The sequence below is a fragment of the Streptomyces sp. H27-C3 genome, assembly GCF_030063415.1.
Lineage (GTDB): Bacteria > Actinomycetota > Actinomycetes > Streptomycetales > Streptomycetaceae > Streptomyces.
Map to the genome: position 1 here is coordinate 1 of NZ_JASITA010000013.1, position 56,326 is coordinate 56,326.

A 56,326-nucleotide genomic window follows, 5' to 3' on the forward strand; every position below is an offset into this window, starting at 1 on the left:
GACTACCGTTGTGTGGTTCGCGTCGTACGAAGGAGAACCCCTGTGCTCGTCCTCTTGCCGCCGTCCGAAGGAAAGGCCGCCGGGGGTCGCGGCGCGCCCCTGAAGCCGGAGTCGCTGTCCCTGCCGGGACTGGCCGGGGCGCGGGCCGCGGTGCGCGACGAGCTGGTGGAGCTGTGCGCCGCCGACGAGGAGAAGGCGCGGATCGTCCTCGGGCTGAGCGAAGGACTGCGCGGCGAGGTCGCCAAGAACCTGGAGCTGCGGACCGCCGGCGCGCGGCCGGCCGGAGAGATTTATACCGGGGTGTTGTACGACGCCCTCAACCTGGCCTCGCTGGACACCGCCGCGCGGCGGCGGGCCGGGCGTTCCCTGCTGGTGTTCTCGGGGCTGTGGGGCGCGGTGCGGGTGGGCGACCGGATTCCGACGTACCGCTGCTCGATGGGCGTGAAGCTGCCGGGACTCGGCGCGCTCGGGGCGTACTGGCGCGGGCCGATGGAGGCCGAGCTGCCCGTGGTCGCCGGGGACGGGCTGGTTCTCGACCTGCGGTCGGCGGCGTACGCGACGGCTTGGCGGCCGACGGGTGAGGTCGCGGGGCGGACCGCGACGGTGCGGGTGCTGCACTCGCAGATCGACGCGGCCGGGTTCGAGAAGAGATCCGTGGTCAGCCACTTCAACAAGGCGACCAAGGGCCGGATCGTACGGGACCTGCTGATGGCCGGGGCGACGCCGAAGGGGCCTGCCGAGCTGGTCGGGACGCTGCGGGACCTGGGGTATGTGGTGGAGGTCGCGGCTCCGGCCAAGGGCGGGAAGCCGTGGGGGCTCGACGTGGTGGTCAGCCAGATCCACTGAGCGTTGCGCGTTGCGCAACGCTCGTTGCATAGAACGCCTGGTGCGCGGCAAGATGGGCGCATGACTTCCGTGCTCGACCTTGCTCCCGTCGTCCCTGTCGTGGTCCTCGATGACGTCGCCGACGCGGTGCCGCTGGCCCGTGCGCTGGTGGCGGGCGGGCTCCCGGCGATCGAAGTGACCCTCCGGACGCCCGCCGCCCTCGACTCCATCCGCGCGATCGCGGCGGAAGTGCCCGGCGCGGTGGTGGGCGCGGGCACGGTGATCTCGCCGGCCGGAGTGGCCGACGCGGTCGCGGCCGGAGCGCAGTTCCTGGTGAGCCCCGGGTGGACGAACGGGCTGCTGGACGCGATGAAGGCGTCCGGCGTGCCGTTCCTGCCCGGCGTCTCCACGACCTCGGAGGTCGTGGCGCTGCTGGAGCGCGGTGTGAGCGAGATGAAGTTCTTCCCGGCGGAGGCCGCGGGCGGCACCGCCTACCTCAAGTCCCTCGGGGGCCCGCTCCCCCGGGCCCGCTTCTGCCCGACGGGCGGCATCTCGCTCGCCTCGGCGCCGTCTTATCTGGCGCTGGGCAATGTGGGCTGCGTGGGCGGCACCTGGATGCTGCCGGACGACGCGATCGCGTCGAAGGACTGGGCGCGCGTCGAGACGCTGGCCCGGGAGGCGGCGGCCCTGCGCGGCTGACCCGCCACCGCCACCGCCACGGCCCTCAGCACGGTCAACGGTCGTACCGGCGCCGGGTCCCACGGACCCCGCGTCAGCCTCGTTTTCCGACGCCTCCACCGCCTGCTTGGCCATCGAGTGCGCCGCGTCCGGACAGTCGGGCACCTCCAGCGCGGCGGGGCCGTCGAGCACCTCCCGGTAGACCTTCCCGGTCGCGGCGGTGTCCACGTTGATGTCGTGGCCCGCGAGGGCCGGCGGCACCGGCACACCGCGCAGCGCACGCAGGTCGGCCCTCGCGTCGGCGGTGTGGTTTCCCCCGGAGCTGCTGCCCCGGCCATGGGCGGGCGCGGTGGCCCGTGAACTCACCGCCCGCCGCTGGTCGTTGCTGGGGGGCCAGGAGAGCGCCGACGGGAACGCCGAAGCCCGGCCGCGCCTCTTCCTGATGTACGACGACGTCGTACGGGAAGCGGCGGACCGGGCCACTTGACGCCGGTGCGCGGTCAGCGCAGGTGCGAGGTGTCGTTCAGGAGGCGCAGCGACGCGTTGCCGTCCGCGTAGTACGCCACCGCCGAGAACGACGCCGGTGAGAGCTCCATGCGGAACAGGGACTCGGGCGGGGCGTTCAGGGCGAGCCTGACCAGCGTCTTGACCGGGGTGACGTGGGTGACCAGCAGGACGGTCCTGCCCGCGAAACGCTCCAGCATCAGGTCCCGCGCCGCCGAGACCCGGCGGGCCACCGTCGCGAAGCTCTCGCCGCCGCCCGTCGGGGCCGCCTTCGGGGAGGCGAGCCACGCGTCCAGGTCGGCCGGGTGCCGCTCGCGGACCTCCGCGAACGTCAGGCCCTCCCACGCGCCGAAGTCGGTCTCGCGCAGGCCGTCCTCGACCCGCACGTCCAGGCCGAGCCGGGCGGCAACCGCGTCCGCCGTCTCACGGCAGCGGCGCAGCGGGGAGCTGACGATCTCCTGGACCGTGCCCCGCGAGGCGAGCGAGGCGGCTGCCGCCTCGGCCTGTCGGCGGCCGGCCGCCGACAGCCGCGGGTCGGTGCCGCCACTGCCGGAGAACCGCTTCTCGGGGGTGAGAGCGGTCTCGCCGTGCCGCAGCAGGACGAACGTCGTGGGCGAGCCGAGGTCGGCCGCCGCGCCCCAGCCCACGGCGGGCGGCGCCTCGGTGCTCTCGTCCTCGTCCGGCAGGGTCAGCAGGGTCTGGGTGGGCACCGCGGCGCCCACCATGGCCGCCCGCGCCTTGGCAGCGCCCGCCGCCGCGTCGCCGGGCGGACCCGAGGGCGGCAGCACGCGCTCACGGGCGGGACCGGACTTCAGGGCCGCCATGGAGGCCGAAGGCTCCCACTGCTTGCCCTTCTTGCCCGCGTCCATCGCCTCGTTGGCGAGCCGGTCGGCGTGCTTGTTCTTCTCCCGGGGGATCCACTCGTACGTGACCTGGGCGCGCGGCAGGATCGTCGCGGCCTCGGCGGCGAGCGGCTTCATGTCCGGATGCTTGATCTTCCAGCGGCCCGACATCTGCTCGACGACGAGCTTGGAGTCCATCCGGGCGTGCACCCTGGCCTCGGGGTCCAGCGCCTTGGCGGCGCGCAGTCCGGCGATCAGGCCCTTGTATTCGGCGACATTATTCGTGGCCACGCCGATGTACTCGGCGGCCTCGGCGAGCGTCTCCCCCGTGGTGGGGTCCAGCACGACCGCGCCGTAGCCGGCGGGCCCCGGGTTGCCCCGGGAGCCGCCGTCGGCCTCGATGACGAGGCTGCGTCCCATCCGCTTACAGACCGGACTCGGACGTACGGACCAGGATGCGGTGGCAGTTCTCGCAGCGCAGCACCTCGTCGCGGGCGGCGGCGCGCACCACGCCGATCTCGTGGATGTTGAGCTCAAGACGGCAGCCCTCGCAGCGGCGCTGGAAGAGCCGGGCCGCGCCGACACCGCCCTGCTGGACGCGCAGCTTCTCGTACAGCTTCAGCAGGTCGGCGGGGACGACCCCGGAGACGACCTCGCGCTCCTTGGTGAGCGTGGCCTGCTCGCCGTCGATCTCCTTGTACGCGGCCTCGCGGCGCGCGACCGAGTCGTCGGCCTTGGCCTGGACGGAGGAGACCCGGGCGGTCAGTTCGGTGACCCGCTCCTGGGCGGACTCGCGGCGCTCCATGACTTCGAGGACGACGTCCTCCAGGTCACCCTGGCGCTTGGCGAGCGAGACGATCTCGCGCTGGAGGTTCTCCAGGTCCTTGGGGGACATGGCGGCACCGGAGTCGAGGCGCTGCTGGTCGCGCGCGGCGCGCTGGCGCACCTGGTCGACGTCCTGCTCCGCCTTGATCTGCTCGCGGGCGGTGTCGCTCTCCTCGGTCTGCGCGGCGACGAGCAGGTCGCGCAGCTGGATGAGGTCCTTGGTGAGCGAGTCGAGCTCGGCGTGCTCGGGCAGCGACGTGCGCCGGTGCGCGAGCTGCGCCAGGCGTAGGTCGAGGGCCTGGACGTCGAGGAGACGGATCTGGTCGGCGGGCGCGGCGTTCAGTTGGGGGCTCCAGAAGGATCAAGGGGGGCGCGCGGGGCGCTCGGGGGGAGGGGGGGGGGGGGGGGGTGGGGGGAAGTCCAGGGGTCGGTGACCTGCGTCGAGACGTGGACCCGCAGGTCCCATCCGTTGCGGTCGGAAATCTCGTCGAGCTGCGCGGCGGCCAGCTCGCACCAGGGCCACTCGGTGGCCCAGTGCGCGGCGTCGAGCAGCGCGAGGGGACTCTGCGCGCGGGCCTCGGATGCCGGATGGTGGCGCAGGTCCGCCGTGAGGTACACGTCGGCGCCCGCCGCCCGTACGTCGGCGAAGAGGCCGTCGCCGGAGCCGCCGCTGACCGCGACCGTACGCACGATCACGTCCGGGTCACCGGCGACGCGGACGCCCTGCGCGGTGGCGGGCAGCCGGGCCGCGGCGCGCGCGGCGAAGTGGCGCAGGGTGGCCGGGGGGTCGAGCTCGCAGATCCGGCCGAGGCCGCGGCGGCCCTGGGGGTCGGTGGGGTCGGGCACCAGGGGCCCGGTGACCTTCAGGCCGAGCGCACCCGCGAGGGCGTCGGACACCCCGGGGTCGGCGGTGTCGGCGTTGGTGTGGGCGACGTGCAGCGCGATGTCGTTCTTGATCAGGGTGTGCACGGCGCGGCCCTTGAAGGTGCCGGCCGAGACCGTCGTCGTACCGCGCAGATAGAGCGGGTGGTGGGTGACGAGCAGGTTCGCGCCGAGCTTCACGGCCTCGTCGACGATCTCCTGGACGGGGTCCACGGCGAACAGGACGCGGGTCACTTCGGCGTCCGGATCCCCGCAGACCGTACCGACCGCGTCCCAGCTCTCGGCCCGCTCCGGTGGCCAGAGGGCGTCGAGCGCGGCGATGACTTCAGACAGACGGGGCACGGGGGAAAGGCTACCTGCACACAGTGCCCCGTTGGCCATGGCTTGGACGCCCGGCCTGCGGGCGGGGTGGCGGGCCGCTACTTCACGAGGTGGCCGCGGAGATCGTCGAGGACCTTGTTCGCGGCGGTGACGCCCAGGCCCAGGTACCAGGTCTCGTCCGGGACGTCCTTGGCGCGGCCGTTCTTGACGGCGTCGAGCTTCTTCCAGAGGGCGTTGTCCTCGGCCTTGTCCTGGTTGGTGGCCTTGGGGTCGCCGTAGACGCCGGTGAAGATCCAGTCGGCGTCCGCGTCGTCGATCTTCTCCGGACTGATCTCCGCCGCGAGGTCGTCGACCTGCTGGTTCCTGGGCCGCGGCAGGCCGGTGTCGTCGAGGATCGTGCCGATGAAGGAGGCCTTGGCGTACAGACGGATCTTGCCCGGCAGGTAGCGGACCATCGAGACGGTCGGCTTTCCCCCGCCGATGTCCCTGCCGAGCCGGCCGGCCTTCTTGTCGTACGCGGCGAGCTCGGCCTTCGCCTCGGCCGTCCTGTCCAGCGCCGCGGCGTTCAGGGCGTAGTTCTCCTTCCAGGTGAAGCCCGGACGGATGGCGAAGACGGTCGGCGCGATCGTCGACAGTTCCTGGTACTTGTCGGCGGCGCGCAACTGGCTGCCGAGGATCAGGTCGGGCTTGAGGGCCGCTATCGCTTCGAGGTTGAGGCTGTTGATCGTGCCGACGCTCCTGGGGCTGCCGGCGACCTTCTTGAGGTAGCCGGGGATGCCGTCGTCGCCCTCGGTCGGCGCGTAGCCGACGGGCTTGATGCCGAGCGAGACGACGTTGTCGAGCTCACCGACGTCGAGGACGACCACGCGCCGGGGCTTGGTCTTCACCTCGGTCTTGCCCATGGCGTGGGTGACGGTGCGCGGGAACTGCCCCGGCTCGGCGTCTGTGCCGTACGCGGCGGTCTTCTTCGCGGCGTCGCCGAAACCCTTGCCGCCCTGCGCCACGGCTTCCTTGCCGCCACCGCTCTTCGCGCTCCTGTCGCTGCCGCCGTCGCTGGCGCAGGCCGCGAGGGAGAGCGCGGCGGCCACCGCCAGAGAGACGGCGGCGGTACCGCGGCGTCGCATGGACATCAAGGGCTCCTGACAGGGCTGAGCGAGGTACTCGAGACTTAGGGGAACCTAACTTACCGCCGCCGGCGCATCGCTCAGCACACACGCCCCCCCATTCTCAGCCGAAGCACGTAATAGCCACCCATATGTGTGAAGAGGGCGGTCTCGTGTTGTTCGGCAGGAAGTGCGAAAACTAGCTTCAGTCGCCGGAGGTGAGTTACCGATGACGGCCTGTGCCATCGAGACCGCCGCATCCGACGACGCGGTGGGAGCGGCGATGTTCACGATCACCGCGGACGGCTCCTACGCCGCGCGGCTGGCGGGTGAGGGCGAGGCCCGGTTCCCGGAGCGCTGGACGCTCGACGGACCCGAGCCCTACGCCGTACCGCTGCCGGCGGACCAGCCCGAGGAGCCGGACACCGGACTGCTGCCACTGACGGACGGAAGGGTGCTCATTCACCGCAGGGTGGACGGACGGCACGCCTTCTCGCTGCTCTATCCGACGGGACCCGCGACGGGGGAACTGCCGGTCGGCGCGGTCGAGTGCGGGCACCTGACCCTGCTGCCGCCCGCGCCGGACGGCTTCAGCGCCTACGCGCTGGCCGTGGGCGAGCGGTCCACCGCGGTGTGGCAGGTGGCGGGCGGCGCCTTCGGACCCGAGCACGTCGCGGAGGTGGCGGGGCGCTGCTCGGGCGGCGTGTGGCTCGACCGCACGGGGCGGATGCTGGCCCTGGACCGGGAGAGCGAGGGGGTCACCAAGGCGGTGGCGGTCGACCTGGAGCGGGGCGGCGAGACGACGCCCCTGCTGCAGATCGCGGAGCGCAGCAACGACCGGCTGCTGCTCGCCGACGCGGACAGCGGGCTGCTGCTGATCCGCTCGGACGCGCCGGGGCACGACCGGCTGGGGTGGGGGGTCCTCGGCAGCCACCGCCCGGTGCGCTTCCCGGAGTGTCTGCGGCTCGCGGACGCGGCGCTCTCCCCGTTCGCCGTGCAGCCGGGTCAGGTGCTGATGCCGGAGAGCTGCGCGGTGGCGCTGCGAGTCGACGGGGCGGCGGGGACCTGGCTGGGGATGTGGCGGCCCGCGGAGCGGCAGCTGACCCAAGTGGCGGCGCCCGGTGGGTGGTTGGCGGGGGCCGGGATCTGGACGCGGGAGGGGGTGCTTCAGCTGCCGTACGCGACCGCCGCCGTGCCGTGCGGGGTGGCCCGCGCGCAGGCGCCGCCGCCCATGGTCACACGCCCCGCACCAGCGGAAGCGGTGGAGGAAGCCGCAGGTGGGGAACCGTCCGGCGGCTCCGCGCCTCTGGTGGTGCGCAAGCCAGTGCCACTGCAGCAGGCGCCGCTCACGGGGCGCGTCACGGCTGGTTAGACTTTCACCCTGGACTACGAGCCGTACCGGCCGGATGCCCACGGTGACGATGCCGGTCATGGTTCATGTACGTGCAAACAGCGATCACTATGGGGTGACTTCCCACCATGTACGAAACCGGAACCGACCCGGCCCAGGGGCGCTCACAGAGCGAGGCCGACGGCTCAGGAAAGCACCGAGGCGGGGCGGCGAATACGGAGGACTCGGCGGCCGAGGCCTATGGCCGCCACCGCCGGAAGCCGACAGACGGCAACGGCCGATAGGGATGTGAGGGCGAAGGGCCCGTACCGGGAGCAATTCGGTACGGGCCCTTCGCTGTTGGCCGTGCGGGTCAGCGGCGCCTGCCGACCGCGTACGCGAGACCCCAGGCGGCGACCGCGGCGGCCACCAGACCGAGCAGCGAGATCCACTCGGTGCCTGCCTGACCGCCCCACCAAGCCCTGGCCGGGAAGAGCGGGTCGTGGGCCAGCACGCCCCCGAGGACCGACGGAGATTGCTGCGCGGCCACGACGAACGGCATGGCGTTGGCGTACCCGAAGAACGCGCCGAGCGGGGCGATGACGGCCCCGGTGACCTGCGCGCCGACGCTGCGGCGCGCCACCAGGCCGATGAGCGCGCCGACGACAGCCCCGTTGATGAGCGCGTGCACCACATAGAGGGTGTGCACCGAGTCCGGCGTCCGGTTTTTGTAGGTGGCCACGATGATGCCGCCGTAGATCACCGAGACGACGACCGAGGCGAAGAACGCGAGGAAGACAGCCCCGACCGGGCTGCCCCGGCGGGCCTGCGGCGGTGGCCCGAAGGGCATGGGCTGCGGCGGGGTACGGCCCGCCCGGCTGCATCGGCGGCGCCTGGTTGTAGGGGTTGTACGGGGTGTGCTGTGGCGGCGGCGGCCCGCTCATTGATCCCCCGTGAAGCTGAAGAACGACAGAAGACAGTCAGAGGGAGCCAAGCTGTCAACGAGGTACGCGGGGGCCCAGGGGCCCGGTCCCAGGCCCCCGCGTTGCCGCCTCAGGACCGGCCTCAGGACCGCTTGAGACCCAGCACCTCGGCCGCGGCGAACGTCTCGCGCGCGGGCCGCTCCTCGTAGTACGGGGAGATCAGCTCGTCCAGCTCGTCGAAGGTGAAGGTCTCCTTCGCCGAGTCGAACTTGGCCGCCACCTTGGGGCGTTCGACGATCGCGACCATGCCGCCGTGGACGACCAGGAGCTGGCCGTTGACCTTGGCCGCCGCAGGGGACGCGAGGTAGCCGACCAGCGGGGAGACGTGCTCGGGGGCGAGCGCGTCGAGCTGTCCGCCCGTCGGCTCGGCGAATCCCGCGAAGACGTCCTCGGTCATCCGGGTGCGGGCGCGCGGGCAGATCGCGTTGGCCGTGACGCCGTACTTGCCCAGCGCCAGCGCCGTCGAGGTGGTGAGGCCGACGATGCCGCCCTTCGCCGCCGCGTAGTTGGGCTGGCCCGCGGAGCCCGCGAGGAAGGCCTCCGACGACGTATTGACGATACGGCCGTAGACCGGTCCGCCCGCCTCCTTGGAGCGGGCGCGCCAGTGCACCGAGGCGAAGTGGGTGGTGTTGAAGTGCCCCTTGAGGTGGACGCGTATCACCGAGTCCCACTCGTCCTCGGTCATCGAGAACACCATCCGGTCGCGGAGGATGCCCGCGTTGTTGACCAGAATGTCCAGCTTTCCGTACGTGTCGACAGCCAACTGGACGAGCCCACCGGCCTGTTCGTGGTCCGAGACGTCGCCGAGGTGCGCGACGGCCTGCCCGCCGGAGGTGAGGATCTCGGCGGCGACCTCATCGGCGGGTGCGGCCGACGCCTCGCCCGAACCGTCGCGCCCCGGCTGCCCATAGTCGTTGACGACGACGCTCGCGCCGAGCCGGGCCAGTTCCAGGGCCTCCGCCCGGCCCAGGCCGCGCCCCGCGCCCGTGACGATCGCGGACAGGCCTTCGAGTGGCAGTGACATGCAGGTCCCTTCGTGTCCTCGGATTCTGTGTTCTCAGATTTCAATGCAGGTGCGCAGGGCCTCGCCGGTGCGCATCTGGTCCAGGGCGTCATTGATCGAGTCGAGCCGCACCCGGTGGGTGATCAGGCCCGCCAGGTCGATCCGGCCCGCGCGCCACAGGGCGATGGCCCGCTCGTACGAACGCAGCACGTCACCGCCGCCGTACATGGACGGCAGGATCCGCTTCTCGTCAAAGAACAGCTCGAACATGTTGACCTGGAAGAGGTCGTCCATGGCGCCGGCGCCGACGATGCACAGGGTGCCGCCGCGGCGGGTCGTCTCGTACGCGGTGCGCGCGGTGGCTGACTTGCCGACGACCTCGAAGACATAGTCGAAGCCCTCGCCCGCGGTGATCCGCTGCTTGGCGTCGGCGAGCTCGTCGGGCGAAACGGCCTCGGTCGCACCGAACTTGAGCGCCGCCTCGCGCCGTGGGGCGACCGGGTCGACGGCGACGATCTGCGCGGCGCCCTGCACCCGCGCCCCCTGGATCGCCGAGATGCCCACACCGCCGCAGCCGATGACGGCGACCGATGAACCAGCCTCCACCTGGGCGGTGTTGATGGCCGCGCCGAGTCCGGTGGTCACGCCGCAGCCGATGAGGGCAGCGATCTCGAACGGCACGTCGTCGGGGATCGGGACGGCGCAGCCGGCGCCGACCACGACCTCCTCGGTGAAGGTGCCGGTCCCGGCGAAGCCGAAGACCTCACCGCCGGGGCGCTTGAAGTTGGGGACGCCGGAGTTCATCAGGCTGGCCAGACACAGGTGGCTCTGACCGCGCTTGCACGACGCGCAGGCGCCGCAAGCGGGCAGCCAGCAGACGAGCACCCGGTCCCCCTGGCTCAGCCCGGTGACGCCGTCCCCGATGTCGATGACCTCGCCCGCGCCCTCGTGGCCGGGGACGAAGGGCGCGGGCTGCGGCAGCACGCCGTTCATCGCGGAGATGTCGGAGTGGCACAGTCCGGTGGCCCGGATGCGGAGCTTGACCTTGCCGGGACCGAAGCCCACGGTCTCGATGTCGTCGAGTACTTCGAGCTTGTCCTGCCCTATCTCGTGCAGTACGGCTGCGCGCACGGTACGGCTCCCTTCTCAGGTGTGTACGACTCGGTACGACCTCGGTGCGACCTCTGTACGACCTGTGCTCAGGTGTGTGCGACCTCAGACATGTCCGGACCTCAGGTGTGTACGACGGTGGTGTCGGCCAGGACCGGCGCGTCGTCACGTTCCACGGCCGTGACCGACACCTGGACGCGCCCCGGCGACTGCCACATTCGGACGCGCAGGGTCTCGCCCGGGTAGACGACCCCGGCGAAGCGGGTGCTGTACGACGTCACCCGCGCGACCTCGCCGTCGAGCACGGTGTCGACGACGGCCTTGAGTGTCATCCCGTACGAGCACAGGCCGTGCAGGATGGGCCGGTCGAAGCCGCCGAGCTTGGCGAACTCGGGGTCCGCGTGCAGCGGGTTCCAGTCGCCGGACAGCCGGTAGAGGAGCGCCTGATCCTCACGGATGGGCTTCTCGACGGTCACGTCCGGTGTGCGGTCGGGGAGTTCGAGCCGCTGCGAGGGCCCGCGCTCGCCGCCGAAGCCGCCTTCGCCGCGTACGAAGATCTGCGCGTCGCAGGTCCACAGGGGGCCCGCGTCGTCGGCCGCCTCGGTGCGCAGCACGATGACGGCCGCCTTGCCCTTGTCGTACACCGCCTCGACCCTGGAAGTCTGAAGGGCCCTGCCCTTGACGGGGATCGGCCGGTGCAGCTCGACGGACTGGCCGCCGTGCAGCACCTGTGCGAGGTCCACGTCGATGCCGGGCGCCGCGAGTCCGCCGAGCGAGGCCATGCCCGCGCCCGCGACGGTGGCGAAGCTCGGCAGGACGTGCAACGTGGACTCAAGGGTGTAGCGCAGCTCGTCGGGGTCGGTGGCGGGAAGGCCGGCGCCGAGGCCGAGGTGGTAGAGCTGAATGTCCTTGTGGTCCCAGGCGATCTCGCCGGATCGGGGCTCTGCGGCGACGGCCTTGGCGGCATCGATGGGCATGGATGCGTGCTCCTTGAGGGAGAGAAGACCTCGGTGCGACCGTCCGCACCGCCGGCCACACCGAGGTCGTACGGGATCGGCCGCGAACCGCCCGTTCTAGAACGCGTTCTAGGCCGATGGCCCCTATATATAACGCACGCCCGGATACTTGTGAAGACTGCTGACGCCACGTCAGATAGGCCCGGTACTTTTGTCCCGTCCGAGTCCGTACATGCGCGTCTGCCGGGGCGTCGGTGGACTCCGTAGCGTCCTTGACATGACGACGGCACAGGACGAAACGCCCGCGCCGAGCCTCGCGGAAGCAAGCAGGAGCGTCCTCGCACCGCCGCGCGGGGAGGCCGCGCGATCGTGCAAGGACGGCGACTGCGGGGGGAGCGGATGATCCTGCGGGAGACGGCATGATCTCGACCATGAGCGGACCGAAGAAGTGGAAGTGATATCAGCTCCCGGGAGCGCCGGACGGCTGCGAGCTGCTGCCGTGGATGCTGCTCGGCCTGGCCAATCTCCTGCGGGCCGACACCCCGAACCCGCTGCACGACCTCCTCGGGCACACCCTCTCGGTGATCGTGGTGAAGTCCGAGGCCGCCCGCCGCCTGGCCCCGCGCGACCTGGCCGCCGCGCTGACCCAGGTCTCCGACATCGAGTCCGTGGGCCGCCAGGCCCTCACCGAGATCCACGAGGCGGTCACCGGCTACCGCGAGGGCAGCCTGGCCACCGAGCAGGCCGGGGCCCGCTCGGTGCTCGACGCCGCCCGCATCGAAGCGGCCGTACGCCGCGCGGGCACCCCGCTCGCCCCGCAGCCGGAGGCGCTGCTCGGCTGGGTGGTGCGGGAGGCCGTGACCAACGTCGTACGGCACGGCGGTGCGACGCGCTGCGACCTCAGGGTGGACAGCTCACCCGAACGCGTCCATATGAAGATCACGGACAACGGCCGGGGCGTAGGCTCCGAGCAGCCGGTCGGCCGGATCGGCGGCACGGGACTGAAGGGCCTCACCGAGCGCCTCGCGGCGGCCGGCGGGACACTCGACGCCGGGCCTTCCACCCGCGGCGGCTTCCTGGTGAGCGCCGAACTGCCCGTCGGAACCGTCCTGGAACTGGAGCCCACCCCGTGATCAGAGTTCTCCTCGCCGAGGACCAAGGCATGATGCGCGGCGCGCTGGCGCTGCTGCTCGGTCTGGAGGAGGACATCGAGGTGGTGTCGCAGGTGGGGGCCGACGACGAGATCGTGAACGCCGCGCTGCTGTCGCGCCCCGATGTGGCGCTGCTCGACATCGAACTCCCGGGCCTCAGCGGGCTCGACGCCGCGGCGCTGCTGCGTGACGAGGCGCCGGACTGCCGGGTGCTGATCCTCACCACCTTCGGCAGGCCCGGCCATCTACGGCGCGCGATGGAGGCCGGGGCGGCGGGCTTCCTGGTCAAGGACGGCCCGGTGGATGAGCTGGCGGTGGCGATCCGCAGGGTGCTGACCGGCGAGACCGTCATTGACCCCGCACTGGCCGCCGCCGCGCTCAGCGCGGGGCCGAGCCCGCTCACCGCGCTCGAGTGCGACGTACTGAACGCCTCCGTGGACGGGGCGACCGTCGCCGACATCGCGACGAAGCTGCACCTGCCGGAGTCGACGGTACGCAACTACCTCTCGGCGGCGATCGGCAAGACCGGCACCCGTAACCGCATGGAGGCGGTGCGGTCGGCGCGGCAGCAGGGCTGGTTGTAGAACCGGGTGGAGAACCGGCCGCGGGACTGGCCGCGCGCCCGGCTCTGGGTCCGGCCGTCGGCGCTGCGCCCGGTCCCGCCGTTGTAAGGGCCCCGCACCGCGCCCTTACGCCGCGCGCTTGCGCCGCGGCAGCCAGATCAGCATCAGCACCACCCCGGCCAACAGCGCCGCCGCTCCCGCCCGGAACGCCAGCGCGTAACCGGCCGTCAGCGCCTCCGCGCTCACCGCGCCGTCGGTCCTGGACGCCGCGATCGTCGAGAGCACGGCCAGGCCCAGGGCGCCGCCCATCGTGCGCGAGGTGTTGATCAGGCCCGACAGGAGCCCGGCGTCGCCCGGCGCTCCTGCCGAGGTGGCCAGCGAGGCCAGCGGGGTCGCAGCGAGCCCGGCGCCCAGCATCATCAGGATGCCGGGGCCGAGGACGGCCGTCAGATACGTGCCGTCGGCGCCCATCGTGGACTGCCAGGCCATGCCCACGACGGCCACCAGGCTGCCGATGATCGCGACCCGGCGCGCACCGGCCCTGGCCATCAGGCGCGGGGCGAGCTTCGCGCCGATGACCACGCTCAGGGAACTGGGGATGAGGGCGAGCCCGGCGCCGAGCGGGGTGTAGCCCAGGACGTTCTGGGCGTACAGCGTCATGAAGAACCACATGCCGAACATCGCGGAGCCGTTCACGAACATCGCCGCGTTCGCCGCCGACACCGCCCGGATGCGGAAGAACTTGAGCGGCATCAGCGGCGCCCTCGTCCGCGCCTCCACCACGACGAAGAGGCCGAGCAGCAGCAGACCGGCCACGAGCGGCACCAGCGTCGCCGCCGCGCCCCAGCCCTCCGCCTCGGTCTGCACGATCCCGTACGCGAGGGTCGCGAGACCGGCCGTGACCAGCAGCGCGCCGGGCAGGTCGAGCCGCCGGCCGTCCCTGGCGTGGCTCTCGACGATCCACACGGCGGCCCCGGCCAGCACCAGCGCGCCGATCGGTACGTTGATCAGCAGCACCCAGCGCCAGGACAGTCCGTCCGTCAGTACGCCGCCGACGAGCCCGCCCGCGGCCCCGCCGCCCGCGCCCACCGCCGACCAGGTTCCGATGGCCCGCGCACGGGCCGCGCCCTCAGGGACGGCCGAGGTGAGGATGGTGAGCGTGGCGGGCGCGAGGACGGCCGCGCCCAGCCCCTGCACCGCGCGGGCGGCCAGCAGATGCCACTCCTCCTGCGCGAGTCCGCCCGCGAGCGAGGCCGCGGTGAACAGTCCGAGCCCGACCAGGAAAGTCCGCTTGCGGCCGAAGAGATCCGCGGCCCGCCCGCCGAGCAGCATGAAGCCGGCGAAGGCGATCGCGTACGCGTTGACCACCCATTGCAGGCCGGCGGCGCTGAGCCCGAGGTCGGCCCGCATCGACGGCAGCGCGACATTCACCACGGAGACGTCGAGGACGACGAGGAACTGCCCGGCGCAGGCCGCGAGGACGACGAGCCAGGTGCGGGTGCGGGTGCGGGCGGGGGGTATGACGGTTTCGGAAGGGGCTTGGACCATGGGCGTCATGGTCGCAGCATTCGAGTGCCCCGCACATGCGCATTTCGAAGCAGGCGGCGGGGTTCCAGAGACCTAGGCCGCGACATGGGGGCGCCTGCGGCGGGCTTGTCCTCATACCCGCCCCTTCCCGCTGTGACATTTGCGGCTGCCGCCGCGTGGCGGGGCAGGCCCGGGACCCCCGGGACGCCCGGGACGCCCTACGGGCGTGTCCTCGATCGCCGGACGGGCTGAATGTGCGCAGCATCCGGCAACCTCCAGCCCGTCCGGCGTTTGAGGACCGGGGTCTGGGGCGGACCCCCAGTTACAGGAAGGGGCGGGTAGGGGAACAGCGCCGCAGGCATCCCGCACCAAGGCCCCGCCGCAGGCACCCGCACCCCGTCCCCCACCCCCCGCTCACCCTCGCCGCAACACCGTCACCACCGCCGCACCCCCCAGCCCGATGTTGTGCGCGAGCCCGACCCGCGCCCCCTCCACCTGCCGCGCCCCCGCCTCCCCGCGCAACTGCCACGTCAGCTCCGCCGCCTGCGCGAGGCCCGTCGCGCCCAGTGGATGCCCCTTGGAGATCAGCCCGCCCGACGGATTGACGACCCAGCGCCCCCCGTACGTCGTCGCACCGCTCTCCACGAGCTTCCCGGACTCGCCGTCCGCGCACATGCCCAGCGCCTCGTACGTCAGCAGCTCATTGACGGAGAAACAGTCGTGCAGCTCGACGACGTCGACGTCCTCGATACCGAGACCGGAGGACTCGTACACCTGCCGCGCCGCCGCCCGCGACATCGGCTTGCCGACCACATCGATGCACGAGCCCGAGGCGAAGCTCTCCTCGGTGTCCGTCGTCATGGACTGCGCGGCGATCTCGACGGCCTTGTCGTGCAGGCCGTGCTGGACGACGAAACGCTCGGAGACGACGACCGCCGCCGCCGACCCGTCGGAGGTCGGGGAGCACTGGAGCTTGGTGAGCGGCCGGTGGATGGTCTTCGCGGCGAGGATCTCGTCGACGGTGTACGGGTCCTGGAACTGGGCGTACGGATTGTTGACGGAGTGCCGGTGGTTCTTGGCGCCGACCGCGGCGAGCTGCGCCTCGGTCGTGCCGTACCGCTCCATGTGCTCACGGGCGGCGTTGCCGAAGATCTGCGCGGTGGGCGGGGTCATCTCGAAGCCGTGCCCGGCAGCCATGACACCGTAGTGCCGCGCCACCGGAGAGGTCGCGAAGTCTCCGCCGTCCGTGCCCCCGCCGAGCGCGCCCCGCTTCATCTTCTCGAAGCCGAGCGCGAGGACGCAGTCGCTGATGCCGCCCTCGACGAACTGCCTGGCCATCATCAGCGCCGTGGAGCCCGTCGCGCAGTTGTTGTTGACGTTGTAGACGGGGACACCGGTCAGGCCGAGTTCGTACGCGGCGCGCTGGCCGGCGGTGGAGGCCTGGAAGCAGTACCCGACGGGCACCTGCTGGACCTGCTCGTACGAGATCCCCGCGTCGGCCAGCGCCTTGGTCCCGGCCTCCTTGGCCATGTCCCAGTACTGCCAGTCACGGCTCTCGGGCTTCTCGAACTTCGTCATCCCGACACCGATGATGTACGCCTTCATGCTCTCCCCATCTCTTCTCCGGCTCACGTCCGGTCGCATCCGGTCACGCTCTTCAGTCGCGCGGCAGGCCGAGGATGCGCTCGGCGACGACATTGAGCTGAACCTGGGTGGTGCCTCCCGCGATGGTCAGGCAGCGGGACATCAGGAAGCCGTGCACGGCCCGCTCCCCCGCCCCTTCGCGCACCGCGCCCCCGGGACCGAGCAGTTCGAGGGCCAGCTCGGCGACCTTCTGCTGGTGCGGGGTCTGGACGAGCTTGCGGATGCTGGCGCCCGCGCCCGGTTCGAGCCCCGAGACCTGCTGGATGGTCGTGCGCAGCCCGATGCAGGCGAGGGCGTGCGCCTCGGCCGCGAGCGCCCCGATGCGCGCCCGGTACGCGCCGTCCAGTTCCGCGGACCGTTCGATCAGCGCTTCGAGCCCGGTGTCGAAAGTCATCTGGTCGGCCATGTGGACGCGTTCGTTGCCGAGGGTGTTGCGGGCGACCTTCCAGCCGTCGTCCACCTGTCCCACCACCGCGTCGGCGGGCAGCAGTACGTCGTCGAAGTAGACCTCGTTGAAGAGCGCGTCCCCGGTGATCTCCTTGAGCGGCCGGACGTCGATGCCCTCGGTGGTTTTCATGTCGAGGACGAAGTAGGTGAGCCCCTCGTGCTTGGGTGCGTCCGGGTTCGTACGGGCCAACAGAATCCCGTAGTCGGCCCACTGGGCCGCGCTCGTCCACACCTTCTGGCCGTTGATCCGCCAGCCGTCGTCCGTCCGCTCGGCCCTGGTCCGCAGCGACGCGAGGTCCGATCCTGCCTCCGGCTCGGAGAACAGCTGGCACCACAGCACCTCGCCGCGCAGTGTCGGCGCGAGGTAGCGCTCCTGCTGCTCCGGTGTCCCGTACGCGAGGAGCGAGGGCACCACCCAGGTGCCGATCCCCAGCTCGCTCACCTTCACGCCCGCGTCACGTATTTCCCGCTGTACGGCGAGCTGTTGCACGGGCCCGGCGCCAAGACCGTACGGCTCGGGCAGGTGCGGGGCGGCGTACCCGGTGGGCGCGAGGGTGCGGCGGGCGGCGCCCGGGTCGAGTCCGCGCGCCCCCGCGATCGCCGCACGCGCCTGCTCCCGGTACGCGTCCGCCGACCGGGGCAGCTCCAGCCGGAGCTCCCGGCGCACACCGCCGGCCGCGAGCCGTACGGCGTGCAGCCGGTGCGCGTCGCCCGCGCCGAGCAGCTGCCGTGCGACCAGCGCCCTGCGTAAATACAGGTGGGCGTCGTGTTCCCAGGTGAAGCCGATGCCGCCGAGGATCTGCACGCAGTCCTTGGCGCAGCTGAAGGCGGCGTCGACGGCGGAGGACACGGCGAGCGCGGCGGTGAGCGTGCGCACCTCGGCGGTCGGGGCATCCGGACCGTCCGTGCCCGCGTCCTCGTCGGCCGCCCGCGCCGCGTCCCACACCAGTGCGCGCGCCTGCTCGACGCGTACGAGCATGTCGGCGCAGAGGTGCTTGATGCCCTGGAACTGCCCGATGGGGCGTCCGAACTGCTCGCGTACCTTCGCGTACTCGACGGCCGTGTGCAGCGCCCAGCCCGCCGTCCCGCACGCCTCCGCCGCGTACAGCAGCTCCGCCAGGTCCCGTACGAGCGCGGTGTCCACGCCGAGCTCCCGGCCCGCCGGGACCTCTACGCCCCGCGCCACCACCTCCGCCGTCGGCCGGGTCGGGTCCGCGCTCTCCTGGGCGCGCACCGCGAGCGCGGAGGCGTCCACCGCGAGCCAGACCGGGCCGTGCGCCGCGTCGGCGACCAGCACGATCAGGTCGGCCTGCGCCGCCGCGAGCACCGGGGGCGCGGTCCCTTCGAGCACATGCCCGCCGCCCTCCACCGCCACGGCGGTGAGGGTGCCGGGGCCGAGCGCCACGGCTCCGATCCGCTCGCCCGCCGCGAGCGCGGTCGCCAGTTCCCGCCGCCCGGCCCGGTGCAGTACGGCGGAGGCGAGCACGCTCGGCAGGAAGGGCCCAGGCAGCGCGGCCCGACCGGTCTCCTCAAGGACGACGGCGAGGTCGAGCAGCCCGCCGCCCCCGCCGCCGTACTCCTCGGGCAGATGCAGCCCGAGCAGCCCCAGGTCGGCGAGACCGTCCCAGTGGGCGGGTCTGCCGGGCTGCCCGGGCTCCGCGTCGAGAAGTTTGCGTACGTCCTGCGGAGGTACGGTCCGCGCGGCCCAGCCACGCACCGCCTCGGCCAACTCGCGTTGCTCACGCGTGATTCCGATGCCCATGGCGCGCACACTAGAACACGTTCCATTCCGACGGAAGGTCAGGCGGTAAAGCTCCTGGTAACCGGGGGCGGATTGCCGGGCCGACTCCCCCGTACGGCACGATGAGCCGCACTCGCGCACCCGCATGAACATCCAGGAGGACCCATGGCCGCCGCCGCTCCCAAGCCGCAGACGCTCGCCGCTTTCGAGGCCGCCAAGGGCTTCATGCCGCTGCGCGAGGGCCTCGCGCTGTACGCGGCCGCGGCCGAGGCGGGCACGCTCGGGCTGCCGCTGCTTGAGGTCGGCACGTACTGCGGGCGCTCCACGATCCTGCTCGCCGACGCCGCCCGGGAGGCCGGGACCGTCGCCGTCACCGTGGACCACCACCGCGGCAGCGAGGAGCAGCAGCCGGGCTGGGAGTACCACGACCCGAGCGTCGTGGACCCCGAGGTCGGCCGGATGGACACGCTGCCGACCTTCCGCCGCACCCTGCACAAGGCGGGCCTGGAGGACCACGTGGTCGCGATCGTCGGGCGTTCACCACAGGTCGCGGCCGTCTGGGGTGGCAAGGTCGGGCTCGCCTTCATCGACGGCGGGCACACCGACGAGCACGCGAACGGCGACTACGAGGGCTGGGCGCCACACGTCGCCGAGGGTGGCCTGCTGGTCATCCACGACGTCTTCCCCGACCCGGCGGACGGCGGCCAGGCCCCGCACCGCGTCCACCTCCGCGCCCTGGCCTCCGGCTCCTTCACCGACGTATCGGCGACCGACTCCCTGCGCGTCCTGCGACGTACGTCCTCGGGGATCTGAGCGGTCCCGATAACATCACCGGGTGTCGTACGACAGCCCTCCCCCCGCCCCGCGCCGCTTCGGCCGCAGCAATCTCACCGTGGCCGTCGCCGCCCTGGTGCCGACCGCGCTGGCGAGCTGGCTCGTCTGGCAGGCGATGAGCGGCCCCGAGGACGGCGAGCCGCCCAAGGTCATGCCGGTGCCCAGCCAGTCCGCCGCCGGCTCCAGCGCCGCACCGCCGACGAGCGCCACTCCGAAAACTTCCGGCCCGGCCACACCGTCGGCCGCCGTCTCCCCCTCCGGCACCAAGGCCGACAACAGGGACGACAAGCCGGCCGGGACCGGTCCGCTGGCGGGCCGGGTGGTGGTCGTGGACCCTGGGCACAACCCGGGCAACTTCCAGCACACGCGCGAGATCAACAAGCTCGTGGATATCGGCACGAACCGCAAGGAGTGCGACACCACCGGCACGTCCACCAACGCGGGTTACACCGAGGCCGCGTTCACCCTCGATGTCTCACGCAAGCTGCGCGCCCTGCTCCAGCGGCAGGGCGCGACAGTCAAGTTGGTACAGAACGGCGACCGCCCGTTCGGCCCGTGCGTGGACGAGCGGGCCCGTATCGGCAACGAGGCGAAGGCGGACGCGGCCGTCTCCGTGCACGCGGACGGCTCCGCCGTCGGCAACCGCGGCTTTCATGTGATCCTGCCCGCCCTGGTCAAGGGGGGTGCATCGGACACCACGAAGATCGTCGGCCCGTCCCGTGAACTCGGCGAGCGCATCGCGGGGAACTTCGTACGGGCGACGGGCAGCATGCCATCCAACTACGTCGGCGGGGGCACCGGATTGGACGTCCGGAAGGACCTCGGTGGTCTCAATTTGACGACTGTGCCCAAAGTGTTCATCGAATGCGGCAATATGCGTGATCCGAATGACGTCGCTCTGCTGACAAGCGAGAGCTGGCGCCAGAAGGCGGCGCAGGGAATCGCGGACGGCATCATCAGCTACCTCAAAGAGTAGCCAATGATGCCGAAGCGTACAACCGATCCTTTAAAACGGAGCGCCCACGAGACACAGAGCGGCGATCAACCGTCCGAAGTCAAACCAGGACTGGCCATTCGCGGATTTCCGGCACGCGAACTGGGCGCCGTTACTCGCCATGCAGACTTTGATATAGAGGTAAACACCTTCCTCGATATTTGCAGTGTTACGCACGCACCTCCCATTCCCACCTGCGAAAACGCTCTTGATCTTCCTGTCGCCATCCCACGTGTACAGGGTTACACGAACACCATAGCCATCCGCATCCGCGTCACAGGCCGTGAGCGCATCGCCATTCCCATTGAACCACCCAGAACCATGCCCGCCCATCGGATTGTCGGCCACGGTATGGCCGATTTCTCGCGCAGCGAAGGCCGGGCTACTCGCAAAAACCACCCCCAACACAGACGTCATCAGGACTGCCCGCAGACGCGATTCTACCTTTTCTCACACTTCCCCTACCCCTAAACCAGAGAGGCCAACTGAAGTAGATAGAAAATCCCCCCAAGGCCCCCACAAAGGGGGGGGCGAGACAGAAGATGGGCGTCTAGGGGAATAACAACACAATCGAAGTGACGCGAGCCACTTCAGGAAGCTCGCGGAAAATTACCCCTCTCGAATCAAAACCAGTGACAGATAAATCTCGCCAAACATCAGCCGCACAGAGTGCGCTGCGCTCACGGGACCAAACGGGGCGAATTGCCAGGTTCGACACTAAACACCCAAAGGCGACGGATTGACGGCGCACTGGTGGCCCCCGGCCGACTAGACGATAGGTTCCATCCATACAACGTCCGCACCTAAACCCTGTCTTGCGCCATCGCATACCGCACACGTTTGCGTCAGTGCTCACCGCCCGGACGAGACGACCGACGAAGGACCTTCAACGTGAACATCCGCTCCCTCAGTCGAGGCGATGGCGTAGTGATCGGAGCAGCCGTGGTGCTGTTCATCGCCTCATTTCTCGACTACACCGACACATTCGATGCGAACGCGTGGGACTCATTGGGTCTGCTGATGAGCATCTACCTCGCCGGCGTCATCGCCGCGACGCTGATCGTGGTCAGCCGCGCCCTGCCGGGGCGCAAGGTCGCCGGTCTGGACCTCGGGCAGTTCGGTGTCGCCCTCGCGGTCTTCTCGCTGTGGACGGCCTTCTGGACGATCCTCGACATCAGTGACGCGGGCGCCGGCCTCATCCTCGGCCTGCTCGCCACCCTCGTGCTCGCGGCCGGCGCCGTCGCGTCCCCGCTCGTCCCGGCCCTCAAGGCCCCGCTGCTGAGCGCCCCGAAGCCGCAGGTCGCGCAGCCGTACGGCGGCCAGCCCGGTCAGCCCGGCACCGGCGGGTACGGCTACCCCGGTGCTCAGCAGCAGCCCTACGGCGGCCAGCCGGGCCAGCCGGCTCCCGGTCAGTCCGGCGGCTACGGCTTCCCCGGTGGCCAGCAGGGTCAGCCGCAGCAGGCGCAGGCCGCCCCGGCGCCGCAGGCTGCCGCCGCCGCGCCCGCCGGAGACTTCGCGCCGTTCTGGTTCGCGGTCCCGGTCGCCCGTCCGCTGTACGCCGAGGACGGTTCGCCGACGCCGATCGCCGAGCTCGCGCCCGGCACCTGGTACCTGGCCGTGGACCAGCGCGGCGCCGCGCTGGTCGCGCAGACGCAGGACGGCCGTCGTGGTGTCCTGCAGGACACCACCGGTATCCAGCGCGGCTGACACCCGCAGCAGCTTCGGCAACGGCCCCTCGCCCCTTCCGGGCGGGGGGCCGTTGTCGTACAGTCAGCGACCTGACGGATCGTCATAAAGCTGCGTCTGGAGGGATTCAGGGATGCGTCTCGGACTCGCGCTGGGCTACTGGGGCAGGGGCCCCGACCCCCGTCATCTCGATCTCGCCCGCGAGGCCGAGAACCTCGGCTACGACTCCGTATGGACGGCGGAGGCGTGGGGCTCGGACGTGTTCACGCCGCTCACCTGGATCGCGGCGCACACCTCCCGCATCAGGCTCGGCACCGCGATCGCCCAGATGGCCGCCCGCGCCCCCACCGCCACCGCGATGCACGCCCTGACCCTGGACCATCTCTCCGGCGGCCGGATGATGCTCGGCCTGGGCCTGTCGGGACCGCAAGTGGTCGAGGGCTGGTACGGACGGCCCTTCCCCGCCAGCCCCCTCACCGCGACGCGCGAGTACGTCGAGGTGATCCGCCAGGTGCTGCGGCGCGAGGCGCCCGTGGAGATCGACGGCCGTTTCCACTCGCACCCGTACCGGGGTGAGGACGGCACCGGCACCGGCAAGGCGTTGAAGCCGATCACCCACCCGCTGCGCGCCGGCCTCCCCATCCTGCTCGGCGCGGAGGGGCCCAAGAACATCGCCCAGACGACGCGGATCGCCGATGGCTGGCTGCCCCTGTACTGGTCGCCGACCCGCGCCGATGTGTACGAGGCGTCGCTGGCCGGCGTCCCCGAGGGCTTCATGATCGCGCCGATGGCGCGGGCGCAGGTCTGCGACGACGTCGCCGAGGGACTGCTGCCGGTCAAGGCGATGCTGGGCTTGTACATCGGCGGGATGGGCCACGCGACCCGCAACTTCCATGCCGACCTGATGGCCAGGATGGGCTTCGAGGCGGAGGCCCACCGGGTCCAGGAGCTGTTTCTGGCGGGCCGCGAGGAAGAGGCGGTACTGGCGGTGCCGGACGCGTTCGCCGACGAGATCTCCCTGGTCGGACCGCGCGAACGCATCGCGGAGCGCCTGGAGCTGTGGCGCGGTGGCCCGGTCACCGACCTCCTGGTGACGGCCCCGGACCCGCACACCCTGCGCGTGCTGGCGGAGCTGAACAGCTGAACCACCCCGGCGCGCGGGCGGTGGGGAGCCGCGCGCCTCAGCCGAACGAGGCCCGCGCCAGCCAGAAGTCCAGGAGCTGCGCGTCGCCCAGTACCTCCACCCGGTCACTGTCGGCGGGCAGGCCGCCGGTAGAAGACCTGGAGCACGTCGGTGAGCGGGCCACGCAGCGCGACCGTCGCCTTCTCATGGGCCCGGCGCCGGCTGAAGCCGTCCTCGCCGAACTCAATCAGCCACTCCGCGCCGGGCACGTCCGTCGCGTGCAGGTGCGGGTGCAGGGAACAGCCTCCGCCCCGCAGCTCGTTCACCTCCGGGTCCGTACCGGTGGACTGGGTCCGGGCGACGATCTCAAGCCACTCGTCGATCGTGTCCGCCGCGACGTCCGGCTCCACCTCGAAGGTGATCCCGGCGGCGATGGCCGCGTCCGCGCGGTGGATCACCGTCTCGTGGACCATGCGGCGGGCCCAGAAGGCCACCGTGCCGTCCCCCGACCAGAACCGCCCTCAACAGGTCGGTCTGCCGGACGATTTCGTCAGAGAAGCGGTCATCCACCAAATCAGTCATGGACGCACTTTAAACGCGTCAGCCGGTGAGCTGGGAGGTCGAGGGAACCTTGTTCGTCACTTCGGCGCCCGCGTCCTTGCCCGCGTTCTTCACACTGTTGATGATGCTCTCGAAGGCGCCGACGTCCGACTCGCCCGCCTCGCCCTTGCGCAGCTTCGCCCCTAGACCCTTGATCGACTCGATGCCCGCGGTCAGCGGCGCCACCGCCTTGGACAGCAGCTCGTCGCCCTTGGCGTTCTTCACCGCCGCGTTGAGCCTGTTGTACGTGAAGGCTCCCGCGAGCCCCGCCTTGACCAGCGCGACCCTGCGCCCGTCGGCGCCCTTCTTGAACTTGCCCGCACGGAACGGCTTGACGATCCACTGGTACGTCGCTCCCGCCGCGAGCCCCGCGTTGGCGACGAAGCGCGTCTTGGCGAGCTTCTGCTCCTCGGCAGATCCCGTCGCCGAACCGGACGGGGTGGCCGCCGCGCCGTCCTTGTCGTCGCCGCCGCACGCGGTGGTGGTCACCAGAAGGGCGCAGGTCAGCAGCAGCGCGACCAGGGCGCGGCGTACCGGGGTGGATGCGGGCACGGCATTGCCTCCAGGGTGGGTGGTGATCGACAGCACTGTCCGCAGCATCACCCGGCCACCGCCCGCGTGCATCCCGGAGGGCGCCGCCCGGGGCGCCGGCCGTGGGGCGTGGAGCACGGGCGTGCGGAACAGCGGCCTTATGCGGCGTTTAACCACTCTCCGTGGGGCAACCCGTAGAGCATGTCTTCCAGAACCAGAACGAGAAGCGGCAATCCGGTGGCCACGATCATTCAGGTGGTCGCCGACGTCATGGCCTTCATCATCGGCCTGTGGATCGTGATGTACCTGTTGGACGCGAACCGCGGGAACGACCTCGTCGAGTTCATCCACGACGCGGCCCGCTGGCTCGCGGGCTGGTCGTACGATCTGTTCACGTTCGACGAGGCATGGGCGCGCGTGGTGTGCGGTTATGGCCTCGCCGCAGTGGTGTACCTGTTCATCGGGCACGCCATCGCGGGCCGCCTGCGCCGCGGTTGATGCCGGGTGTCCGCCCCTCGGGGCGGACACACCCGCTAGCCGCAGCAGTCGGGGGCGAGCCCGAGCGGCAGCCGCTCGCCGCTGAAGACGGCCGTGGTCGGCTCGTCCCCGCCGAGCGCGGCCACCGCGAGCAGGAGTGATCCCGCGGTCCAGGTCGTCTGCTCGCGCGGCCAGACCGCGTCGTCCTCGTAGACGTATCCCGTCCAGTACATGCCGTTGTCGGCGCGCAGGTGCTGGATGGACTGGAGGATCTCCAGGGCCCGGTCGGACTCCCCCATCACCCACAGGGCGAGGGCGAGTTCGCAGCTCTCGCCGCCGGTGACCCAGGGGTTGGGGTCGATGCAGCGCACGCCGAGGCCGGGCACCACGAAGCGGTCCCACTCCGCCTCCAGCCGCGTCTTGGCCTCCGGCCCCGTGACCGCGCTCACCAGGATCGGGTAGTACCAGTCCATCGAGTAGCGGCTCTTGTCCAGGAACCGCTCCGGGTGCCGCTGGATGGCGTGCCGCAGCGCGCCCACCGCCAACTCCCAGTCGGGTTGCGGCTCTTCGCGCTGCTCGGCGACGGCCAGTGCGCAGCGCAGCGCCTGGTGGATGGAGGAACTGCCGGTCAGCAGCGCGTCGTTGACGGGGGCTCCGCCGTCCTCGACGGACTCGCGCTTCCAGCCGATCTGACCACCGGACTGCTGCAGTGCGAGTACGAACTCGGTCGCCGCGAACACGGTCGGCCACATCCGGTCGATGAACGCGTCGTCGCCGGTGGCCAGGTAGTGGTGCCAGACGCCTACCGCGATGTACGCGGAGAAGTTGGACTCGCGGCCCCGGTCGGAGGGCCGCAGCCCGTCGTTGTCGTCGTACGCCGCGTACCAGGAGCCGTCCTCGTTCTGGTTCTCGACGAGCCACTGGTAGGCACGGGCGGCGGCCTCGTGCTCACCGGCCGCGTCGAGTGCCATGGCGGCCTCGGTGTGGTCCCACGGGTCGAGGTGATGGCCCCGGAACCACGGTATGGCGCCGTTCTCGCGCTGCACGGCGAGGATCCCGGATACGGTCTCGGCGGCTTCGTCGGCGGTCAGCACGCCGGGCAGGACAAGGTGGTCGGTGCGGCCGGGTGAGGTCACTTGGCGCCCGCCGCGGCGGGCAGGTGCGGCTTGGTCGCGTACGCCACGAAGCTCTTGCCCACGAGGGGGTTCAGAGCCTGCTCGGCAAGCCGGGTCGCCAGCGGCTTCTTCATGATGTCCCAGACCAGCAGCTTGTGGTACGCCCGCACCGGCAGCACCTTGTCGTTGTCCACGCCGAAGGCGCACTTGAGCCACCAGTACGGCGAGTGCAGCGCGTGCGCGTGGTGCGTGCCGTACGGCTTGAGGCCCGCCTCCCGCATCCTGCCGAGCAGTTCGTCGGCCTTGTAAATGCGGATGTGGCCGCCCTCGACCTCGTGGTACGCGTCGCTCAGCGCCCAGCAGACCTTCTCGGGCCCGTACCGCGGCACGGTGACCGCGATCCGGCCGCCGGGCTTCAGCACCCGGACCATCTCCGCCAGCACGCCCTTGTCGTCCGGGATGTGCTCCATGACCTCGGAGATGATCACGACGTCGAAGGAGGCGTCGGGGAAGGGCAGGTTGAGCGCGTCACCCTCCATGGCGGTGGCCGTCGCGCCCGCGGGGGCCTCGCCGGCCTCCTTCATGGCCGCGAACCACTTGGCGACCTCGCGGATCTCCTCGCCGTTCTGGTCGAGGGCCACCACCTGGGCGCCGCGCCGGTAGCACTCGAAGGCGTGGCGGCCCGCGCCACAGCCCAGATCGAGCACACGGTCGCCCGCGGCGAGCGGGAAGCGGGAGAAATCCACGGTCAGCACGGGGTCTGCCCTTCCGAGTGTTTGACGGCGCCGTTCCACCGGGCGCGCGTTGTGGTGGCCGCGGAGCGGCCGCGATGACTGACTGCCGAGCGGCCACCGGCCGCCGGGGTCCGCGTCACCGGACTCCCCCGCGCAGCGCGGCACGGGCCGCGATCCGCGCGCGGTACAGCTCTGCCGTGCCCTGGGCGGCCCTGGCCCAGGTGAAGTTGGCCAGCACCCGCTCCCGGCCCGCAGCGCCCAGCCGCAGGCGCAGCCCGGGGTCGCCGAGGAGCCGGCTCAGGGCGGTGGCCAGCGCGCCCGCGTCGCCGGGCGGGACGCCCAGGCAGGTCTCGCCGTCCGGCCCGGCGACCTCGGGGATCGCGCCGCCGGTGGTGGCGACAAGCGGGGTGCCGGTGGCCATGGCCTCGGCGGCGGGCAGCGAGAAGCCCTCGTACAGGGAAGGGACGCAGGCGATCTGGGCGCCGCGCACCAAGGTGACGAGTTCGTCGTCGGTGATGCCTTTGACGAACTCGATGGCGCCCTGGAGCCCGTACCGCTCGATGGCCTGCGCGACGGGACCGTCCTCGGCGCGCCTGCCGACGACCACGAGGTGAGCCTCGGGGTGCTCGGTGCGGAGCTTGGCGAGCGCCTCCACGAGGTGGATGAGGCCCTTGAGGGGTACGTCCGCGCTGGACGTGGTCACGATGCGGCCGGGGACCTCCGCGACCGAGGGGTCCGGCGAGAACAGGTCGGTGTCGGCGCCGATGTGCACGACCTGGATGCGGCTGTCCTCCACGCCGAGGTGCTCGGCGATCTCCAGCCGGGAGGAGCCGGAGACGGTGAGGACGGACGGCATGCGGCGCGCGACGCGCTTCTGCATGCGGGTGAAGCCGTACCAGCGGCGCACCGAGGCGCGTCTGCGCCAGCCGTCGGCGGCGTCCAGGTCGAGCTGCCGGTCGACGGTGATGGGGTGGTGGATGGTGGTGACCAGCGGGGCCCCGAGGTCGCCCAACAGCCCGTACCCGAGCGTCTGATTGTCGTGGATGACGTCGAACTCGCCCCGGCGCGCGGCCAGATGACGCTTGGCGCGCAGCGAGAAGGTGAGCGGTTCGGGGAAGCCGCCGGTCCACATCGTCGCGACTTCGAGGGCGTCGATCCAGTCGCGGTACTCGCCGGGCTTCGGTGTGCGGAAGGGGTCGGGCTGGCGGTACAGGTCGAGGCTGGCCAGCTCGGTGAGCGGCACGCCCTCGTCGAGCACGGGGTAGGGCTGGGAGCCGAGGACCTCGACGCTGTGGCCCAGGCGGGCGAGTTCGCGCGAGAGGTGGCGTACGTAGACGCCCTGGCCACCGCAGAACGGGTTGCCCTTGTACGACAGGAGCGCGATGCGCAGCGGGCGGTCGCCGTCGTCGGAATTGGCGGCCCCGTCGGGCGCGGGCGCATCCGACGAACCCGCATGGGGGCCCGCCTGTATGGCCTCAGCGGTCACTCTCGGCCCCCTTCTTCACTGCACTTTCGGCGGAGCGTAACCGCTCACGCTAATCTAGAACAAGTTCTCGTCGGCCGGGGGTCCGGGGGGGCTTCCTCCAGGGGCGGCCCCCGAGGAGAGTCGGCCAGGCTTGATCGTTCAAGGAACTTTGAATCTACCGGCCGTAAGCGGCGCCGTAAGGTCCGGATCAGGTGATTCGCGCCACGGCACACGCCCTGCCATGCTGTGGCCACCTCTGGAGCGCACAGTACGGATGAATGCCATGGAGCAGGACATATGACTTCGGAAGCCAAGACGGCCGGCCCGGCGTCTGGGCCCCTCACCGAGCGCCAGGAGGCACGCCGCCGCCGCATCCTGCACACCAGCGCCCAGCTCGCGAGCCGGGGCGGCTTCGACGCGGTGCAGATGCGCGAGGTCGCCGAGTCCGCCGGCGTCGCCCTGGGCACTCTCTACCGCTACTTTCCGTCAAAGGTCCACCTACTCGTAGCCACCATGCAGGACCAGCTGCAGCACATGCACACCACGCTCCGCAAGCGCCCGCCGGCCGGACAGGACGCCGCGGAGCGGGTCTCCGAGACCTTGATGCGGGCCTTCCGCGCGCTCCAGCGCGAGCCCCACCTGGCGGACGCGATGGTGCGGGCGCTGACGTTCGCGGACCGCAGTGTCAGCCCCGAGGTGGACACGGTCTCGCGGCAGACCACCGCGATCATCCTTGAGGCCATGGCCTTGGAGGGAGTGCCCACGCCCGAGCAACTGTCGGCGGTCCGGGTCATCGAGCACACCTGGCACTCGGCTCTGATCACCTGGCTCTCGGGGCGCGCCTCCATCGCCCAGGTGAAGATCGACATCGAGATGGTGTGCCGGCTGATCGACCTCACCGATCCGGATCACCGCCGATAGCGGAGTCCGTCACTCCATCTGCACTCGTGCGCCGGAAGCGCGCCGTACGCGCCCCTGCTGTGCGCCCCGTTGGCCTGAATCCGTGCCCAATGTTTCTGGCCTTCGCGGGTACTACTGAGCGACGTGACATGCCGAGCACCACAGGCGGGACCTCAGGGGGAAAGTCGTGAGCCGCGTTATCCGGGTTCTTCTCGTGAACGATATTTGTTTGATGCGGTCGGGTCTGGCCGCTCTGCTCGAAAAGGAGCCCGATATCGAAATATCGACCAGCACCTCCCTGGGAGCACTACGGGCCGCGCGGTCGTTAGAGCCACGCGTGTGTGTCGTGGACACCGAAGGGCCGGGATCGCCCGGCCTGGTCGCCGGCACGGAAGTGACAGCCACCTGCGGCCCGTATCCGGAGTGCACCCTGCTGGTCCTGCTCCCGGCCGGAAAACCGGGACTTCTGCGCCGGGCGTATGAAGCCGACGCCCAGGGGTACGTGAGTAAGGAAGCGCCGACCGAGCGGCTGCTCGACGGAATTCGGCGGGTCGCCACGGGAAAACGTTTCGTCGATGACTCCCTCGCCTACGAATTCCTGGACGCGGCCCAAAGCCCGCTGACCCGGAGGGAGTTGACCGTCCTGTCGCTCGCCGCTGAGGGGGCCGACATCACCGAGATCGCCGACAGCCTGCACCTGTCCAACGGGACGGTGCGCAACTACATGGCGGCGATCACCCGGAAGACCGGGGCCCGCAATCGCGTGGACGCCATTCGCATCTCCCAGGGAGCGGGCTGGCTCTGACCGGCCGCCCCGCCGGGTCCCGGTGGAGCGCGGAACAGCGGAACAGCCAGTCGTGGCTGCCCCGGGCAGGGCGCGGTCACTCCGGCAGCCGATCGAGGTTGCCGGAAGCCACCATGGCGACCTGGCCGCCGTCGAAGTGCCGTACCTCCTGAATGATCGAGAGCATGTGGGCGGCCGACAGACCGAAGCTGTCAGGGAAGACGGCAAGGCTGTTGCCGGTGAACGCGTGCGCAGCGAAGACGTCGACGTGCCGGTAGTGGTGGGTCATGGGCCGACCGTACGGAGGCACACCCCACCCGTCGGGGGCCAATCGCCGCCGACCGGCCCCCGACCGGCTTCTCCGGCCGTCCCCCTGGCTACGCGTCCGGTGGGCTACTCGTCGGGCGGGAAGACCGTCTCGCCGTTGCCGAGCAGGGTGATGGTGATGGCCTCGACCGGGCAGCCCTCGGCGGCCGTCAGCACCCCTTCGTTGGCGTCGGCGTCCGGTGCCACCGGATGCGACTGGCGGGCGGTGTCCAGGGTGAAGGCGCCCGGCGCGTTGTTCACGCACATCCCGGAGCCGATGCAGACGCCCCGGTCGACCTCGACGTGCCAGCGGTCCCCCATCACGCGTCCCCGTACCCCGCCGGCAGGTGGATCATCTTGTGCTCCAGGTACTCGCCGTACCCCTCGGGTCCGAACTCCCGCCCCAGACCGGAGTTCTTGTAGCCGCCGAAGGGGCCGAGCATGTCGACGCTGAAGGTGTTCACGGAGTACGTGCCGGTTCGCACCTGGCGTGCGACGTCGATGCCGTGCTCGACATCGGCGGTCCACACGCTGCCACTGAGGCCGTAGTCGGAGTCGTTGGCGATGCGCAGCGCCTCCCGCTCGTCGCCGTACGGCATCAGACAGATGACCGGGCCGAAGATCTCCTCGCGGGCGATGCGCATCGAGTTGTCGACGCTGCCGAAGAGCGTGGGTTCGACGTACCACCCCTGATCCATGCCTGCCGGACGCCCGCCCCCGGTGAGGATCTTGGCGCCCTCCTCCTGCCCGATCCTGATGTAGTCCAGGGAGCGCTGCTGCTGGCGCTCGGCGACGAGCGGGCCGAGCTCGGTGGCCGGGTCGAGCGGGTCGCCGACCTTGAGCGCCTGCGCGGCGGCGGCGAAGGCGTCGGCGAACTCGTCGTAGCGCGAGCGCGGGGCGAGTATGCGGGTCTGGGCCACGCAGGCCTGGCCGTTGAGCATCCAGGCGAACGGGACGATGCCCGCGACCGTGCTCGCCGCGTCCGCGTCGGGCAGGATCACCGCCGCGGACTTGCCGCCCAGCTCCAGCGTGACACGGGTGAGATTGCGCGAGGCGACCTCCATCACGCGCTTGCCCGCCGCCACCGAGCCGGTGAACGACACCTTGTCCACGCCCGGGTGGCCGACCAGGTACTCACTGACCTCACGGTCCGCCGCGATGATCGAAAGCACCCCCGGAGGCAGCCCGGCCTCGGTGGCGATGTCGGCGAGGATGTACGCGTCCAGCGGCGTCTCGGGCGACACCTTGAGGACGGCCGAGCAGCCGGCGAGCAGCGCGGGGGCCAGCTTGGCCGCCGCGGTGAACTGCGGCACGTTCCACGGCACGACGGCCGCGACCACCCCGACGGGCTCGCGCCGCACCAGGATCGGCCCGAGCACACCGGCCCGCCGCTCCTCGTGGGGGAAGTCACGCGCCACAGTGATCGTGGCGTCCCAGACCATCATCGCGGCGAGCGCCTGCATCATGATGCCGGCGGTGTACGGCGTGCCGTTCTCGGAGCTGATGACGCGGGCGATCTCCTCGTGCCGTACGGCGATCGCGTCCTTGATCCGCGAGACGACGGCGATCCTCTCGTCGAGCGTCATTCGCGGCCAGGGCCCCTCGTCGAAGGCCGCACGGGCGGTGGCCACCGCCCGGTCGACATCGGCCCGGGACGCGTGCGGGACACGGCCGATGACCTGCTCGGTGTGGGGCGAGATCACCTCGATGACGTCCGTGCCGAGCGGATCGACCAACTCCCCGCCGATGTACAGCTTTCCGTGCTCCACAAGCTCGGTCATGACTGACGCCTCTCGCTGCGCGGGCAATTCTCTGACGCTGCATCAGAACCGATACCAGTTAACGACCTCGGGGGCAATAGTGCGCGGGCTCCCGAGGTCGTAAGGGCTCAGGAGTCCACGTCGAGGCGAAAATGTTCCGGCCGCCGGCCCGCGCCGCCGCCCACCGGGTGCTACTCGGGCAGGCTCGGTGACCATGTCTCGGCCCCTTCCCCACGGTACGAGTTGAGGGTGACCCGGTGCGCGGTTTCGCGCCCCCTGCGGTAGGGGGACCTGAGGTGACCTGGCAGGACGGTCGGGTGGGACGAGCTGAACTCCACCACCCCCAGGGCGAAGGCCTGTTTGTCGGTGTCGGGGAGGCCGCCGCCCCAGCCGTCCCAGTCGGCCCAGGGCCACAGGCCGCCGATCAGGTACCGGCCGTGCGTATCGACCGCTACGAGCGTCGTCGCCCGCGCGTTCCACGACGTGGTCCAGCACAGCCTCAGCGAGGCGCCTTCCCAGAACGCGGTGAAGATGCAGTCGTCGTGGTTGAGATCCCGGAGAAGCTGATCGGCGGTGTCACGGTGAAACGCGATGGTGTCGTACGCGCCGACATCGCCGGGCACGGCGCCGGGGTAGGGGCCGTGCGGGGTGCCTTCGATGGTGAACAGACCGACAAACGCGGGAGTTTCCATCATCACTCCTTGACGAGCGGGTGGCCCTGCCCACATTCACCCGTTCAAGAGACCGGCTCCCGCGAAGCGCCCTGATTCCGTAGGCATTCCGGGGAATTCCGGGGATGTTGTCGATGATCGCGGACGGCTTTTCCCGGAGCAAGGGGCTGAGCGTACCCCCGCCCTGTATCGACAGAAAGTGGTTCCTGTCGTCTTTGGCGGGAGGATCACCCGGAACGGACATCGCGCGGACCGTGCGGGGATCCTTCGCGCCGCGGGCACACTGCGGACGCGCCTGGTGGGTCGGCGTCCGCAGACCTTGCCGCGCGCTTGTGCACAGGTCATCGCCCCTATGCCCGTGCTGCGTCCAGGACATTTCCGTCTCGAAAATATGTTACTCGTGCGTTCTGCACACCTCTTTCGTGACAGGCGTTACTGGTTCGGTTCTCGGCCGGATGACAGCGTCTGGGTGTCACCCAGCCGAAGGGGTCCAATGAACAAGGGGTATGCCGCATTCTGCGACGCCGGCCGTCATTTCTACGACGCGCCGTACCGTCGGTCGTCGGACCGTGCGAGCAGCGGAGCCCCGTATTCGGTCCTCGCGCGTGAACTGCCGCAGGGATGGCAGCGTCACACTTCCGGTGACTGGCTGGCATTCCGCCCCCTGGAGAATCGAATACCCAGCCAGGGCTGGAAGATCCATATATCCGCGTGTCTGGACAACGCGGAGAAGATTCTCACCGCGGTGTGGGACTACTGCGTCCCACGTTCGGTGGCCTTCAAGTGCATGCCGAGCCGGTATCTGCTCCATTCCCGTAACGCGAAGTACGCGGACCGCGCCGCCAGCGGGAAGTTCATCACGGTCTACCCGTCCGACGACGCACAGTTCCACACCCTCGCGAAGGAGCTCGACGAGCTGCTCGCCGCGGAGCCCGGCCCCGTGATCCTCAGCGATCTGCGCTGGGGCACCGGTCCGGTCCATGTGCGATACGGCAGCTTCACCGAGCGGTACTGCTACGACGACAGCGGTGAACTGGTCCCCGCGATCGCCGACGCACAAGGGGAGTTGGTGCCCGACCGCAGGGAGCCGACCTTCCACGTCCCCTCGTGGATCACCCTCCCGGATTTCCTCGAACCGCATGTCGCGGCCCGCTCCGCGAACCCGGTCGCCGATGTCCCCTACCGCTTCGAGCGGGCGCTGCACTTCTCCAACGGTGGGGGCGTGTACGTCGGCAGGGACCTGCGCACCGACCGGCAGGTGGTCCTGAAGGAGGGCCGGCCGCATGCGGGCCTGGCCGCCGACGGCGCCGACGCGGTCGTCCGCCTGAAGCGTGAACGCGACGCGCTGCGGCGGCTGACGGGGCTGGGGCACACCCCCGAGGTGCTGGACTGGTTCACCCTCGGCGATCACTCCTTCCTCGTGATGGAGTACATCGAGGGCCGCCCCCTGAACAGCTTCTTCGCCCATCGGCACCCGCTCATCGAAGCCGATCCCAGTGCGGAGAAGCTCACCGAGTACACGCAGTGGGCGATGCGGATCCACCGGCTCGTCGAGGAGGCCATCGAGGCGATCCACGCCCGGGGTGTGGCCTTCAACGATCTGCACCTGTTCAACATCATGCTGTCGGAGGACGAGTCCTCCGTGACGCTGCTGGACTTCGAGGCGGCAGCCGTCGACGACCTGACGCGCCGCCAGGTCGTGGCCAATCCGGGGTTCGTCGCACCCGCCGACCGCAGGGGCTTCGACGTCGATCTGTACGCCCTCGCATGCCTGCGGCTGGCTCTGTTCCTGCCGCTCACGAGCCTCTTCGCGGTGGACCGGGCCAAGGCCGGGCACCTGGCCCGGATCGCCTGCGAGCAGTTCCCCGTGCCTCCCGCCTTCCTCCAGGAGGCGGTCGACGAGATCCAGCGGGGGCAGCGGCCCGAGGCCGCGGCGTCGGACACGAGCGCACCCCGGGCGGGGGCCGGCTACCTTCCCGTGACCCTGGCCGACTGGCCGAACAGCCGGGACTCGATGGCGCGGGCCATCATCGCCTCGGCCACGCCCGAGCGTGAGGACCGGTTCTTCCCCGGAGACGTCGCGCAGTTCGCCAACTCCGCCGGGGGCGCCTGCTTCTCCTACGGAGCGGCCGGAGTCCTCTACGCCCTGGCCGAGACAGGCGCCGAGCGATGTCCGGAGGCCGAGGACTGGCTGCTGCGGTCATGCAAGGCTCCAGCCTCCGGCACGCCCATGGGCTTCTACGACGGCCTGTCCGGCATCGCGTGGGTACTCGACCGTCTGGGCCGGCGCGAAGCAGCGCTCGACCTTGCCGACACGCTCACCTCCCAGCCCCGGCAGGACATCGCGCCGGACCTGCACAGCGGCCTGGCGGGCCTGGCCCTCGCCCTGGACGCGCTGGCCACCTCCACCGGCGAGAGCGCCCTGCACACCACGGCGATGCAATGCGCCCAGCTGATCGCCGACAAGGCCTCCCCGCCCGGCGCCCCCGGTGCTCGCGCCGGACTCCTGCACGGGGCCAGCGGAACCGCTCTGCTCTTCATCCGCCTGTACGAACGCACCCGTGATCAGGCGCTGTTGGACCTGGCAGCCGATGCCCTGCGCCGCGATCTGGACCGCTGCACGCGCAGCGTCGGTGGCACCCTCCAGGTCAACGAGGGCTGGCGCACCATGCCCTATCTGGGAGCCGGCAGTGTCGGCATCGGCATGGTGCTCGACGACTATCTCGTGCATCGGCGCGACGAACGGTTCGAGCAGGCCCGGGAAGAGATCGTGCGGGCCGCACAGGCCAAGTTCTACGCCCAGCCCGGCCTGTTCCGCGGCGCCGCCGGCATGGTGCTGCATCTGAGCCGCACCACGACGCCGGGGCCCGGTACGCACGACGCCGATGTGCGCCGCCAGATCGAATCGCTCTCCTGGGGCGCCGTCCCCTACCGGGGCCATCTGGCCTTCGCCGGTGAGCAGATGATGCGGCTCTCCATGGACCTGAGCACCGGCACCGCCGGCTGCTTGCTCGCTCTGGGCAGCGCCCTGCACGAGACCCCCGTGCACCTGCCCTTCCTTCCGCCGCTACGGCGGCCCCCTGAGCCGACTCCCTGACGGGAGTCGAGAACAAAAAAATCCCGTCCCCACGATGAGAGGAACCATCATGACCCTTCTCGACCTTCAGATGCTTGAGACCCCCGCCGCCGAGATCACGGGCGAGATCGGCACGGGCGGCGGCAGCCGCGCGAGCCTGCTGCTGTGTGGCGACAGCAGCCTGAGCGTCACCACCTGTAACTGAACCACCGCCTGCGGGGCCTGACCGCCCCGTGAGACCGACCGCAGTGGCCCCGGTGGACGCAAGCCGGGGCCACTGCGCGTCCCATCCCTGCCACGGAGGCGAGGACCGCATCCGCATGGCCCGTACGCAGCCCCCCGGCGACGCAGCCCCGCACCCAGCCCGGGCCAGGCCGCTCCTGGTGGACGCGGCCCGCCACAGCCCCGTGCACACCTCGGCCGTCCTGATCCTGAGCGCGATCTCCGCGGCCGCGGCGGTCGCGCTGCCCGGCGTGCTCGGCATGACCCTGGACCGCGCGCTCGGCGCCGCGGACGGTCTGCACCGCGCCGTGACCCTCTGCGCGCTCCTGATCGTCGTGGAGGTCGTCTCCGACGCACTGGTGGCGTTCCTCAGCGGCGTCACCAGCGCGCGCAGCACCGCGCGGATCCGGCGGCGCGGCGTCGCACACCTGCTGAACATCGAACCCCGCCGGGCGGCCGACCACTTCACCGTGGGGGATCTCGTCACCCGGCTGACCAGCAACGCCGCCGAGGCCGGCACGGCGCCGGTGACCGTGGCGGCGGGCGCCGCCTCGCTCCTCACCCCGCTCGGCGGCCTGGTCGCGCTGGCGCTCACCGACCTCTGGCTGGCCGCGGTCTTCCTGGCCGGAGCGCCGCTGCTGCTCCTGCTGCTGCGCACCTTCACCCGCGGCTCCTCCGAGAGCGTCACGCAGTACCAGCGCGTGCAGGCCGCCCTCGCCTCCCGTCTCGTGGAGGCACTGGGCGGTGCACGCACCATCGCCGCCGCGGGAACGGCCAGGAGGGAGCGTGCCCGCGTCCTGGCGCCCCTCGCGGAGCTGAGCGCACAGGGACGACGTATGTGGCAGGTGTACGGGAGCGCCGTCGCCGGCAGCGGCATCCTGGTGCCGATGCTGATCACGCTCGTCGTCGCCGTCGGCGGAATCCGCCTGGTCGCCGGGGACCTGAGCGTCGGCCAACTCCTGTCAGCCACCGCCTACACCAGCCTCGCCGCCGGCCTGGGCGGGGTCACCGGACAGCTCAACGCCCTGCTGCGCAGCCGCTCCGCCGCCCGCCGCACCGCCGAACTCCTCGCGGTGCCCGCCACCCGGCAGGGCTCAACTCCGCTGCCCGCGGGCGGACCCGGCCGGGTGGAGCTGCGGGCCGTCACCGTCGTCCGCAACGGCACCGCCGTGTTGCGCGATGTCGATCTGACCGTTCCCGGCGGGACGGTGATGGCCGTCGTCGGCCGCTCGGGGGCCGGCAAGTCGACGCTCGCCGCCGTCATCGGCCGGCTGACCGACCCCGACGCCGGGGAGGTGCGGCTCGACGGAGTGTCCCTGGCCGAAGCCGACCCGGACCAGCTCCGCCGGGAGATCGGCTACGCCTTCGAGCGCCCTGTCCTCTTCGGCGACACGGTCGGCGCCGCCATCGGCTTCGGCCCGGCCGAGCCCACCACCCGGCAGATCGAGGAGGCGGCCCGCGCCGCCGGGGCCCACGCCTTCGTCGAGCGCCTGCCCGGCCGGTACGGGGCGCCGGTCGCCGGGGTCCCGTTGTCCGGCGGGGAACTGCAACGGCTGGGGCTGGCACGGGCGTTCGCCCACGCGGGGCGCCTGTTGATCCTGGACGACGCCACCTCCAGCCTCGACAGCGTCACTGAACTGCATGTCGGCCGGGCCCTGGTGAGCGACGTACGGCCCGGTACCCGCGTGCTGATCGCCCATCGGGTTTCCACCGCGGCCCGCGCCGACCTGGTCGCGTGGATCGAGGACGGCCGTATCCGCGCGGTGGGACCGCACCCGGTCCTGTGGGAGAACGCCGAGTACCGGGCGATATTTGCCGACCCCGACCCCGACCCCGACCCCGGCAGCTCGGCCGAGCGGGGCTCGGGGAAGGAGCCGGGTTCATGAAGGACAACCGGATCCTGCCGCAGGCGACGCGTTTCCTGGGCCGCCGCAGGCGCGTACTGCTGAAGCTGGGCAGTTGGTCGCTGCTGGAGTCCTTGCAGACCTTCGCCGGCGGCTACAGCGTCGCCAAGTCACTCGATCAGGGATTCCTCGCGGGCCGCACCGGGCTCGGACTTCTGTGGCTGGCGCTGGCGGCCACCGCCGCCCTCGCAGGCGGCCTGGCCACCCGAGGGGTCTTCCGTGGTCTCGCCGACCTGGTCGAGCCGCTGCGGGACGGCCTGGTCCGCAGGGTCACATCGAAATCCCTGGCCGACGCGGTGACCGGACGTGCGAACACCGCGGACAGCGCCGTGGTCTCCCGGTTGACGCACCAGACGGAAATCGCACGCGACAGTTTCGCCGGACTGGTGCTGGTCGCCCGGTCGTTCGTGTTCACCACGGTGGGCGCGCTGGCCGGTCTCGCTTCGCTGGCACCGCAGTTGCTGCTGGTCGTCGTGCCGCCCCTGCTCATCGGGCTGCTCCTGTTCACCGCCACGCTCATCCCGATGGCAGCGTGCCAGCGGGCCTTCCTGCGCGCCGACGAGGCGCTGGCCACGCAGGCGGGGGCGCTGGCGGAAGGTCTGCGCGACGTGGTGGCCTGCGGGGCGCGGGCGCAGGTGGCGGACCGCACGTACGAGCTGATCGAGAACGAGGCGCGCACGGCCCGGACTCTCGCCAGGTGGGCCGCCGCCCGCACGCTGGCTCTCGCCGTCTCGGGCCAGCTCCCGGTGCTGCTGCTCCTCGCCGCGACCCCCTGGCTGCTGCGCCAAGGGCTCACGGCCGGCACCCTGGTCGGCGCCCTGACCTACCTCATGCAGTCGCTCCTGCCGGCCCTGCACACGCTGATGCATGCCCTGGGAGCCGCAGGTACCAGGCTGTTGGTAGTCCTGGACCGGCTGACGGCGGGGACCTACCCGGATCCTCTCGCAGCGGCGACCACGACCGAATCCGCGGGCGCGCGACCGGCGGTCGACCCTCGGGCGCCCGCGGTTGAGCTGAGCGCGGTGACGTTCGCCTACCGCCCCGACGCCCAACCGGTCCTGGACAAGCTCACGTTGACGGTCGCGTCCGGCGAGCATCTCACCGTCGTGGGCCCCAGCGGCATCGGCAAGTCCACCCTGACCGCCCTCATCGCCGGTCTGCTCACACCGGACCGGGGACACATACGGGTGCAGGGGCGCCCGGCGGTCGCGGGCGGCCCGGGCGATCCGTCCGAGCTCCGCGTCCTCATTCCGCAGCAGGCCTACGTCTTCACCGGCACCCTGCGCGAGAACCTGCTCTATCTGTGCCCGGACGGAGCGTCGCCCGCTGCCGTGCGACACTCCGCCGAAGCGGTCGGCCTGGGCCCGCTGATCCGACGCCTGGGAGGGTACGACTCCCCACTCGACCCCGCCGCCCTGTCGCACGGCGAGCGTCAACTCGTCGCCCTGGCGAGGGCGCACGTATCTCCCGCAGCCCTGACCCTGCTCGACGAGGCCACCTGCCACCTGGATCCGGCAGCCGAGGAGCAGGCCGAGGCGGCCTTCGCCGAACGGCCGGGCACCTTGATCGTGGTGGCCCACCGCATCAGCTCCGCCGAGCGTGCGGACCGGATCCTGGTGCTGGACGGCGCCCACGCCGCATACGGAACCCATCACGAGCTGATCGAGCGCTCGCCGCTCTACCGAGACCTGGTCGGCCAGTGGCACGCCGAGCACATCTGACTCCGCAGTCGCCCGACCGGCCGCTCGGAGACACGGAGCGCATCCCAACTACCGTTCCTGGAAGCTTGACTTGGGCATCAATTGGAACGAGTTCTAGTTATAGTGGGCGGAGCCCAACGGCTGCCGGATGCCGTGCGACCGGCAGCCGCGCCCGTACACGACCGAGACGAGGCCCCATGACGCAGGTGACCGACCAGGTGACCGCACACGGCGGAGGCGTCTGGTCCCTCAAGGTGCCCATCCCGGACAACCCGCTCGGTCACACACTGGTCCACCTGCTCGACACCGACGAGGGCCCGGTCCTGATCGACACCGGCTGGGACGACCCGACGTCCTGGGACACCCTGGTCGCGGGGCTCGCCGCGCTCGATGTGGCCGTCGCCGACATCCACGGCGTGCTCGTCACCCACCACCACCCCGACCACCACGGCCTGTCCGGCCAGGTGCGGGACGTCTCGGGTGCGTGGATCGCGATGCACGCCGCCGACACCGATGTCGTACGCCGCACCCGCAGCGCGAAGCCCGGCACCTGGCTGGACTTCATCACCGCCAAGCTCACCACCGCGGGCGCCCCCGAGGAGCACCTCGCGCCGCTGCGCGCCGCCCGCGAGTCGGGCCGCACCCGTACCCTGCCCGGCCTGAGCGCCGCCCTCCCCGACCGCGAGATCGTCCCCGGCGACCTGCTCCCGCTGGCGGGCCGCCGGCTGCGCGCGATCTGGACGCCGGGCCACACGCCGGGCCATGTCTGCCTGCATCTCGACGAGGCCCATCCGGCGAACCTCCCCGGCAACGGCCGCCTGTTCTCCGGCGATCACCTCCTGCCCGGCATCACTCCGCACATCGGCCTGTACGAGGACCCGGACGACGCCACGGTCACCGACCCTTCCCCAAGCTCTCGGCTTCGCTCGAGCAGGGGAGACCCCATTGGCGACTACCTGGATTCCCTGGAGCGCGTCGGGCGGCTTGCTCCCGCCGAGGTCCTGCCGGCCCACCAGCACGCGTTCACCGACGCTCCCGCGCGCGTGGCCGAACTCCTCGCCCACCACGAGGACCGCCTGACCGGCCTGCGCACTCTCCTCGCCACCCCGCTCACCCCGTGGCAGATCGCGGAGCGGATGGAGTGGAACCGCCCGTGGGAGCAGATCCCGTACGGGTCGAGGAACATCGCCGTCTCGGAGGCGGAGGCGCATCTGCGCCGCCTGGTGAAGCTGGGTCTGGCGGAGCCGGTGCCGGGCAGCGACCCGGTCACCTACCAGGCGGTGTAAGGGTCGGGTACGGACCGAGGACGATACGGGCCGGTAGAGTGTGCGAGTCGTCATCATGCCCGTACAGGGGGAAGCCGGTGCGAATCCGGCGCTGACCCTTCCCCGAGCTCTCGGCTCCGTTCGAGCAGGGGAGACCTCATCCCGTGAACCGCCCGCACCAGGGCGGTGAGTCGGAACGCCCGGTCCGGCATGACTGGCTCGGCACCGTCGAGGTATACGGGGCCGGCGCCCGGTGCGTGGTCCTGCGTGCTTGTGCCCGGCTCCGCCAGCAGGAGAGGCCCCCGCCCGTCATGACCTTTCGCCGCAGCGCAGCCACCGTGCTCGCCGCTTCCGCCGTTCTCTGCGCAACCGCCGGCCCGGTGGCGGTCGCGGCGCCCACTCCGTCGCCCAAGCCCGTGATCCCGTCGGGGTTGTACGGCAGGACGGACCCCACGTACGACGGTGTCTTTCGGCAGTCGCTGGCCCTGCTCGCCCAGGACACCGTGGGCGTCAAGCCCGCCGCGACGGCCGTGAACTGGCTGGTCGGGCAGCAGTGCGACAGCGGCGGCTTCCCGGCGTTCCGCGCCGACGCCACCGAGCCGTGCAACGCGAAGACCATGGTGGACAGCAACGCCACCGCGGCCGCCGTGCAGGCGCTCGGCGCGCTCGGCGGGCAGGACGCCGTCGTGAAGAAGGGCGTCGACTGGCTGAAGTCCACCCAGAACCCGGACGGCGGCTGGAGCTACAGCCCCGGCGCCCCGACCGACTCCAACTCCACGTCGATCGTGATCGGCGCGCTCGCCGCGACGGGCGAGAAGCCGGGCGAGGTGAAGTCGCAGAAGAGCAGGTCGCCGTTCGACGCGCTCGGCACGTTCGCCATCCCGTGCGACGCGAAGACGGGCGGCGGCGCGTTCGCGTACCAGCCGGACAAGGCCGGGAAGCTCGCGCCCAACGGTGACGCGACGGCCGCGGCCGTGCTGGGCACGCTCGGCAAGGGTCTGGTCGTCGAGGGCAAGGACGGCGGCAAGAAGGCCTCGTGCACCCAGGGCGGCAAGCCGACCCCGGCCATGACGTCCGGCAACGGCGCCGCGTACCTGGCCACCACCCTCGCCAAGACCGGCCACCTCGACACTCCCCCCATGCCCGGCGCCGAGGACGCGAAGCCGCTGCCGGACTTCGGCAACACCGCGGACGCCGTGGTCGCGCTGGCCGCGCAGGGCGGGGCCGAGCAGGCGCGGAAGCCGCTGACCTGGCTGGAGAAGAACTCGGCCGGCTGGGCGAAGCAGAGCGGGCCCGCCGCGTACGCGCAGCTGATCTTCGCCGCGCACGCGACCGGCACCGACCCGAAGTCCTTCGGCGGAGCCGACCTGGTCAAGGCGCTCAACGCGACCGGGCCCGCGCCCGAGTCCGTACAGAAGCCGGCCGGTGACAAGGACGAGAAGAAGGACGACGGCGGCTTCGGCGCCTGGTGGATCGTCGGCATCGTCTTCGTCGCCAGTGCGGGCGCGGGCATCCTGTTCAGCGGCCGCAAGAAGAAGAACCAGCAGCGGTGAGGACGCGTACGCGTCAGGTCGCGCTCCTCCTCGCCCTGTGCGCCGCGCTCGCGGTGCTGGGCGGGGCGGGGTCCGCGCAGGCGGCGACCGGCTACCGGTACTGGTCGTTCTGGGACCAGGGCGGCGGCGGGAAGTGGACGTACGCCACCCAGGGTCCGTCCACCGCCAGGCCCGCCGACGGTGATGTCCAGGGCTTCCGGTTCGCCGTGAGCCAGGACTCGCAGGACGCCGCGAAGCCGCGCGGGGCCGGGGACTTCCGGGCCATCTGCGGCGCCACCCCCGCCAAGGACAACGCGAAGCGGGTCGCGCTGGTCATCGACTTCGGTACGGCGGCCGACGCGCCCGACGGGGAGCGGCCGCCCGCGGCGCGCACCGCCTGTGCCCGGATCGGCCCGGACGCGACCAGCGCCGAGGCGCTCGCCGCGGTGGCGAAGCCGCTGCGGTACAACAGCGACGCGCTGCTGTGTGCGATCTCCGGCTACCCCAAGGCGGGCTGCGGGGACCAGGTCGCCGCCGGCGGCGGCAAGAAGACGGCCCCGGCGCCGGAGAGCACACCTGACGACGGCGGCCCCTCCGCCGGGATCCTGGTCGGCCTCGCCGCCGTCCTCGCGCTCGGCGCGGCCGGTGTGTGGCAGGCCCGCCGCCGCCGCGGACGACCGTGACCCTGCGCGCGCCCGAGGCGAACCGCAGCAACGCCCTGCACGCCGGGGCCTGGTGGCTGTGGGCGCTCGGGCTCGCCACCGCCGCGTCGCGAACCACCAATCCGCTGCTCCTCGGGCTGCTGGTGGGTGTCGCCGGTTACGTCGTCGCCGCACGCCGCACCGACGCGCCGTGGGCCCGTTCGTACGGCGCGTTCGTCAAGCTCGGCCTGGTGGTCATCGGGATCCGGCTGCTGTTCTCGGTGTTCCTCGGCTCGCCGATTCCCGGCACCCACACACTGTTCACGCTGCCCGAAGTACCGATGCCGGACTGGGCGAAGGGGGTGCGGATCGGCGGCCGAGTGACGGCCGAGCAACTGGTCTTCGCCCTGTACGACGGTTCGAAGCTCGCCACCCTCCTCATCTGCGTGGGCGCGGCCAACGCGCTCGCCAACCCTGCCCGGCTGCTCAAGTCGCTGCCCGGCGCGCTGTACGAGGTCGGGGTCGCCGTCGTCGTCGCGATGACCTTCGCGCCGAACATGGTCGCCGACGTACTGCGGTTGCGCACCGCGCGCCGGCTGCGCGGCCGCCCCACGGGCGGCATCAAGGCCGTCCTCCAGGTCGGGCTGCCGGTCCTGGAGGGCGCCCTGGAGCGGTCGGTCGCGGTGGCCGCTTCGATGGACGCACGCGGCTACGGGCGCAGCGCCCATGTCCCGCCCGCCGTGCGGCACACCACGACCGTGCTGACCATCGGCGGGCTGCTCGGCGTATGCGCCGGGTCTTACGGGCTGCTGGCCGCCGAAGGCGCCGGGTTCGGGCTGCCGGTGCTCGCCGTGGGACTGCTCGCCGCGATGGCGGGCCTGCGGCTCGGCGGCCGGCGCAGCATCCGTACCCGCTACCGGCCCGATCTGTGGGGCACGCGCGCGTGGCTGGTGGCCGGGTCGGGTGCGGCGGTCGGGGGGCTGATGATCTGGGCGGGCAGTTACGACCCGGTGGTTCTGCACCCGGGTGTGGTGCCGCTGGTCGCGCCGGAGTTCCCGCTGTGGCCCGCCGCGTCCGTACTGATCGGCCTGCTGCCGGCCCTCGTGGCCCCGGCGCACAGGGATCCGGCAGCACACAGGGAGCCGGCAGCGACAGACACAGGGAAAAGGACAGGCCAGTGATCCGGTTCGAGAATGTGTCGGTCAGTTACGCCGACGCCGCCGCGCCCGCGATCCGGGGTGTCGATCTCACCGTGCCCGAGGGTGAGCTGGTCCTGCTCGTCGGCCCGTCCGGAGTCGGCAAATCGACTTTGCTGACTGCGGTCTCCGGGCTCGTCCCGCACTTCACCGGCGGCACCCTGCGCGGCCGGGTCACCGTCGACGGCCGTGACACCCGCACCCACAAGCCCCGTGAGCTGGCCGACCTGGTCGGCACCGTCGGCCAGGACCCGCTGGCCCACTTCGTCACCGACACCGTCGAGGACGAGCTGGCGTACGGCATGGAGTCCCTGGGCATCGCCCCGGACGTGATGCGGCGCCGGGTCGAGGAGACCCTGGACCTGCTCGGTCTCGCCGAGCTGCGCGACCGCCCGATCGCCACGCTCTCCGGCGGCCAGCAGCAGCGCGTCGCGATCGGCTCGGTCCTCACCCCGCACCCGAAGGTGCTGGTCCTTGACGAGCCGACGTCCGCCCTGGACCCGGCCGCCGCCGAGGAAGTGCTGGCCGTACTGCAACGCCTCGTGCACGACCTGGGGACGACGGTACTGATGGCCGAGCACCGCCTGGAGCGGGTGGTGCAGTACGCCGACCAGGTCCTGCTGCTGCCCGGCCCCGGCGAGGCGCCCGTCCTCGGCGCGCCCGCCGCCGTCATGGCCGTGTCACCGGTGCATCCGCCGGTGGTGGCGCTGGGGCGGCTCGCGGGCTGGGACCCGCTGCCGCTGTCCGTACGGGACGCCCGCCGCCGGGCCGCCGGCCTGCGGGAGCGCCTCACGGACCGTACGCCCGCCGCCACGCCCGGGCCGCCGCCCGCCGCACCGGTCGCCGAGACCGACGCCCTGACGCTGCGGCGCGGGCGGACCGAGGCGCTGCGCCGGGTGACGCTGTCGGTGCGGCCGGGCGAGACCGTCGCGCTGATGGGCCGCAACGGCGCGGGCAAGTCGACGCTCCTGGGCGCGCTCGTCGGCATGCACGAGCCGACGTCGGGCGCGGTGCGTGTCGGCGGGAAGGTCCCGCACCGCACCCCGCCGCGCGAGATGATCCGCCGCGTCGGGCTCGTACCGCAGGAGCCGCGCGATCTGCTGTACGCCGACACCGTCGCCGCCGAGTGCGCGGCGGCCGACGGGGACACCGGCGCAGAGGCGGGCAGCTGCCGGGCACTGGTGACCGCGCTGCTCCCTGACGTACCGGACAGCACGCATCCACGGGACCTGTCGGAAGGGCAGCGGCTCGCGCTGGCCCTCGCCGTCGTACTGACCGGGCGGCCCCCGCTGCTGCTGCTCGACGAACCGACCCGCGGCCTGGACTACGCGGCCAAGGCCCGCCTCGTCACGATCTTGCGCGGTCTTGCGGCGGACGGGCACGCGATCGTGCTCGCCACCCACGATGTGGAGCTGGTGGCGGAGCTGGCGCACCGGGTGGTGATCCTCGCCGACGGCGAGGTGGTCGCCGACGGGCCGACGCCGGAGGTGGTGGTGTCCTCGCCCGCGTTCGCCCCGCAGGTCGCGAAGATCCTCGCGCCGCAGAAGTGGCTGACCGTGTCGCAGGTACGGGACGCGCTGACTGCCCCCGAGGCCGCCGTATGAGTGGACAGAAAGGGGCGGATCGCCGCCCGCGGGCCGTGCGGCTGGGCCCGCGGGCCGTCGTCGCACTGCTACTCATCAGCGTGATCGGGGTGATCGCGTTCGGCTGGCCGCTGCTCGCCGACTCCGCGTCCGGGCTCGCCCACTCGAAGGACGCGCCGTGGCTGTTCGCCGCGCTGCTCCCACTCCTCGTCGCGGTCGTCGTGGCGACCATCGCCGACTCGGGACTCGACGCGAAGGCCGTCGCGATGCTGGGCGTACTGGCCGCCGTGGGGGCCGCGCTGCGCCCGCTCGGGGCGGGCACCGCCGGTCTGGAGCCGATGTTCTTCCTGATGGTGCTGAGCGGGCGGGTGCTGGGCCCCGGCTTCGGCTTCGTGCTGGGCTCGGTGACGATGTTCGCCTCCGCGCTGCTCACCGGCGGCGTCGGTCCGTGGATGCCGTTCCAGATGCTGGCCATGGGCTGGTTCACGATGGGCGCGGGCCTGCTGCCGGGGGCGGAGCGGCTGCGTGGCCGCGCCGAGCTGCTGATGCTGGCGGCATACGGCTGTGTCGCGGCCTTCCTCTACGGCACGATCATGAACCTCCAGGGGTGGACGTACATCGGCGGGCTCTCCTCCGGTGTCTCCTTCCACCCCGGCGACCCGGTGCACGAGAACCTGGCCCGCTTCCTCGCCTACTGCGCGGCCACGTCGCTGGGCTGGGACCTGGGCCGGGCCGTCCTCACCGTCGTCCTGACCCTCACCATCGGCGCGACGGTCCTGAAGGCGCTGCGCCGGGCCACCCGCCGGGCGGCTTTCGAGGTGGCGGTCACATTCGAGACCCAAAGGCCGTAGGCAGTACGTCGCTTTCCGTGACGGAAATGCCCCGCAGCGGTGAGGCGGCCCACAGGACCTTGGTCCTCGACGAGCCCGGTTAGTAGCCGCGATCACCCCCTGGCGGATCTTGCCATGAGGCCGCGACCTGCGCAGACAGCGCCAATACCACTGCAGGTCCTTTCTGCCCGCCTAACCGGTTCGACTAGTAAGAGGCGTAATTGCCACGACATGTCCACTCTGCTCCACTGGAGCAGTCGCCGGGTGAAGCAGGCCGCCGCAATCGGCCCACCCCCGCGACATCCCCTGTTCCCGACGTTAGGTTCCTCCGTGTCTTCTGTGATCACTCGTCGCCTGACCACCCGCTCGAAGTCCGTGGCCGCCGGCGCTGCCGTGCTGCTCGGTTCCGTGGGCGTGGTGATGGGCGGCGGTACCTCCGAGGCCGCGGCGGCGACGCCGCAGTCGGCCGCGAAGAAGATCATCGCGGACGCCACTCAGTTCCAGTGCTTCGACAACATCGTCGAGCACGAGAGCGGCTGGGACCACAAGGCCAGCAACACCTCGTCCGGTGCGTACGGCCTGGTCCAGGCCCTGCCGGGCTCCAAGATGTCCTCCGCGGGCTCCGACTGGCAGACCAACCCGGCCACCCAGATCAAGTGGGGCGTGGACTACATGAACGACCGCTACGGCAACCCGTGCGGCGCGTGGAGCCACTGGCAGGCCAACGGCTGGTACTGATCAGCCGCACCACCGACTCGGCTCACGAAGGCCCCGTTGTGATTGACCGGGAAAGGTCAACCACGACGGGGCCTTCACCCATGCCCAGCCCGCCCGGGGACCTGTCCGCCCGGAGGCCGTCCGTCCGGGGCCCGTCCGTCCGGGGCCCGTCCACCAGGGGCCCCTCCGGGGCTCCGTCGGCGCCCCGCCCCACCTCAGCCCGTCCGGCGCTCGCGGACCGGGACCAAGGCGTGGGACCGCCTCTCGTCCTCCGACCCCGCCCACTCCAGCCGCCCATTTCAGCCGTCCGGCGTTTGAGGACCGGGACCGGGACGTGGGGCCGCCCCCACGCTCTCCCACCCCGCCCCTCCAGCCCGTCCGGCGTTTGAGGACCGGGGTCTGGGGCGGAGCCCCAGTTCGGGAAGGGGCGGGTAGGGGAACAGCGGCGCAGGCAACCCGCACCCCGCCCACGCACCGCACCCGCACCCCCGGGGGCCACCCGCCCCCTACAACCGCTGAATAATCGTCCCCGTGGCCAACGCCCCACCCGCACACATCGTGATCAGCGCGAACTCCTTTTCCCGGCGCTCCAGTTCATGCAACGCCGTAGCGATCAGCCGCGCCCCGGTCGCCCCCACGGGATGCCCCAGCGCGATCGCCCCGCCGTTCACATTCACCTTCTCCAGGTCCTGCTCGAAGACCTGCCCCCAGCTCAACACCACAGAGGCGAAAGCCTCATTGATCTCGACCAGGTCGATGTCCTTGAGCGACATCCCCGCCTTGCCGAGCACCGCCCGCGTCGCGTCGATCGGCCCGTCGAGGTGGAAGTGCGGGTCCGACCCGACCAGCGCCTGGGCGACGATCCGCGCCCGCGGCTTGAGCTTGAGCGCCCGCGCCATCCGCTTGGAAGCCCACAGGATCGCGCTCGAACCGTCCGATATCTGCGAGGAGTTGCCCGCGGTGTGCACAGCCGTCGGCATGACGGGCTTGAGCCGCCCCAGCGCCTCCATCGAGGTGTCGCGCAGCCCCTCGTCCCGATCGACGAGCCGCCACATGCCCTGCCCGGCCGCCTGCTCCTCCTCGGTGGTCGGCACCTGCACGGCGAAGGTCTCACGCTTGAAGCGCTCCTCGCCCCACGCCGCCACGGCCCGCTCCTGCGACAACAGCCCCAGCGAGTCGACGCGTTCGCGCGTCAGCCCGCGATTGCGCGCGATCCGCTCAGCCGCCTCGAACTGATTGGGCAGATCGACGTTCCACTCCTCGGGGAACGGCTTGCCAGGACCGTGCTTGGAGCCGCTCCCCAGCGGCACCCGTGACATCGCCTCGACGCCACAGCTGATGCCGACATCGATCGCCCCGGCGGCGATCATGTTGGCGACCATGTGGCTGGCCTGCTGCGAGGACCCGCACTGACAGTCCACGGTGGTCGCGGCGGTCTCGTACGGCAGCCCCATGGCGAGCCACGCGTTGCGCGCCGGGTTCATGGACTGCTCACCGGCGTGCGTGACCGTACCGCCGACGATCTGCTCGACGCAGTCGGCCTGGATTCCGGTGCGGCCGAGGAGCTCACGGTAGGTCTCACCCAGCAGATAGGCGGGGTGCAGGTTGGCGAGCGCGCCTCCGCGCTTGCCGATGGGGCTGCGTACAGCTTCGACGATGACGGGTTCCGCGGCCATGAGCTCGTCCTCTCCTTACCCGTAGGACGTCCCGGCGCCCACGGCAGGCTTGGAACTAGTACGCGTTCTAGTTCTCGCCTCAGTCTTATGAGTGGCGCCCCCGTAGCGCAAGGGCCCTGCACGCGGTATGCGCCCGCCGCGCACGCAACAGTTGGCGCCAAATCCCTTGCCACTTGTAGAACTCGTTACTACATTCCGGGCAACTTCTGATGGTCCATCAGACATGGAGTTGCCGATGCACTGCCCCGCGCTGCCCGACGGGTTCGACTTCACCGACCCCGACCTGCTCCAATCCCGGGTCCCTCACCCGGAGTTCGCACAGATGCGGCAGACCTCCCCGGTGTGGTGGTGCGCACAGCCGCACGGCATCTCCGGCTTCGACGACGCGGGCTACTGGGTGGTTACCCGACATGCGGACGTCAAATACGTCTCCACGCACCCGGAACTGTTCTCCTCCCACACAAACACCGCAGTCATCCGCTTCAACGAGTCGATCAGCCGCGACCAGATCGACGCACAGCGGCTGATCATGCTCAACATGGATCCGCCCGAGCACACCCGGGTCCGCCAGATCGTGCAGCGCGGTTTCACGCCCGGCGCCATCCGGTCGCTGGAGAACGCCCTGCGCGACCGGGCCCACTCGATCGTCGATGCGGCGCTCACGAACGCCAAGGAGGACGGCACCTTCGACTTCGTCACCAACATCGCCGTCGAACTGCCCCTGCAGGCCATCGCCGAGCTCATCGGCGTACCGCAGGAGGACCGGACCAAGATCTTCGACTGGTCCAACAAGATGGCGGCGTACGACGATCCGGAGTACGCGATCACCGAGGAAATCGGCACCGAGGCGGCCATGGAGATCGTCTCGTACGCCATGAACCTCGCCGCCGCCCGCAAGGAGTGTCCGGCGAAGGACATCGTGTCCACGCTGGTCGCGGCGGAGGGCGAAGGGAACCTGCAGCCCGACGAGTTCGGCTTCTTCGTCATTCTGCTGGCGGTGGCCGGCAACGAGACCACACGGAACGCGATCAGCCACGGCATGCACGCCTTCCTCACCCACCCCGAGCAGTGGGAGCTCTACAAACGCGAGCGCCCCGAGACCGCCGCCGAGGAGATCGTGCGCTGGGCGACGCCCGTCGTATCCTTCCAGCGGACCGCCACCGAGGACCTCGAACTGGGCGGCCAGGCGATCAAGAAGGGCGACCGGGTCGGCATCTTCTACTCCTCGGCCAACAACGACCCCGAGGTCTTCGAGAACCCGGAGGCCTTCGACATCACCCGCGACCCCAACCCGCATCTGGGATTCGGCGGCGGCGGCCCGCACTTCTGTCTGGGCAAGTCACTGGCCGTACTGGAGATCAACTTGATCTTCAACGCGATCGCGGACGCCCTGCCGGACCTCAAGCTGGTGGGCGCCCCGCGCCGCCTGCGCTCGGCCTGGCTGAACGGCATCAAGGAACTCCAGGTCAGCCGCGACTGAGGCCACCTGACCTGGGCGAGAACTGAGTGGCGGGGGCAACTCCACGCCCCCGCCAGCCCCTGCTCAGACGGGGCTGCTGACGGTCGTCCTGTTCTCCTGATGGTCTCGTGCCTGCGCGATGACGCCCGAGCGGGCCGCGTCCGACCCCGTTGCTCGGCTACTTCGACGTACTGACGCCCGCTTCGGATTCCACTTCCACGCCCCCGGCCGACGCGGGCGATGAGGTCGACGCGCCCCCGTCCGCCTCCGCCCTGCTCTCCGGCACCGACGGGACGGCCAGGGCGGACGACACAACCGCCGTCCCCTCCCCCGACACATTCGTCATCTTCTCCGCCTTCGCCAACTTCCGCGGACCGCACAGCACGTACGTCAGGCCGAAGCCCGCTCCGACGACCGCCGCGCCGCCCACCGCGTCCAGCACCCAGTGGTTGGCCGTGCCGACGATCGCGCCGATCGTGAACAGCGGGTGCAGCAGGCCCAGGAGTCTCATCCACAGCTTGGGCGCGACCATGAGCACCGTCAGGCCGCACCACAGGGACCAGCCGAAGTGCAGCGAGGGCATCGCCGCGTACTGGTTGGTGAGTTCCGTCATCAGCCCGTAGTCGGGCTTGGCGAAGTCCTGCGGCCCGTGCACCGTGTCGACGAAGCCGAGGCCCTCCATCAGGCGCGGTGGTGCGAGCGGGTAGAACCAGAAGCCGACCAGCGCGAGTACGGTCGCGAAGCCGAGTGAGCTGCGGGCCCAGCGGTAGTCCGCGGGGCGCCGGATGTAGAGCGCGCCGAGGACCATCAGCGGCAGCACGAAGTGGAACGACGTGTAGTAGAAGTTGAAGAAGTCTTCCAGCCAGCCGTTGCGCACGACCAGCTGGTTGAACCAGTGCTCGATGTCGATGTGCAGGAACTGCTCCACCGAGAGGATGTGCCGGGCGTTCTCCTCGGCGGTGGGGCGGCCACTCGTGGCGGCGAGGCGCACATGCGAGTACGCGGAGTAGCCCACGCGGATCAGCAGCAGTTCGAGGAGCAGGTTCGGGCGGGAGAGCAGCCGACGCCAGACCGGCATCAGCGGCACCCGGCTCCACCGGGACGCCACCGGCTTCGCGTAGTCGGTGGTGATGGGCTGGAGCCAGTACGGGGAGGTCCGCGACGCGAAGGGCACCGCGCACGCGGCGACGAGCGCCACGACCAGGAGGGCGTTCTCGCGGACCGGGTTCAGCACCGTCATGTTGGGCAGCAGCATCTCGCCCGGCAGCGTCATCACCAGGACGACCGCCGCGGGCCACACCATCCGGTCCGAGGCCCGCTTTCCCACCCGGCCGACGACCGCGAGCAGCACCCACAGCAGCTGGTGCTGCCAGGCGGTCGGTGAGACGGCGACCGCCACGCAGCCGGTGATCGCGACGGCGAGCAGCAACTGCCCGTCCTTCGCGTAGCGCACGGCGCGCCGCAGGCCGAGGACGACGACGGCCAGGCCGAGCAGCAGGAACAGCCCGATCTCCAGCGGACCTTCCAGACCGAGGCGCAGCAGCGCGCCGTGCAGCGACTGGTTGGCGAGGCTGTCGGGGCGCGCGCCGAGTCCGGCGCCCGCCACGTGGTGCACCCAGTATGTCCAGGAGTCCTGCGGCAGCGCGGCCCAGGTCAGTGCCGAGCAGGCGGCGAACGTCAGGCCCGAGGTGAGGGACGCGCGTCTGCGTCCGGTCAGCCACAGCAGGGGCGCGAACAGCAGCATGGTGGGCTGGAGGGCGGCGGCGATGCCGATGAGGATGCCGGAGCTGCGTTCGCCGCGCGCCTGGAAACAGCCCAGGAGGACGAACAGCACCGGGATGATGCTGGTCTGGCCGAGGTGGAGCGTGTTGCGCACGGGCAGCGACAGCATCAGCAGGCTGATCGCGACGGGCGCCGCCAGCAGCGCCGTACGCCGCGACACGGTCCCCGGCAGCGCGCGGGCGGCCACGACGCCGAGGACGGCGACGAGCAGCAGCGTTCCGAAGGTCCAGGCGACGCCGAGGTTCTGCTCGGCGGAGCGGGCCAGTGGCTTCAGGACAAGCCCCGCGAAGGGCGTACCGGTGAAGCGGTCGGAGTCGTAGAGCGAGCCCACCACATGCAGCACGCCCCGCTCACCGATCCACGTCTCCAGGTCGGTCAGGCGCTCGCCGGGCGGGGTCCGCAGCACTGTCGCGATCTGCCGTACGGCCAGGATCGCCACGACCGCCCACAGCGCGACCCTTGCCGCCCCGACCCTGCTCCCCATGCCGAGCATTCCGCCCGGTCCGCCCTGCTCCGCATTCGCCACGTCGCGCTGCCCCTCCCACCCTTGCCTGCACCATTCGAATGGTGCGTAGAGCCTCGCACTGCCCTGTGCGCAAGACGCAGGCAACCCCCACTTCGCCTGACTGTCATCCAGTTTTGTCCGAAGGACGATGGTGCATCGCGATCCGTTCCGCCATGGCGCCGCGACATGGATCACAAAGGGGGCGCCCGGACGGCCCCGCGAGGGTGCCGGAACCGCGCACCCGGCCGCACCGTCCGAGATCTTGCGGAGGCACAACGCCACGGCACGGCGGAGGGACACGGGGATGGCGGGGGGGGCGCCAGGGACGACGGGGACAGGGACGAGAACCGGGCCGCGGGAGACTCCGCGCCACCGGGCGCTGCTGGTCGCCCTGCTGCTCATGGCCCTGCAGCTCGGCTCGCTCCGCGTACCGGTGTGGCTGCTGACCTTCGGCGGTCCGCTGCTGGTGCTCGCGGTGGGCGCGCTGCTGGTCGTACGGGCCCGGGGCGCCCGGTCACTCCCCCGCCGCCGGTGTACGTGCCGCCGGCACTGGCCTGACGCCGGCCGGAGCCCGGGAGGCGTACGGCAGGATGGGGGCATGAGCGTCGTAAAGATCAACGTACTGACCGTCCCCGCCGAGCAGCGCGAGATCCTGGAGAAGCGCTTCGCCTCGCGCGCCGGGTCCGTGGAGAACTCCGACGGCTTCGAGTGGTTCGAGCTGTTGCGCCCCGTCGAGGGGACCGAGCAGTACCTCGTCTACACCCGGTGGGCCGACGAGGCGTCCTTCCAGGCATGGATGGAGGGCTCGATGAAGACCGCCCACCAGGGCGGTCAGGGCAGCGGCGAAGGCGGCGAGCGTCCCAAGCCCGCCGCCTCCGGATCCACGCTGTGGTCCTTCGATGTGGTCCAGCAGGCCGCCCCGAAGAAGGATGTCTGAGGGCTCAGGCCCGTACATCCACTCACCACAGCAGGTCTTCACTCACAGCTGCAGAAGTCGATCCGTCAACTCCCGGTACGTGCGCAGCGCGACCCGCAGCTCCTCCGTCTCGGCCTGGCGGCCCTCGTCCGCCCAGGTCGTGCGCAGGGTGCGGCGCCGCTCGGCGAGCGTGTCGGTGAGCTGACGGGCGGTCTCCTCCAGGAGGCTGTCGGCCTCTTCGACCGAGCGGCGCGGGCCGTCCACGAAGGTGTTGACCGTCTGCTGCAGCCGCAGGCCGATCTTCTCGCGCTCGCCCTGCGGGAGCAGCCGGCCGATGGTTGACTCCGTACCTGCGGCGGGCGACCGGTCGGGCTGGTGCGACTCGGTCGGCCGGTGCGACTCGCTCGGTCGGTGAGCCCGGTCGGGCTCACCGACCGAGCGGCCGGGCGCGGCTGAGGGCGCACCGTCCTGGCCCTGCGGCCCCCGTCCGGCGTCCGGCACCGGGACCTTGGGCCTCAACCCGGCGTCCCGTCCAGGACCTTCAGGCTTCAGTCCGTCGCCTCGCTCCCCGGGCCTCAGCCCGGAGCCCTGCTGCTCATCGGGCCTGAGCTCGGCGCCCTGGCCCTCCTGTCCGACCCCGGTGCCCCGGCCCTGGCCGGAAGACCTGGGCACTGCGCCCTGCCCGTCCGGCCTCGGCGGCGTCTGGGGCTGCGACTTCGGGTCGTTCTCTCGTTCCGCTTCGTACCTCATCAGGCACCACTACCCTTCGCGTGATCGCTCCGGCTCGGGGACCACTTGGCACCACTGCGTCCGGTGCCTCCCTTGTGGTCCTTGCCGTCTTCGGTGTGCTGCGGACGGTGCTGGCCGCTGTCGGCCGGCTTGGCGGTGACCAGAACCTCGAAGAGCTCACGCGCCTCGATCATCGCTTCACGCATCTGTTCCGTGCTGTTCTCGCCGTGCGCCGCACGGTGGACCTTGCGGTAGCCGTTGACCTGCGCCGCGTGGTGCACGGACAGCGCGGAGAACTGCTCGTCGTACTGCGTGCCGTCCGGGAAGCCCCGGTCGGCCGCCAGCCGGGCCAGCAGCTTGTCGGCCTCGGCCACGGCGCGCTGCGGGGAGTCGACGAACTGCTCCTGCGCGCCGGCCCAGTGGGCGACGTACTGTTCACGCGTCTCGGCGGTCAGCGGCCGGAGTTCGAGCGAGCCGTGGCGCTTCACGCGCTCACCGAGCTCGCGATCCGCCGCCTTGGTGTCACCGTCGTGGCGGGCCACGACCCTGTCGTACTCGGGACCGAACCGGCGCTTCAGCCCGCGCCCACCACCGGCACCGGCCTTGCCTCGTCCGACGATGACGACGGCGGCTACGACAAGGACGACCACCGCGATCAGGGCGATGATCCAGACTGTGGACATGGCTGCCTTCCCGGTTGTCGGTTTTTCAAAGGCTTACGACTGTTCGAGTTGCCAGGAAACCGGTCGCCAAACAAGCCACGGTTCAGGTACAGAGATGACCATGAACTGGATCGTGTCCCCCGAGCGCTTCGACACCCCTGAGGCGACCGCGCTGCGCCGCGATTACTACGGCGAGGTCGCGGGCCGGTACTGGGAGCGTCCCGCGACCGCCCAGGAGATCGACGACGGCCTGACCGACGACGGGGTCGAACTGCTCGCGCCGCCCACCGGACTGTTCCTCCTGGGCCGCGCCGACGGGGTGGCGGCCGGCTGCATCGGAGTGCGTGTGCTGGACGCGGACACCGCCGAGCTGACGCGCGTGTACGTATGCCCCGCGTTCCGTGGCAAGGGCGGCGCCGGTCTGCTGATGACCGTCGCCGAGGAGGCGGCCCGCGGCTTCGGAGTCGAGCGGATCCGTCTCGACACCCGCGACGACCTGGTGGAGGCGCGTGCGCTGTATGCCAGGCACGGCTTCCTGGAAGTCCCGGCGTTCAACAACGGGCCGTACGCCGAGCACTGGTTCGCCAAGGAGCTGTAACCGGCGGGACGGTTCGGCGCGCCCGGTCAGGAGTCAGGAGTCCTGGTGCGGAGGCCGGTCGTGGCGGGTCGACACCGCCGCGTGGTCCCAGCGCGGCGCCGGGGTGTACGGCCGGTCGCCGTCGGAGCCGCTCACCTCGGCGCTCAGGTCCTCTACCAGCTTGACCAGGTCCCTCGGCCGGTCCGGGCACCACCAGTCGCCGAGCAGTTCGGCGAGGGACTCCTCGCGGGCCCTGCAGAGCCTGCCCGCGGCCTCCTCGCCCTTCTCGGACAGCACCAGCCGCATCCCCTCGCGCCTGGCGAGCCCGCGCTCCTCGACCTGCCGGGACGCGTCGGTGATGGACTTGAGCGGCACGGGGGTGACTTCGGCGAGCGCCGCCGGTTCGACGGCGCCCTCACGCTTGATCCGCAGCAGCAGCCAACTCGCCGCGGGAAGAAGGTCGTAGCCGGCCTTCGCGGTGATCTTCACGTAGATCTCGCGCCGCCCCTCGCGGGTCGCCAGCACCGAAAGGGCGCGGGCGCATTCGTCGTACGAGGAACGCTCGACGGGGTTGGACGCCAGCGTCTGCCCGGCGTCGGGCGCGGTCACCGCGCCGCGCAGCTTGTCCTCCTTGAGCAGCCAGGCGACGAGGAAGGCGAGCGCGACGACGGGGGCGGCGTACAGGAAGACATCGGTGATCGATGTCGCGTACGCGTCCAGCACCGGCGCGCGCAGCGCGGGAGGGAGTTGGGTGACGTCGCGGGGGTTCGCCGCGATCTGGTCCGGGCCGATACCGGGCGGCAGCTGCTGCCCGGTCAGGGTGGTGTCCAGCTTGTCGACCAGTCGGTTGGTGAAGATCGTGCCGAAGATGGCGACACCGAAGGAGGCGCCGATGGAGCGGAAGAAGGTCGCACCCGAGGTGGCGACGCCCAGGTCCGC

At 71.2% G+C, this 56,326-nt stretch carries 51 protein-coding genes and 2 pseudogenes (1 of these 53 cut by a window edge); 28 read left to right on the plus strand and 25 right to left on the minus strand.

The window, feature by feature from the left end; all coding sequences use genetic code 11:
- The first annotated feature begins 42 nt into the window (after window positions 1-42).
- The 3 genes from yaaA (at window position 43) to QMK30_RS14750 (ending at window position 1,990) form a co-directional block, all read left to right on the plus strand.
- Complete coding sequence (gene yaaA / locus QMK30_RS14740; RefSeq protein ID WP_283518297.1) at window positions 43-846, plus strand: peroxide stress protein YaaA; 804 nt, start codon at window positions 43-45, stop codon at window positions 844-846.
- Between the two features lie 60 nt (window positions 847-906).
- Window positions 907-1,524 carry a bifunctional 4-hydroxy-2-oxoglutarate aldolase/2-dehydro-3-deoxy-phosphogluconate aldolase gene (eda, locus tag QMK30_RS14745; protein WP_283518300.1) on the plus strand — a complete coding sequence of 206 codons (618 nt, stop codon included), beginning with the start codon at window positions 907-909 and terminating at the stop codon, window positions 1,522-1,524.
- 211 nt (window positions 1,525-1,735) lie between these two features.
- A complete protein-coding gene (locus QMK30_RS14750) occupies window positions 1,736-1,990 on the plus strand; it encodes a hypothetical protein (protein ID WP_283518302.1) in 255 nt (84 codons plus the stop codon).
- Between the two features lie 13 nt (window positions 1,991-2,003).
- On the opposite strand, the gene QMK30_RS14755 is transcribed toward QMK30_RS14750, so the two are convergent.
- From QMK30_RS14755 to QMK30_RS14770, 4 genes are all read right to left on the minus strand, one after another.
- Entirely contained in the window at window positions 2,004-3,269 is a 1,266-nt protein-coding gene (locus tag QMK30_RS14755) for a bifunctional RNase H/acid phosphatase (RefSeq protein WP_283518303.1), read from the minus strand.
- A gap of 4 nt (window positions 3,270-3,273) precedes the next feature.
- Window positions 3,274-4,017 (minus strand): zinc ribbon domain-containing protein, encoded by a 744-nt coding sequence (locus QMK30_RS14760; RefSeq protein ID WP_283518542.1) that lies wholly within the window; start codon window positions 4,015-4,017, stop codon window positions 3,274-3,276.
- Window positions 4,014-4,898, minus strand: a complete 885-nt coding sequence (locus QMK30_RS14765) for a Nif3-like dinuclear metal center hexameric protein (RefSeq protein ID WP_283518305.1) — start codon at window positions 4,896-4,898, stop codon at window positions 4,014-4,016. The genes QMK30_RS14760 and QMK30_RS14765 overlap by 4 nt, the downstream gene beginning before the upstream one ends.
- A gap of 77 nt (window positions 4,899-4,975) precedes the next feature.
- On the minus strand, window positions 4,976-6,007 hold the full coding sequence (locus QMK30_RS14770; protein WP_283518307.1) for an ABC transporter substrate-binding protein: 1,032 nt from the start codon (window positions 6,005-6,007) through the stop codon (window positions 4,976-4,978).
- Window positions 6,008-6,209: 202 nt separating this feature from the next.
- Between QMK30_RS14770 and QMK30_RS14775 the strand changes: the two genes are divergently transcribed.
- Entirely contained in the window at window positions 6,210-7,352 is a 1,143-nt protein-coding gene (locus QMK30_RS14775) for a hypothetical protein (protein ID WP_283518309.1), read from the plus strand.
- Window positions 7,353-7,683: 331 nt separating this feature from the next.
- Here QMK30_RS14775 and QMK30_RS14780 read toward each other — a convergent pair whose 3' ends face one another.
- From QMK30_RS14780 to chsH3, 4 genes are all read right to left on the minus strand, one after another.
- Window positions 7,684-8,160, minus strand: coding sequence for an ABC transporter permease family protein (locus tag QMK30_RS14780; protein ID WP_283518310.1), 477 nt, complete (start codon window positions 8,158-8,160; stop codon window positions 7,684-7,686).
- Window positions 8,161-8,375: 215 nt separating this feature from the next.
- The gene (locus QMK30_RS14785; protein WP_283518311.1) at window positions 8,376-9,317 is read right to left on the minus strand and encodes a 3-oxoacyl-ACP reductase; all 942 of its coding nucleotides are present in this window, start codon (window positions 9,315-9,317) and stop codon (window positions 8,376-8,378) included.
- A gap of 33 nt (window positions 9,318-9,350) precedes the next feature.
- On the minus strand, window positions 9,351-10,427 hold the full coding sequence (locus QMK30_RS14790) for a Zn-dependent alcohol dehydrogenase (protein ID WP_283518312.1): 1,077 nt from the start codon (window positions 10,425-10,427) through the stop codon (window positions 9,351-9,353).
- Between the two features lie 101 nt (window positions 10,428-10,528).
- A complete protein-coding gene (gene chsH3, locus QMK30_RS14795) occupies window positions 10,529-11,383 on the minus strand; it encodes an enoyl-CoA hydratase ChsH3 (RefSeq protein ID WP_283518314.1) in 855 nt (284 codons plus the stop codon).
- Window positions 11,384-11,913: 530 nt separating this feature from the next.
- Here chsH3 and QMK30_RS14800 point away from each other — a divergent pair.
- Both QMK30_RS14800 and QMK30_RS14805 read left to right on the plus strand, forming a co-directional pair.
- A pseudogene (locus tag QMK30_RS14800) lies at window positions 11,914-12,495 on the plus strand (sensor histidine kinase); the annotation flags it as partial.
- The gene (locus QMK30_RS14805) at window positions 12,492-13,097 is read left to right on the plus strand and encodes a response regulator (RefSeq protein WP_283518316.1); all 606 of its coding nucleotides are present in this window, start codon (window positions 12,492-12,494) and stop codon (window positions 13,095-13,097) included. The pseudogene QMK30_RS14800 and the gene QMK30_RS14805, both read left to right, overlap by 4 nt.
- A gap of 105 nt (window positions 13,098-13,202) precedes the next feature.
- On the opposite strand, the gene QMK30_RS14810 is transcribed toward QMK30_RS14805, so the two are convergent.
- The 3 genes from QMK30_RS14810 to QMK30_RS14820 all read right to left on the minus strand — a co-directional run bounded on the left by QMK30_RS14810 (window position 13,203) and on the right by QMK30_RS14820 (window position 18,456).
- Window positions 13,203-14,633, minus strand: a complete 1,431-nt coding sequence (locus QMK30_RS14810; protein ID WP_283518317.1) for an MFS transporter — start codon at window positions 14,631-14,633, stop codon at window positions 13,203-13,205.
- A 384-nt stretch (window positions 14,634-15,017) separates the two neighbouring features.
- The gene (locus QMK30_RS14815) at window positions 15,018-16,208 is read right to left on the minus strand and encodes a lipid-transfer protein (protein ID WP_283518319.1); all 1,191 of its coding nucleotides are present in this window, start codon (window positions 16,206-16,208) and stop codon (window positions 15,018-15,020) included.
- Between the two features lie 52 nt (window positions 16,209-16,260).
- Window positions 16,261-18,456 carry an acyl-CoA dehydrogenase family protein gene (locus tag QMK30_RS14820; RefSeq protein WP_283518321.1) on the minus strand — a complete coding sequence of 732 codons (2,196 nt, stop codon included), beginning with the start codon at window positions 18,454-18,456 and terminating at the stop codon, window positions 16,261-16,263.
- 144 nt (window positions 18,457-18,600) lie between these two features.
- Between QMK30_RS14820 and QMK30_RS14825 the strand changes: the two genes are divergently transcribed.
- The 5 genes from QMK30_RS14825 to QMK30_RS14845 all read left to right on the plus strand — a co-directional run bounded on the left by QMK30_RS14825 (window position 18,601) and on the right by QMK30_RS14845 (window position 23,093).
- Window positions 18,601-19,248, plus strand: a complete 648-nt coding sequence (locus QMK30_RS14825; RefSeq protein WP_283518323.1) for a class I SAM-dependent methyltransferase — start codon at window positions 18,601-18,603, stop codon at window positions 19,246-19,248.
- 22 nt (window positions 19,249-19,270) lie between these two features.
- The gene (locus QMK30_RS14830) at window positions 19,271-20,245 is read left to right on the plus strand and encodes an N-acetylmuramoyl-L-alanine amidase (protein WP_283518325.1); all 975 of its coding nucleotides are present in this window, start codon (window positions 19,271-19,273) and stop codon (window positions 20,243-20,245) included.
- Between the two features lie 3 nt (window positions 20,246-20,248).
- Window positions 20,249-20,734 (plus strand): hypothetical protein, encoded by a 486-nt coding sequence (locus tag QMK30_RS14835; RefSeq protein WP_283518327.1) that lies wholly within the window; start codon window positions 20,249-20,251, stop codon window positions 20,732-20,734.
- Window positions 20,735-21,154: 420 nt separating this feature from the next.
- On the plus strand, window positions 21,155-21,970 hold the full coding sequence (locus QMK30_RS14840) for a DUF5336 domain-containing protein (protein WP_283518328.1): 816 nt from the start codon (window positions 21,155-21,157) through the stop codon (window positions 21,968-21,970).
- Window positions 21,971-22,082: 112 nt separating this feature from the next.
- A complete protein-coding gene (locus QMK30_RS14845) occupies window positions 22,083-23,093 on the plus strand; it encodes an LLM class F420-dependent oxidoreductase (protein ID WP_283518330.1) in 1,011 nt (336 codons plus the stop codon).
- A 37-nt stretch (window positions 23,094-23,130) separates the two neighbouring features.
- On the opposite strand, the pseudogene QMK30_RS14850 reads toward QMK30_RS14845, so the two are convergent.
- Both QMK30_RS14850 and QMK30_RS14855 read right to left on the minus strand, forming a co-directional pair.
- Window positions 23,131-23,566, minus strand: a pseudogene (locus tag QMK30_RS14850) (hypothetical protein); the annotation flags it as partial.
- Window positions 23,567-23,672: 106 nt separating this feature from the next.
- Complete coding sequence (locus tag QMK30_RS14855; RefSeq protein ID WP_283518331.1) at window positions 23,673-24,224, minus strand: hypothetical protein; 552 nt, start codon at window positions 24,222-24,224, stop codon at window positions 23,673-23,675.
- Between the two features lie 180 nt (window positions 24,225-24,404).
- Here QMK30_RS14855 and QMK30_RS14860 point away from each other — a divergent pair, with 180 nt between their 5' ends.
- On the plus strand, window positions 24,405-24,701 hold the full coding sequence (locus QMK30_RS14860; RefSeq protein ID WP_283518333.1) for a hypothetical protein: 297 nt from the start codon (window positions 24,405-24,407) through the stop codon (window positions 24,699-24,701).
- A gap of 35 nt (window positions 24,702-24,736) precedes the next feature.
- Here the strand turns inward: QMK30_RS14860 and QMK30_RS14865 are convergent, their stop codons facing one another.
- The 3 genes from QMK30_RS14865 to QMK30_RS14875 form a co-directional block, all read right to left on the minus strand.
- A complete protein-coding gene (locus QMK30_RS14865; protein ID WP_283518334.1) occupies window positions 24,737-25,816 on the minus strand; it encodes a prenyltransferase/squalene oxidase repeat-containing protein in 1,080 nt (359 codons plus the stop codon).
- On the minus strand, window positions 25,813-26,550 hold the full coding sequence (locus QMK30_RS14870; protein WP_283518335.1) for a class I SAM-dependent methyltransferase: 738 nt from the start codon (window positions 26,548-26,550) through the stop codon (window positions 25,813-25,815). Before QMK30_RS14870 ends, QMK30_RS14865 begins: the two co-directional genes overlap by 4 nt.
- Window positions 26,551-26,665: 115 nt before the next feature.
- Complete coding sequence (locus tag QMK30_RS14875) at window positions 26,666-28,015, minus strand: glycosyltransferase family 4 protein (protein WP_283518336.1); 1,350 nt, start codon at window positions 28,013-28,015, stop codon at window positions 26,666-26,668.
- Between the two features lie 276 nt (window positions 28,016-28,291).
- Here QMK30_RS14875 and QMK30_RS14880 point away from each other — a divergent pair, with 276 nt between their 5' ends.
- On the plus strand, window positions 28,292-28,915 hold the full coding sequence (locus QMK30_RS14880) for a TetR family transcriptional regulator (protein WP_283518337.1): 624 nt from the start codon (window positions 28,292-28,294) through the stop codon (window positions 28,913-28,915).
- Window positions 28,916-29,126: 211 nt separating this feature from the next.
- A complete protein-coding gene (locus QMK30_RS14885; protein WP_283518544.1) occupies window positions 29,127-29,699 on the plus strand; it encodes a response regulator transcription factor in 573 nt (190 codons plus the stop codon).
- Between the two features lie 76 nt (window positions 29,700-29,775).
- On the opposite strand, the gene QMK30_RS14890 is transcribed toward QMK30_RS14885, so the two are convergent.
- From QMK30_RS14890 to QMK30_RS14905, 4 genes are all read right to left on the minus strand, one after another.
- Window positions 29,776-29,967: a PhzF family phenazine biosynthesis protein gene (locus tag QMK30_RS14890; protein WP_283518339.1), complete on the minus strand. Its 192-nt coding sequence runs from the start codon at window positions 29,965-29,967 to the stop codon at window positions 29,776-29,778.
- A 104-nt stretch (window positions 29,968-30,071) separates the two neighbouring features.
- Window positions 30,072-30,305, minus strand: coding sequence for a ferredoxin (locus QMK30_RS14895; RefSeq protein ID WP_283518340.1), 234 nt, complete (start codon window positions 30,303-30,305; stop codon window positions 30,072-30,074).
- Complete coding sequence (locus QMK30_RS14900; protein ID WP_283518341.1) at window positions 30,305-31,765, minus strand: aldehyde dehydrogenase; 1,461 nt, start codon at window positions 31,763-31,765, stop codon at window positions 30,305-30,307. Before QMK30_RS14900 ends, QMK30_RS14895 begins: the two co-directional genes overlap by 1 nt.
- A gap of 170 nt (window positions 31,766-31,935) precedes the next feature.
- The gene (locus QMK30_RS14905; RefSeq protein WP_283518342.1) at window positions 31,936-32,436 is read right to left on the minus strand and encodes a hypothetical protein; all 501 of its coding nucleotides are present in this window, start codon (window positions 32,434-32,436) and stop codon (window positions 31,936-31,938) included.
- A gap of 472 nt (window positions 32,437-32,908) precedes the next feature.
- On the opposite strand from QMK30_RS14905, the gene lanKC reads away from it, so the two are divergent.
- The 11 genes from lanKC to QMK30_RS14960 all read left to right on the plus strand — a co-directional run bounded on the left by lanKC (window position 32,909) and on the right by QMK30_RS14960 (window position 47,102).
- Window positions 32,909-35,512 carry a class III lanthionine synthetase LanKC gene (gene lanKC / locus QMK30_RS14910; protein ID WP_283518343.1) on the plus strand — a complete coding sequence of 868 codons (2,604 nt, stop codon included), beginning with the start codon at window positions 32,909-32,911 and terminating at the stop codon, window positions 35,510-35,512.
- 49 nt (window positions 35,513-35,561) lie between these two features.
- Window positions 35,562-35,696, plus strand: a complete 135-nt coding sequence (locus tag QMK30_RS14915; protein ID WP_283518345.1) for a SapB/AmfS family lanthipeptide — start codon at window positions 35,562-35,564, stop codon at window positions 35,694-35,696.
- Window positions 35,697-35,811: 115 nt separating this feature from the next.
- On the plus strand, window positions 35,812-37,599 hold the full coding sequence (locus QMK30_RS14920) for an ABC transporter ATP-binding protein (protein WP_283518347.1): 1,788 nt from the start codon (window positions 35,812-35,814) through the stop codon (window positions 37,597-37,599).
- Complete coding sequence (locus QMK30_RS14925; protein ID WP_283518348.1) at window positions 37,596-39,338, plus strand: ATP-binding cassette domain-containing protein; 1,743 nt, start codon at window positions 37,596-37,598, stop codon at window positions 39,336-39,338. Before QMK30_RS14920 ends, QMK30_RS14925 begins: the two co-directional genes overlap by 4 nt.
- Window positions 39,339-39,514: 176 nt before the next feature.
- A complete protein-coding gene (locus QMK30_RS14930) occupies window positions 39,515-40,603 on the plus strand; it encodes a Strvi_7410 family MBL fold metallo-hydrolase (protein ID WP_283518350.1) in 1,089 nt (362 codons plus the stop codon).
- A gap of 290 nt (window positions 40,604-40,893) precedes the next feature.
- On the plus strand, window positions 40,894-42,135 hold the full coding sequence (locus tag QMK30_RS14935) for an SCO2321 family membrane protein (protein ID WP_283518546.1): 1,242 nt from the start codon (window positions 40,894-40,896) through the stop codon (window positions 42,133-42,135).
- A complete protein-coding gene (locus tag QMK30_RS14940) occupies window positions 42,132-42,797 on the plus strand; it encodes an SCO2322 family protein (protein ID WP_283518351.1) in 666 nt (221 codons plus the stop codon). Before QMK30_RS14935 ends, QMK30_RS14940 begins: the two co-directional genes overlap by 4 nt.
- Window positions 42,794-43,936, plus strand: a complete 1,143-nt coding sequence (locus QMK30_RS14945; protein ID WP_283518352.1) for a CbiQ family ECF transporter T component — start codon at window positions 42,794-42,796, stop codon at window positions 43,934-43,936. The genes QMK30_RS14940 and QMK30_RS14945 overlap by 4 nt, the downstream gene beginning before the upstream one ends.
- Window positions 43,933-45,555, plus strand: coding sequence for an ABC transporter ATP-binding protein (locus tag QMK30_RS14950; protein WP_283518353.1), 1,623 nt, complete (start codon window positions 43,933-43,935; stop codon window positions 45,553-45,555). Before QMK30_RS14945 ends, QMK30_RS14950 begins: the two co-directional genes overlap by 4 nt.
- Entirely contained in the window at window positions 45,552-46,385 is an 834-nt protein-coding gene (locus QMK30_RS14955; protein WP_283518355.1) for an ECF transporter S component, read from the plus strand. Before QMK30_RS14950 ends, QMK30_RS14955 begins: the two co-directional genes overlap by 4 nt.
- 309 nt (window positions 46,386-46,694) lie before the next feature.
- On the plus strand, window positions 46,695-47,102 hold the full coding sequence (locus QMK30_RS14960) for an aggregation-promoting factor C-terminal-like domain-containing protein (protein WP_283518356.1): 408 nt from the start codon (window positions 46,695-46,697) through the stop codon (window positions 47,100-47,102).
- 485 nt (window positions 47,103-47,587) lie between these two features.
- Here QMK30_RS14960 and QMK30_RS14965 read toward each other — a convergent pair whose 3' ends face one another.
- Complete coding sequence (locus tag QMK30_RS14965) at window positions 47,588-48,757, minus strand: steroid 3-ketoacyl-CoA thiolase (protein ID WP_283518358.1); 1,170 nt, start codon at window positions 48,755-48,757, stop codon at window positions 47,588-47,590.
- Between the two features lie 235 nt (window positions 48,758-48,992).
- Here QMK30_RS14965 and QMK30_RS14970 point away from each other — a divergent pair, with 235 nt between their 5' ends.
- Entirely contained in the window at window positions 48,993-50,237 is a 1,245-nt protein-coding gene (locus QMK30_RS14970; RefSeq protein ID WP_283518360.1) for a cytochrome P450, read from the plus strand.
- A gap of 157 nt (window positions 50,238-50,394) precedes the next feature.
- Here the strand turns inward: QMK30_RS14970 and QMK30_RS14975 are convergent, their stop codons facing one another.
- Window positions 50,395-52,491, minus strand: coding sequence for a bifunctional glycosyltransferase 87/phosphatase PAP2 family protein (locus tag QMK30_RS14975; protein ID WP_283518548.1), 2,097 nt, complete (start codon window positions 52,489-52,491; stop codon window positions 50,395-50,397).
- Between the two features lie 610 nt (window positions 52,492-53,101).
- On the opposite strand from QMK30_RS14975, the gene QMK30_RS14980 reads away from it, so the two are divergent.
- Window positions 53,102-53,440, plus strand: coding sequence for an antibiotic biosynthesis monooxygenase family protein (locus QMK30_RS14980; protein ID WP_283518549.1), 339 nt, complete (start codon window positions 53,102-53,104; stop codon window positions 53,438-53,440).
- 42 nt (window positions 53,441-53,482) lie between these two features.
- On the opposite strand, the gene QMK30_RS14985 is transcribed toward QMK30_RS14980, so the two are convergent.
- Window positions 53,483-54,169, minus strand: a complete 687-nt coding sequence (locus QMK30_RS14985; protein ID WP_283518362.1) for a hypothetical protein — start codon at window positions 54,167-54,169, stop codon at window positions 53,483-53,485.
- Window positions 54,169-54,831, minus strand: a complete 663-nt coding sequence (locus QMK30_RS14990; protein ID WP_283518364.1) for a hypothetical protein — start codon at window positions 54,829-54,831, stop codon at window positions 54,169-54,171. The genes QMK30_RS14985 and QMK30_RS14990 overlap by 1 nt, the downstream gene beginning before the upstream one ends.
- 100 nt (window positions 54,832-54,931) lie before the next feature.
- Between QMK30_RS14990 and QMK30_RS14995 the strand changes: the two genes are divergently transcribed.
- The gene (locus QMK30_RS14995; RefSeq protein WP_283518366.1) at window positions 54,932-55,408 is read left to right on the plus strand and encodes a GNAT family N-acetyltransferase; all 477 of its coding nucleotides are present in this window, start codon (window positions 54,932-54,934) and stop codon (window positions 55,406-55,408) included.
- A 33-nt stretch (window positions 55,409-55,441) separates the two neighbouring features.
- On the opposite strand, the gene QMK30_RS15000 is transcribed toward QMK30_RS14995, so the two are convergent.
- On the minus strand, window positions 55,442-56,326 hold the 3' portion of the coding sequence (locus QMK30_RS15000) for a DHA2 family efflux MFS transporter permease subunit (RefSeq protein WP_283518368.1). It continues 1,206 nt past the right edge of the window; the window shows 885 of its 2,091 coding nt (coding positions 1,207-2,091); the start codon falls outside the window, past its right edge — the gene reads right to left on this strand; the stop codon is at window positions 55,442-55,444.

What these genes read in the sequence shown, in the direction of transcription:
- eda (WP_283518300.1), top strand. Translation starts at nt 907, where the DNA reads ATGACTTCCGTGCTCGACCTTGCTCCCGTCGTCCCTGTCGTGGTCCTC.
- QMK30_RS14750 (WP_283518302.1), top strand. Translation starts at nt 1,736, where the DNA reads ATGTCGTGGCCCGCGAGGGCCGGCGGCACCGGCACACCGCGCAGCGCA.
- QMK30_RS14755 (WP_283518303.1), bottom strand. Translation starts at nt 3,269, where the DNA reads ATGGGACGCAGCCTCGTCATCGAGGCCGACGGCGGCTCCCGGGGCAAC.
- QMK30_RS14770 (WP_283518307.1), bottom strand. Translation starts at nt 6,007, where the DNA reads ATGTCCATGCGACGCCGCGGTACCGCCGCCGTCTCTCTGGCGGTGGCC.
- QMK30_RS14775 (WP_283518309.1), top strand. Translation starts at nt 6,210, where the DNA reads ATGACGGCCTGTGCCATCGAGACCGCCGCATCCGACGACGCGGTGGGA.
- QMK30_RS14780 (WP_283518310.1), bottom strand. Translation starts at nt 8,160, where the DNA reads ATGCCCTTCGGGCCACCGCCGCAGGCCCGCCGGGGCAGCCCGGTCGGG.
- QMK30_RS14785 (WP_283518311.1), bottom strand. Translation starts at nt 9,317, where the DNA reads ATGTCACTGCCACTCGAAGGCCTGTCCGCGATCGTCACGGGCGCGGGG.
- chsH3 (WP_283518314.1), bottom strand. Translation starts at nt 11,383, where the DNA reads ATGCCCATCGATGCCGCCAAGGCCGTCGCCGCAGAGCCCCGATCCGGC.
- QMK30_RS14810 (WP_283518317.1), bottom strand. Translation starts at nt 14,633, where the DNA reads ATGACGCCCATGGTCCAAGCCCCTTCCGAAACCGTCATACCCCCCGCC.
- QMK30_RS14815 (WP_283518319.1), bottom strand. Translation starts at nt 16,208, where the DNA reads ATGAAGGCGTACATCATCGGTGTCGGGATGACGAAGTTCGAGAAGCCC.
- QMK30_RS14820 (WP_283518321.1), bottom strand. Translation starts at nt 18,456, where the DNA reads ATGGGCATCGGAATCACGCGTGAGCAACGCGAGTTGGCCGAGGCGGTG.
- QMK30_RS14825 (WP_283518323.1), top strand. Translation starts at nt 18,601, where the DNA reads ATGGCCGCCGCCGCTCCCAAGCCGCAGACGCTCGCCGCTTTCGAGGCC.
- QMK30_RS14835 (WP_283518327.1), top strand. Translation starts at nt 20,249, where the DNA reads ATGATGCCGAAGCGTACAACCGATCCTTTAAAACGGAGCGCCCACGAG.
- QMK30_RS14845 (WP_283518330.1), top strand. Translation starts at nt 22,083, where the DNA reads ATGCGTCTCGGACTCGCGCTGGGCTACTGGGGCAGGGGCCCCGACCCC.
- QMK30_RS14860 (WP_283518333.1), top strand. Translation starts at nt 24,405, where the DNA reads ATGTCTTCCAGAACCAGAACGAGAAGCGGCAATCCGGTGGCCACGATC.
- QMK30_RS14880 (WP_283518337.1), top strand. Translation starts at nt 28,292, where the DNA reads ATGACTTCGGAAGCCAAGACGGCCGGCCCGGCGTCTGGGCCCCTCACC.
- QMK30_RS14885 (WP_283518544.1), top strand. Translation starts at nt 29,127, where the DNA reads ATGCGGTCGGGTCTGGCCGCTCTGCTCGAAAAGGAGCCCGATATCGAA.
- QMK30_RS14890 (WP_283518339.1), bottom strand. Translation starts at nt 29,967, where the DNA reads ATGACCCACCACTACCGGCACGTCGACGTCTTCGCTGCGCACGCGTTC.
- QMK30_RS14895 (WP_283518340.1), bottom strand. Translation starts at nt 30,305, where the DNA reads ATGGGGGACCGCTGGCACGTCGAGGTCGACCGGGGCGTCTGCATCGGC.
- QMK30_RS14900 (WP_283518341.1), bottom strand. Translation starts at nt 31,765, where the DNA reads ATGACCGAGCTTGTGGAGCACGGAAAGCTGTACATCGGCGGGGAGTTG.
- QMK30_RS14905 (WP_283518342.1), bottom strand. Translation starts at nt 32,436, where the DNA reads ATGGAAACTCCCGCGTTTGTCGGTCTGTTCACCATCGAAGGCACCCCG.
- lanKC (WP_283518343.1), top strand. Translation starts at nt 32,909, where the DNA reads ATGAACAAGGGGTATGCCGCATTCTGCGACGCCGGCCGTCATTTCTAC.
- QMK30_RS14915 (WP_283518345.1), top strand. Translation starts at nt 35,562, where the DNA reads ATGACCCTTCTCGACCTTCAGATGCTTGAGACCCCCGCCGCCGAGATC.
- QMK30_RS14920 (WP_283518347.1), top strand. Translation starts at nt 35,812, where the DNA reads ATGGCCCGTACGCAGCCCCCCGGCGACGCAGCCCCGCACCCAGCCCGG.
- QMK30_RS14925 (WP_283518348.1), top strand. Translation starts at nt 37,596, where the DNA reads ATGAAGGACAACCGGATCCTGCCGCAGGCGACGCGTTTCCTGGGCCGC.
- QMK30_RS14930 (WP_283518350.1), top strand. Translation starts at nt 39,515, where the DNA reads ATGACGCAGGTGACCGACCAGGTGACCGCACACGGCGGAGGCGTCTGG.
- QMK30_RS14935 (WP_283518546.1), top strand. Translation starts at nt 40,894, where the DNA reads ATGACCTTTCGCCGCAGCGCAGCCACCGTGCTCGCCGCTTCCGCCGTT.
- QMK30_RS14955 (WP_283518355.1), top strand. Translation starts at nt 45,552, where the DNA reads ATGAGTGGACAGAAAGGGGCGGATCGCCGCCCGCGGGCCGTGCGGCTG.
- QMK30_RS14965 (WP_283518358.1), bottom strand. Translation starts at nt 48,757, where the DNA reads ATGGCCGCGGAACCCGTCATCGTCGAAGCTGTACGCAGCCCCATCGGC.
- QMK30_RS14970 (WP_283518360.1), top strand. Translation starts at nt 48,993, where the DNA reads ATGCACTGCCCCGCGCTGCCCGACGGGTTCGACTTCACCGACCCCGAC.
- QMK30_RS14975 (WP_283518548.1), bottom strand. Translation starts at nt 52,491, where the DNA reads ATGCTCGGCATGGGGAGCAGGGTCGGGGCGGCAAGGGTCGCGCTGTGG.
- QMK30_RS14980 (WP_283518549.1), top strand. Translation starts at nt 53,102, where the DNA reads ATGAGCGTCGTAAAGATCAACGTACTGACCGTCCCCGCCGAGCAGCGC.
- QMK30_RS14985 (WP_283518362.1), bottom strand. Translation starts at nt 54,169, where the DNA reads ATGAGGTACGAAGCGGAACGAGAGAACGACCCGAAGTCGCAGCCCCAG.
- QMK30_RS14990 (WP_283518364.1), bottom strand. Translation starts at nt 54,831, where the DNA reads ATGTCCACAGTCTGGATCATCGCCCTGATCGCGGTGGTCGTCCTTGTC.
- QMK30_RS14995 (WP_283518366.1), top strand. Translation starts at nt 54,932, where the DNA reads ATGAACTGGATCGTGTCCCCCGAGCGCTTCGACACCCCTGAGGCGACC.